This window comes from Gammaproteobacteria bacterium, assembly GCA_028819075.1.
Lineage (GTDB): Bacteria > Gemmatimonadota > Gemmatimonadetes > Longimicrobiales > Gaopeijiaceae > BD2-11.
In genome coordinates, this window is record JAPPMM010000010.1 from 1 (window position 1) to 57,671 (window position 57,671).

Consider the following 57,671-nt stretch of genomic DNA (forward strand, 5'->3'; position numbering starts at 1 on the left):
CATCTTGGCACATCGCGATGCCGTCGGGAGGGGGCGACCACTCCATCGTACTTGTACATACCGTGCGGAGTACGCGAGCCGCGTATCTCGGCAAGAAGTCTACTAAGTTCAATCAGGACTGCACGATCTGCCGTTCTTGCCGTGAGGCCGTGATCAGATCTGTCGTGCCCAAGTAGCGGAAAAATCGGGTCAAACGGCGGACATTTGTCAGACCGTTGACGCTGGGTCGTCATCGGGGATCCTAGTGCGACGGCGTCAAGGGAGAGGTGCCCTCCACTCGCGAGGGCTGTCCGATACCAGACAGTCTTCGGCGTCGACGTCCGAGAATCGTCGAAGCCACCCGGAGGTCGACAGCCCGTTCGGCCAACGCCGTGACATCTTGGCGCACCGGTTGATCGGCCGGCACATTGGCAACTCGAACAGGGGGGCGGATCTAGGCGGCGTACCGCTAGGAGAACATCGACCAGCTCACGGGCCAACCCCTCGGCCAACTGGGGATGGGGCTTCTCGGTCTCCATCGTGGGGCTCATGTGCGCGGGCTTACCTCCGATGGCCGATTCTGCAGTGGGAATTATAGCGAATGGTGCCCAAACCGCTCACCCGTCCGAGCGGGCTTCGCGGGATTTCCGGCTCTTCATATAGTCCCATTCCTCGCGGTTCCGGGCCGGGTCGCGGAGGAAGGCTTTCGCCAGTTGCTCCGGCGTCGCGTCAATGCGCGGAAAGTGCTCGTTGCGGGTCGGTGAATCATCGCGCTTGTCGGTCATCAGAACGTCGTCTCCGGTTTGCGTGTGTAGGTGGAAGGTCTTTGCCGCCGAGGAGTATCATCGCGCCGTCTATGTCGCCAGCCCGCCAGCGCTTGGCGGCTTCAATGGAGCGGAGCCGTTGGCGACACGCTTCGGGGCTGTTGTCGTCACGCGAGTCGCGGGACTCGCCCGTCTTCGGATCGACGATCAGCACGTCCTCATGCCAGTTGCCCATCAGAACAGGGTTCCTTGCTCCGGCGGCTTGCCGGAATAGGGGTCTGCCATGATCGGCATGGGCGGGAGGCGTTCGTCGAAGTAGTCGGAGATTGGCCAAAGGTGTGTGCGCCGGTACGGATAGCCCGCGACCCGGATGCGGCCCGTGTTCGCGACCGCTTTCTTCGCGGCCTTCGTCTGAACGGGCTCCAGCGTCACGAAATAGCCGAGCGCGCCCTTGTCGCGCTCCGTCACGCCGATGAAGTCGCGGAGCGCCGACAGGCTGAACTTGCCGCCCTTCACCTGTGCGAGCGCGAGCCGCGACGGGTGATCGTCTGGCTTGTGCGCAAGCGTGGCGCGACCGTCAACGCCACCGTCCGCCACCTGCTTCGTGTTGGGCGCGAACCCCGGAAGCCGCGTAACGGCCCACGACTCGAAGTTGAACGGCTGTTCCCGCGCCAGCTTGATCGCGGACGCGAGATCGTACGGGATGCCCTTCACCGGGATCGTCTTGTCTTTCAGACGCTTCCCCCGGATCAGGTCGATGGCAAACGACGATATGTCGATACCGGCCCAGCGACGGCCCAGGCGGTTGGCGGCATCTATCGCCGTCCCGCAGCCGCAGAACGGGTCTAGGATAACGTCACCGGGGTTGCTGCTAGCCTGAATGATCCGTTTCAACAGGGCCACGGGTTTTTGCGTCGGATAGCCGAGATACTCACTTCCCCGAGCAATAGGGCCAATATCCGCGACCACGTCCTGAATCTGAACGCCGGGAGCTTCGCTGAGATAGCGTTTCTGGCGCGGCGTTTTCCCTTTCGGTGGCCAGTAAATCAACCCTGCGGCATCCAGTGCATCCAACTTCTGCTGTACGGACAGCGTGCTTGGGTCGTGGTCCTCCAGAACGTTTGCCAATGCTCCCGCAGGAACAGCCCAATGACGACCGGCTTGTGTCGGGTTCACATCCCGCCACGGTTGACCGGATGCCCCGTTTCGGGTTCCGGCCCCTGTCAGCGACACCAGTTGGTATCGTCCCTTCTTGTCTCGAAGGCGGTAGTACTTTGCGACATAGCTGGGATCATAAGCCTGATGAACTCGGTTCCACTGGTATGCATCGGATGCCGAGTAGAAAAGCAGGATATCATGAATTGGCCCCCAACGCCGAGCCCCGCCGTGAGAGTAGGTCCGCTTCCAGACGATTTCGTTGCGGAAGTTGCCCGGCCCGAAGATGGCGTCCATGACGAGTTTGAGCCCGTGGGACGCCGTCGGGTCGCAATGCAGGTAGATGCTCCCGGTTGGCTTCAGGAGCCGGTGGCATTCCTCCAGACGCTCCGCCATGTACGTCAGATAGGCGAGCATCCCGGACGGCCCCAGCATCCGGTGGAGCCCCATGATCGCGTTGTGGGCGCGTCGCCCGATGGCGGACTCGTAGCGGTCCAGCCGGTCGGCTGCGTCGCTGTCCCACGTCCACGTATCGGAGAACGCCCGGAACTGCGCGTCCCCGGCCCCGTTCGCGGAGTAGAGGACGTTGTAGTCCGTCTTCGAGTTGAACGGCGGATCGAGATAGATCAGGTCCACGCACCGATCATCCCAGCGGCGCATCCAGTCGAGGCAGTCCCCGTAGTACAGGGTGTTGGGCTGGAGTCCCATTCAGGCCACCAGATCGGCCTTGCGGAGCCGCCTGCCCTCCAGACCCCGCACGATGGCGCGCATCTGCGCGAGCGTGTCGAGGGGGCGGATGTTGTGGCGTCCCGCAAACTCGTTCACGTACCGCTGGAGATGCTTCTCCGACATGCGATGGTAGACGCCCGTGTAGCCCCGCTTGAGCATCGCCCAAAACGACTCCATCCCGTTGATGTGCGCCTGCCCCCGGACGAACTCGCCAACCGAGTGCTTCACCTTCTCCTGCTTCCTGCCCTTGTACGTGCTCGCGCCGTCCGTGTAGACCTTCGCATCGGGATCGGCGTGCTTCTCCACGAACTCCGTCACGGTCGCCTTGTCGGTGTTCTCGATCACGCGGGCCGCGACCTTGTTGCTGTCCCGGTCCTTCGCCCCGATCACGGGAACCTTGCCGCCTGTGCCGCCACCGACGTTCAGCTTCTTGGACTTGTGCTTGTTGCCCTCCAGACCACCGAAAAACGCCTCGTCAACCTCGACCGGACCGGCAAACAACCCGCCCTGGCGCGCCCACGCCTCGCGAAGACGGTGTGCCATGTGCCATGCCGAGCTTTGCGCGATCCCGAGATCGCGGTGCAGCTTCATGCTCGACACGCCCTTCAGCGAAGTCGTCATCAGGTAGATGGCGATGGCCCACTTCTGGAGCGGAATGTTGGAATCCTGCATCGCCGTCCCGATACGGACGCTGAACCGCTTCCGGCAGCCCCGGCACCGATACGGCATCGTCGGATGCTTCGCGCCGGTCTGGACGTTGGTGTCTCCGCAATGCGGGCAAGCGGGCTCGTCACCCCAACGGCAATCCGCGAGCCATGCTTCCGCCGTCGCATCGTCCGGGAACTTGCGGAACGCCTCGATCAGCGAGAGCCCCTTTCGGTAGCTCTTTCCGGGTCCCGTCTTGCTTGCCATGTCCTTGCCCCGTCGCGGGTTGCGTTCACTTCTCACACTAGAAGTATAATACCCACGGGCCGGAAATGCAATAGGTTTTGGGCACCATTCGCTATAATTCCCTCTGCAGTCATCGTCTGCGGAATCGCCCTACCGTGAACGTGATGCGCGGCAATCGTCTAGGTTTATCGAGACTGTACGATCTGCCATTCTTGCCGTTAGATCATGTCTGGATCCACCGTACCGACAGAGCAGCAATCTGCGCGCAGGCGTTCGATGTTCTTGATTGCACTGCAATCATGCGGTAGCTTCTTCGCACGTTCCGCACCCGAGGAGGCACGGCCAATGGCGAGTATCACGATCCGCAACCTAGACGACGACGTTAAGACGCGCCTTCGCGTACGCGCCGCCGAGCATCACCGATCGATGGAGGAAGAAGCTCGCCTCATCCTGCGCGACGCCGTGAGTGGCCATAGCTCTGGTCCCCGGAATCTCGCGACGTTCACGCGACAGTGCTTCGCGTCTCTAGGCGGGATTCAGCTTGAACTTCCCGCGCGCGGGCCGATGCGCGAGCCTCCAGATTTCTCCTGAGCGGCTTCATGTTCGTCATAGATACGAACGTCGCGTCCGAACTCATGCGCCCCGACCCGACGGCGGCCGTAGTGGCATGGATCGGTGAGCACGATGCGCAGGACATGTACCTCACGGCCGTGAACGAAGCGGAACTCCTCTACGGCGTCGCGATCATGCCGACCGGCAAGCGGCGGAACGCGCTGGAGGCCGCGATGACAAGCTGGCTGGATCTCGGCTTCAGAGGACGGATCCTTCCGTTCGACAGTGCCGCGGCTCGAGCCTACGCGGAGATCGCTGCCGAGCGTCGTCGCGCGGGCCGGCCAATCGGCGAGGCCGACTGCCAGATCGCCGCGATATCCCGCTCACGCGGCGCCACTCTGGTCACTCGCAATGTGCGAGACTTCGAGGGTATGGGCCTGAATGTGATCGATCCTTGGTCGGGGGTCGGTCCGAGTTGAACTACGGCCATGCTAAACACAGAGGTACTGCAAAGTGAGCGAACTCGCCGCACTGTTGGAGTCGATCGCACCGCTTCTCTGGCCGCTTCTCGCCCTCTTCGTTGTCCTTAGGTTCGCGAAAGACATTTCCGGACTGCTCAGCAGGATCAAGAAGGCCTCAATACTTGGCGGCGCATTCGAGCTACATCCCGACTCCCGGGAGCTGCAGGAAGTCGCCGATCTAGCCGTTGACGAGGCCGTGGCTCTTCCCCCTACTACTACTACATCTCACACCCGAGAATACCCGCGGACTGTGACGACACCGCGGCCAACCCCCGACGCAGTCGAGAGCGTACTCGAAACGGCCGCCGTATCGCCCACGGCTGGCCTGCTTCTACTAGCCAGGGAAATCGAAAAGGAGGGACGCGACCTCTTGGCGAGTGTTGGAGACTGGAAGCAAAGGGTACCCCCGTCATTCCTCCGCGTAATAGCCCGGCTTGACCAACACTACGGTCTACCGAAACATATCACAAGTGGCCTCAGCTTGTTCCACAGAACTAGAAACAGGCTCATCCATGGCGGACGTGCAGATGACCGGGAGATTCTAAGCGTTCTTGACTCTGGAGTATCTCTATACCGAGCGCTCAGATCGCTTCCGCGAGAGCGGCATTGGGTGCAGGAGGTCGAAGTACCAATCTATTCCGACGAGCAGTGCCTACATGAGATCCCTGGCGCCAAGGGGGTCATCATCAAGACGGAATCACCGGGCGACCAAACCGCCGAACGTCGCATCTTCCCGTCAACTAGGACTAATTTCAAGAAGGGAGCACGAGTGTCCTGGGAGTGGAATCTCGACAAGGCTTGGCCCGACGCATGGTATCGCCATCCAGATTCCGACGAGGTCAAGCGGGCGTGGGAGTCCTCCGGTGAATTCGTCGGACGTCACTTCGAAGATCCGTAAACGTGTGGGCCGCTGGGAGTTGGGCAACAACCGTGGTCGGCGAACGGTGCACGCTAACCCGATGATTGGGAAGTGTCGTGAGCATCGCCGAAACCTTGGGGGTCACATGGGCCTGTGCAAGAGACACGCGCCGGGACACCCCCCTCGTTCGAAGATATATGAGATCAGAGTTTTGCTGAGGGCGTGGCCGGGATCCCGTCCTATGGGGGGCGGGGACTCTTGTCGTCCACCTTGCGAGAGGAAATGAGACCATGATGAAGACCGAGTACCTCGGTCGAGAGGACTACGAGGACGAGCACGCCACCCATTGCCCCGAGTGCTTTGAATCCGCAGGAATGATGAGCGAGATCGAGGAGATCTCATTGCAAGACCCCGAAGGTTATTACGGCACGATATTGAAGTGCCCCCGCTGCGACTGGCAGGCTCTTGCTGACGAAGATCAGTCCCACCGGAGCCCTTCCCTTCCTGACCAACAATACGCTCATCAGGCTCTTCTCCAGAGCGATTACCTACCTGGTCGGTCACGGGACGAACTGCCGCCTTGCTTCTCAAGCAAACTCCTAACTCCACAGGTTGCTGATGTCCTGCTTCGCAAGACTCCAGTCCGTATCAGTGGCTCCATCTCCTATCGACTTACCCGGCATGCCAACAGCACTCGGCTCCTCATGATACCGCACCCAGAGCCTTACGCCCGTTTATGCAGCGCGATCACTGAGTCATGGGATGAGATCATGAGCTTGATTGATGAGAATGTAGACAGCCGAATCGTGCCGAGAGTGTCCACAGACGACAACCTGGTTTCATGGGGCTCATACAATGCGGATGAAACACAGTCTCGGGTAATCATCCAGCGACACCCTCCTTCCCAACGTCGCGCTGCCGCTGAACGTCTGGATCTAGCCATCGGGAAACGGTATCTGGTCAAGGCCGACATCGCGGCGTTCTTCCCCTCTGTGTATACGCACGCGATTCCTTGGGCCGTACACGGAAAAGAATTCGCCAAGAAAAAGGAAAACTGGGGTGACGAGCACTACGGCAACCTACTTGACAAACGCTCACGCGCAATGCAACGTGGCGAAACTCTCGGGATCCCAATAGGGCCCGGAACGTCGCACATTCTCTCCGAACTACTGCTCGACCCCGTAGATGCTGGCCTACGAGACAAGGGGTACACCTTTATTCGATTCGTTGACGACTACCAATGCTACTGTACCTCCAAGCGCGAGGCCGATGCTTTCGTCGTCGACTTGGAAAACCATCTAGCCGAATATGGCCTCCAACTCAACTCCAGTAAGACCAGCATTACCATGCTTCCGGCCACGACAGATGATCCGTGGGTGATACAGTTACGGACCCAACTGTCAGAAGTGGACCTATCCCATCCATCCTCATTGGGAAACCTTTTTGATCTTGCCATCAACCTTCAGACAAAGTGGCGCAACGAGAACGTTGTCAAATACGCCGCACGAACACTCGCCCGCAACGTCGAAACCGGCGAATCGTTGCAGCGATGTGCACGACACGTCTTGGAAATCGCCTTCCACTATCCGTCAGTAATGCCCATTCTGGCTGATGTCATTCAACAAGATCGCTCCGCGGTGCAGGTTGCAGAGATCGAACATCTGCTGCAACGGCACTTGGAGGAGCGTGCACCATCGGATGCCATATGCTGGACTCTGTTTATTTGGAGACAATTGACGAGTGGCCTTGGCACATTGCCGTCTGACCAGATGGATGGCGTCATTGGCATGCGCGATTGCATGGCGATCGCTACTCTCTGGGCAATTGGGCAAGCCAAGAATCGGGTAATCGACTTCGTAAGACATCTCGGGCCCGAGGAGCGTTTTGGATCCCGCTGGCGCGCTCACGCCAGCTTCAAGCGGGATCACTGAGGGCTTCGGAATCCAAGGAATCCACCCGCAGAATCGCCCCCGGACTGTCCAATGGAAGTAAGACCACCGTACTCGGCGAGGACAAGAGAAGTCGTCCCTACAGCAGGTTCTCCAGCGCTCCCACTCGCTCGCGCCTAGCATGATTGACATGCATCGGAATCAGCACGGAGGACTCCTAATTGGGTTCATCGCCCGTCGGGCCGGAGACCTCGTCCAGAGTGAACGTCCGCGCGTAAGGTGTCTCCGACTCGACTTCGCCGCCGTGTACAACGTTGTCTCCCGTAATCCGGTATTCCGTTTCACCATCCGTAACCAGTTTGATGTTCCCGATCGTCTTGCCAGAGAAGCTGGTTTCCCCGGTACTGGACTCCCCCGCCCTCCCTGAGGTGGTCCCGGTTTTTGGACAGGTCGTTAAGGTGGATTCCGGTATCAAACGGGAGGCACCGAGATGGCCAGGAAGAGACGACGATTCACGGCGGAGTTCAAGGGCCGGGTGGCGCTGGAGGCGCTGCGGGAGCGCGACAGCGTGCAGGCGATCGCCGCGCGGCACGAGCTTCATCCCAACCAGGTGAGCGCCTGGAAGCGGCAGTTGCTGGACGCCGTGCCGGAGGTGTTCGCCCGGGACGGGAGGCGCAAGCGCGCCAAGGAGCATGAGGCGAAGATCCACGACCTGCACGCGAAGATCGGAGAGCTTACGGTCGAGCGGGATGGAGCGCTGAGCCTGTCGAGGCAGTGCGTCTGCTGGGCGTGAGCCGGTCGTCGCTGTACTACCGGCCGAAGGGCGAGAGCGCGGAGAACCTGGCGCTGATGCGGCGCATGGACGGGCTTCACATGGACTATCCGTTCTACGGGAGCCGGCAGATGATGCGGCACCTGCGCCGGGAAGGCGTCATCGTGGGCCGGCACCGGATCCGGCGGCTCATGCGGCTGATGGGGGTGGAGGCGACCTACCGGCGGCCGCGGACGAGCGCGGCGAACCCTAGGCGCTCCGGCTCCCCCAGGGTGGGGCCGATCACATCCATCATGAAGTGGTTTGGTCATGGTTCTCTTCTTCGGGGAGGTTGCGTAAATTGGCCTGATGCCCGCCTGTCCGGGGGATGGCCCGCCACAAGGTGTAGGAACATTACTCGCCTCGCATCAGGCATGCCAGTTCCGAATTCGGAGCTCCCGGACTCCAGACTCGGTGCGAGGCCGCCTTCCGTCTCATACGCGGTTCGCCTCGTCCGGGCTTCGGCGGAACGGACGTCCAAGCCGCCGACCTAGCCGGTCCCGGCGAGCCGGATCATGCTTCTGGGGACGACCGCACCACAGCCTACGCCTTCGCCCACCGCACGCTGGTCCGATTCGAGCACCACGGCCTCGGGAGGCTCGACAGGGACTGGTGAAACGGTTCATCGAGAGGGCCCTCCGAACCCGTCACGAAGGTGGTCCGTCTGGTTCGAGGTCGGATCGACCTAAAGGAGGCCACTACCGCAGGCGCTTGATCCATTACGGCCAAACCGACGACGACCGTCGGTCCGCCCGCGAACCGTACGGGGCGGGTGCCTCGGGGATGCTTGGCGAGGCGGCCACCGTCGCTGCCGGTCTTGTGGCAGTCAGGGGTTTCTGCGAGAATAGCGCAACAACTTCTACCTGCATGACGAGGGAGCTCGATGAGCACAGACACTGTCGCAGTGATCGTGACGATCTTGCTGGCCGTGGGAGCCGCCTATGCGGCGCTTTCTCGCCGAATTGATAATGGCCTCGCCCGACTCGGGGAGCGGCTCGCCCATGTGGAGGGGATCATCCAAGGCTGGCTGAATCCGCTTCCACCGAAGGTGCGTGACCAGGAGGAGGCAGACTGATGGCACGAGAACGACCGGACACGTGGTGCTATGTGATCAAAAAACATGGCAGGATCGTTCATGTGGGGATCACGACCGGCCCGGCCCGGCGTGAACGGGAGCACCAGCGGACCTTCGGCGATAATGTCCGGATGGAGCTTATCGGAACGGGTCCGTACGCTCACAGTGTTGCGAAAGCTTGGGAGGACGAACAGCGGCGTCTGGGGTACCCGACCGGCCCTTGAAGACCTATGAAGGCACGGCTTGAACCCCGATTTCGGCAAGACCCGATCGGGGGGGCGGTTGCCGTATTGAAAGCGGGGCTGTAACCCAGCGTCGGATGCGGACGGGCTCGGCGGCGTTTCCCGCAGCGACTTGGCGGCGGTCTGCGGGGTGGACGACGCGGGAGTCGCCGTGGGAGCAGGGGTGGAGATGGCGTTGCCAGGTAGTTCCGGTGTGAGTGTTGGCATGGAGGGAATCTGCTACCGGGGCCTGAAGGAGCAGTCGGGCAACGAACAGACGAGGTTCGTGACGTTCCAAGCAGGCTTCGTCCTCCCGCTCGGCCGATGACTGTCGCGTACCTGCACGTCCCAAACGGCAACCCTGTCGATGAGCCACGCCCGCCTCGACGGCGGCGAAGAAAGGTGTACGAAGCGTGGGGACGGGCGAGGTCGGGGCACGGCCATGCAGCACCTCTCGGGGACGGCTTCGCTCGGCATCGGGGCCGTGGTCGACTTCTTGACTACGGGCAGAAGACCTGAGAGCACGCCGAGTCTTGACTTCCACGACACGGAGGTGATCGCGGTCACCGAGACACCGGTTCCGGGGTTGGCCGTCCACCGGCCCGGGCTTGGCGTCTTGCGCATGCCGGGGACGGCCACCGACATTTCCGACACAGAGCCATTGCAGGGTGCCTTCCAGCTAGGAATCGTTGGTCTGGGAGCGGCCGGAAGGGCTGGGCGTAGCGGTGAGCAAACGCGCCTGCCCCCGAACCCGTAGCAGGCCCTCGGACTGCCGGGTCGCTTGTCTCTTCCATTCTTGGAAATACCCGCTTGATTTGCAGGACCGGGTCACATGGGGATAGCCCGGTCTGCTGGATAAGCAGGAAGGCCAGTGCGAATCGCCCCCCTGTCGTTTGACGCTCCGATGCGGCATGGGCAGGAGTGCCGAATGCGGCTGCGAACGCGCCCGGGCCATGCCGGCCGACGGCGATGGCGAGCGCCGCCCAAGCCGGCTTGCGGGCGAGCAACATCCCCCACGATATCGCGTCACGGCCCCAACCAAGGCCGGTTCCGGAGGAGACGGGCTCAGTGGTTACCCGGGGCATCTCGCAACGGATCCCGCCGATGCTGCATCCCCTTTGTAGAACGACCGCGTTCGGCGCGAGCCGCATCGGGCAAGATCACTGCGCCACGGGGGTGCATATGACCGAGACCAGGTCCCATCCGCAGCCGGAATCCGGTTTCCCCAGGCGAATCGCGATCTGGGTTGTCGTCCTTCTGGCCGTGTACCTCGCGTATTCGGCGACCCACTTCTGGGGGCGTCCGGATGCGGTGCCTGACTTCTTCGCGCTGGTGGTCAGGCGTCTCCCTCTCATCGTTGTCCAGATCCTCCCCGCTGCGGTGTTTGCCGCCGCCCTGGGTGGATGCGGCATCTTCGGTTCTGCGGGTACGGCCGCGCGTCTCTGGATTCTCCTGGCAACGTTGGCCCTGGCGGCATACGCCCTGCCGGCGCTTGTGTGGCCCGCCTTCGCGCATTGGACCGGCGCCGACTGGCCGCTTCCCGCCGCCCTGCTCGATTCCGTAAGATCCGCCCGAGCCGCTGCGGAGGCGGCGACGGGCAACGAGGCCGCGAGGCACTTGCGTGGAGCGGCGAACGATCTCGCGACGCTGATCGTGCCGATTGCGAACGCGGCGTTCGTCCTGCTCGCCACCGTGCTCGGTGATCTGGCCGGAAGATTGACTGGCGGACTGTCCACCTGGACCCGCTACGCCACGCGCTGGCTCACAGGCGGAGTACTGTTCGTGGCGTTCTGGATTCCCGTGGCCGTGGCCGACGAACTGGTCCAATATTACGCGGCCTGGGGAGGTCTGCTGTTCGTCCTCCCGCTGTGTGTGCCGTCCATTGCGGCAGGGATCCTGTTCGCCTTCGTCCGCCCGGACCGCGAGCCCCGCCGTTGACCCCGCGCGATGGCGGCACCGGCTTCGACCGGGAGCGATTTCATGCGGGAGACCGGGCGCTGTTTCGCGACCTGGTCCGCGAGACGTCCCCGCGCATGCTGCGGCTGATCCGTGGCTATGCCCGGGATGACGACCACGCGGCCGATCTGTTGCAACTCTGCTGGGTCCGCATCTACCGCAAGCGTGCGCGCTTCGCCGGTACCGGATCCTTTCTCGGGTGGGCGCTGACGGTGTGCAGGAATGTCTGCCGGACGGAGGCACGCAAACGTCGGTACGGACGCCTGGTCCGCCTTGACGACCACGGCGATCTCCCCGACCACACACCCGATCCGGCCGACCAGTTGAACCGCCAGGAGCGGGCGGCCGCGCTGTACCGGGCGCTCGAGCGGCTCAGGGAGCGCGAGCGGGACGCGATCCTGCTGCGCATCCTCGAAGGCCGGAGCACTGCCGAGGTGGCGCGGATGCTGGCCGTGAAGGAGGTGTCAGTCCGCTCGCTGATCCATCGGGGCCTGAAGAAGCTGCGCCAGATGGACCGGCTCGGCGTCGAGACCTGATAACCAAAGGAGAACCCCCATGCTGAAGAAGATGCGAACGCTGTCCGGTCGGCGCGGTGCCGGGCGGGTCGATGTGGACGCTCAGACGACCGACCGTCTCGTCTCGGCCGCCGTGGAGGGCGAGGCAGCACCGACTGCGACGTCGGCGGATGGAACGGTTGATGCGGAGGTGGCCGAGACGCTGCGCCTGATCGTCTCGATCCGGCAGGTCGGCGCCTCCGACACGCCGCTCCCAGAGCCCAGCGTGGACGCGATCATGGGCACCTTGGAGCGCGAGGCGCGAGGCGTTCCCCGACAGCGTCCGTGGCGGGAGGGCCTGGGCATGGTCTCGGGCTTCGTGGCCTGCACTTTGACGCTCGGATCCGGCTTGCTCCTCATGGGCGGAACCAGCTACCTCGGACCTCCCGATTCAGTCGCGACACCGGTTCTGGCTGCCGCGGTCGCGTCTCTCGCAGCCCTGGCAAGTGTGCTCGTTCACAGTCAACGGCGGCTACTGCAGCCAATCCTGCCGCTGCTGATGCTCGTGACGCTCGGCATTGGCGCGTGCGCCCCAACGCTCCCGGACACATCGACGGCCGAGGTCGAGATCGACCCTTCCGCGCTCACGACCTTCCGGGAAGGCGAGGAGTTGTGGGGGGTGCGCGACATCATCGAGTCCGGCGAGGTGATCTGGGTGCTCACCGGAGCCGCACCCTTTCTGCGGGCGTACGATCGCTCCGGCCGGATGCTCGCCGACTTCGGCAGCTCGGGCCAGGGGCCGGGGGAACTCCGCAACCCCTGGATCCTGTCCGCGGCGACGTCCGCCGGCGAGGTGGTCGCGTGGGATCTCGCCACCCGCAGGCGCTCGGTGTTCGATGCAACGGGCAACTTCGTGAGTTCGACGCCCACAGCCATCGCCCGGGAATCCGTTCGCGCCAGTATCAGGAGCGTGACCTTCGGCGATCCGTTTCGAGTCGTCGAGGACAACTCCGGATTCTGGATGGCCAGCTATCCCGATGGGATCAGCCGGGGTGACGACTTCTGGGGAGGCAGAATCGTGCGGTACGCGCACGGTGATGCCGAGCCGGTCGTGGTCGTGGACTTCAGCGTCGACCTTCCCGGAGCCGCGAGCCGCGTTCCGGCCATGGGTCTTGGCCCGGTGCCGCTCTGGGACGGGTGTGCCGATGGGGTCGCCGCCGTGCTCGACCCGGTCGACCGGAGCCTTCATCTCTACCGCCCCAGCGGCACGAAGGACAGGCAGATCGCGCTTCCGTGGACCGGGCGTCCGCTGTCGTACGAGGAGCGATTGGGCTATGTCCGCGCGATGATGCGTCACGAGATGCAAGGAGCGAACGTCGCCGCCGACGAGATCGAACGCGCCGCGACGGACCTGCTCGCGCGTGCGGGCGACCACCTGGCCGCGGAAGCCCCGCTCGGGATCGATCTGCGCTGTGCCCCGGGACGGATCTGGATTCGGGAGTTCGATGGTTCGTCCCATCCTCTCGGATACGGCAGGACCTGGATGACGGTTACCCTTGACGATGCCGCCCCACGGTTCCAGAAGGCCGTCTTTCCCGATGGGTTCACACCCTATCGCCTGACGGACTCGGTCGCGATCGGCGTGGTGACGGACTCCGAGGAGCTACAGCGTGTTGCGGTCGTGCGCTTGGCCACCGTTCCATCGGAGCCAATACCCACTTTGGCAGGTCGTTGAGGAGCGGTGATCCGCACGTGCGGTAGGAGGTGATCGCCTGTTCGGCGAAGGGAATTGGGCTCATGAGTTTTTCGAAGACGACGCTACGAGTTACGACTGCGGTCATCATCACGGTGCTGCTCGGCGGAGGGACCTACCTGAGGCTTCGCCCCACTCCGGAGGAAGAGGATGCCGCAGCCCCTGCCGAGGCGACTGCGCTCGAAGTGCGCGAGGCCTCGCTGGAGAGCTTTGCCCGGCGCGCACAACCGGTTAGCGGGGCACGCGTGCTGCGCGATACGCTCTGGATCCGCATCGCGGCGTCGGCGCGCGCGGCCGCGTTCCGCCAGGCCACTCTCTCGGCCCGCGTTGCCGGCCAGGTGCGGGATGTGATGGTGCGCGAGAACGATCCGGTTGACGCCGATGCCTTCCTCATCCAGATCGACACCACCGAGTACGCGCTGGCGCTGGCGCGCGCCACCAGCAGTCTCACCGGCGCCCAGGCCGAATACGAGCAGATCGTGCTCTTCGACGACGAGATCGCCGATCCCCAGGTGCGGGCGGAGCGGGCGCGCGTCGCGCGGTCGCGCAGCGGTCTGAACGAGGCCACGGTGAACGTTCGCCAAGCGGAGCTGGAACTCTCGTGGACGCGCATCGGCGCGCCCTTCGCCGGGCGGATCGCCGACCTGCTGGTCGTGGCCGGCCAGCTCGTGGCACAGAACGACGAGTTGGTCACCATCGTGGAACTGGACCCGATCAAGGTCGAGGCCCGGGTGCTGGAGGGGGAAATCGGACTCCTGGACGAGGGCCGGCGCGCCACCATGACCTTCGCCGCGTTTCCCGGCGAAACCTTCACCGGTACGGTGGAGACCATCAACCCGGTTATCGATGTCGAGACCCGCGCGGCACGCGTGACCGTGCTGCTGTCCAACCCCGGCGGCCGGATCAAGCCCGGCATGTACGCAAACGTCTCGCTGGACGCGCAGCACTTCACCGACCGTATCCTGGTCCCGCGCTCGGCTGTGCTCGAGCGCGACCGGCGCACCATGCTCTTCGTCTTCGATGAAGAGGAAGCGGAGATCGGCCGCGCCGAGTGGCGCTACGTCACCACCGGGCTGGAGAACGACCGAGTAGTGGAGATCGTGGAGAACCCGGAAACCTCGATGGTCGATCCCGGAGAGATCGTGCTCGTCGACGGTCACCACTTCCTCGGGCACGACGCAGCCGTCCAGCTCGCCGAGGAAGACATCGCCGCTGGTGCCGGAGCTTCCGCGGGGTCGGGACGCACGGCAGATACCCCAACTCGTTGGCGGCCGCGTCGGTAACGAAGATCCGGCCGGGTGTTGTGGGGGAGGCTCCAGACCGTGGATCGCAGTGCCCCCCATCGGTCGGTCGGTCCTCCGTTGATCTCGGGACACGAGTGGAGCAAGGCAGATGGCCGAAGCGACGACGAGGGCGGTGCGAAGCGGATTGAAGGACGGCAGGCGATCAGGGACTCAAAGAAGCTCGCCGAGTTGCTTGAGGACTTGCGGCCCGGTGGAAGGGGACGAAGCCTACTTCGGCGGCAAGCGGAAGAAACTGGTGGGAACGGGTCGCGGTCCGGTCGGGAAGACTGCGGTCGTCGCGGCCCGGGACAGGGCGACCGGGCAGGTCTCGGCCCGCTTGATCGAGCGCACGGAAAAAGCGACGTTTGCAGGGTTTCGTGGATCGCTACGCGAGCCTGGGCGCGCAACGCTACACGGACGACACCCGCACTCACAAGGGCGCGGATCGGCGGAACGAGACGGTGAGGCACTCGGTTGGCGAGTACGTCCGGGGCATGGCGCACACCAATTCCGTCGAGTCCTTCTGGGCGACGTTGAAGCGAGCGCATAAAGGGACGTTCCACCGTTTGAGCGCGAAGCACCTACAGCGGCACGGAGTACGAGCAACGAAAGTTCGTCCGAACTTCCGCAGCCGGACCGTCTGGACGGGTGATAACCTCGACATCCTGCGGGGCATCAACTCGGAATCGGTCGAGTTGCTGTCGCAACGGAGACACCTACAGGAGCAACGGACGATGAAGCCCCAGCATCAGGACGGACCGGCGGGAATCACGCGCCGGAACATCGCGGATCACGTGCGGGCAGCTGTCGAACGTGGCGAGTTCACGTTCGGGCCAGAACCCCGGATCGTGGAAGTCAGGATCGGCGGGGAAGCGTTCAATGTGCGCGGCTGGGACGCGCTCTATCCGCCCCCGCCGGTCCCCTTGGATCCGATGGACCTTCCGGGTCGCGCACTCGTGGAGCACGAGTTCGACGAATTGGAACGGGAGTTCATGGTGGAGCGAGGAGCGTGAATCCCCTGCGAGCAAAGGAATACACCCACAGGGAAGCAAGAGCATGAGCAACGAGCAAATCGACGAGGTGGCGGACGCGGTGGCGGACCGGCTCGAAACGAGCGACGTGCTGGCGGACGCGGTGGCCGCGAAGCTGGGCGGGCAGATTCATGAGCTGCGGGGCCAATTCCTGGAGTTGAGCCACCAGTTGAAGGACGGATTTACCGCAGTCGACAACCGACTGGACGGCATAGAGGCAGCCGTTGCCGACCTCGGCAACCGCATGGAAGTGAACGAGCGTTTCCTGCGGCACTTCTACCGGGAGTTCGATGAGTTCAGGACACGGATGACCGGAACGGACCGATGAGTGGAAAACGACGTGGAAATGTGGAGAAGCCCCGGAAGTACCGGAAGGGAATTGCCAGCCGACTACCGGGGCGGGTCGCGCGAGCCCTGCACCGATACCGGCCCGAACGGTCGGTCGGTCACGACAAGGAGACTCCCGCGTCGCGTGCCCGCGTTCAGGCTAGCATATAATCGCCTTTCGATGCCCCAGAGCGGGCATCGGGGAGGGTAGGGGATGTGCGCACCCCGGACACCCTCCGCACCGGGTTGCTCCCCGTCCAACAGTCCTTGCAGAAAGGCCATTTCGACGGAGCCGAGTCGGGAACAGGTGTCCGTTGCCAGACCTAGGGCTCGGTCGCAGCTTGGTTTGCACGGGTATTGGATCATCCGTTAGTATCCTCCCGCCATGCGAAAGAACAAGCCAGAGTTCCAAGGGCGAAGACCGTCGTTCAGGCGTTCGCTCGTCAGGACCGCGTGCCTCGTCTTCGGCCTTCTGACGGTCCGCGTCGTGGCGCTTCAGGCCTTCACCATCACGTCCGGATCCATGGAGCCGACGTTGTCGGCGGGGGACTTCCTGCTCGTCAACAAGGCCGCGCTCGGCTCGCGGGTTCCGTTCACCGACATCCGCATCCCGGGCTACTCGGAGCCCGAGAGAGGGGAGATCCTGGTTTTCGATCCCCCGCACGAAGACAAGCTGACCGTCGTCAAGCGGCTTGTCGGTATGCCCGGCGACACCTTGGAGATGCGGGATAAGACCTTGTACCTGAACGGGCGGGTGCTGGACGAACCATACGTGATGCACACCGAAGGGGAGTCCGGTTTCTCCGCGGCTCCGATGCTGTGGCAGCAGGAGATCCTGGTTGATGGTCCGAGGGAGAACTACCGGCCGACCCGCGACACATGGGGTCCCCTCGTGATCCCCGACGACCGCTACTTCATGCTCGGCGACAATCGGGACGCGAGTCTGGATTCGCGCACTTGGGGGCTTCTGGAGCGCTGGCGCTTCGAGGGACGGGTCATCGTGCGCTACTTCTCCTACAACCGGGATTCCTACCGGCCATTCCCGTTCATCCGCGAAATACGGTGGAGCCGGATCGGAACCCGACCCCAATGACCGCCGGCACGGTACGGCCTGTCGCCGCGCGAGGTGAACGAGTTGGAAGACCACTTGCGGGCGCATGTCGATCTGGAGTTGGAGTTGGACAAAGCCCTGACTCCCGCTCGCGCGCTTGCGCTGGCCCGGTACGCCATCGGCGAGCCGAAGACGCTTTCAAGGGAGTTCGCCAAGGCGGGCAAGCCGAGGTGGCGGCACCTGCTTCGCGCTGGCGGGGGGGTGTTCGCGGCGTCCTGGGTCCTGCCCGCCGTCGGTGACGCGACCGGGCACCTTCGGGGTTGGGAGGCTTTTCAACTCGCTCTCGAATGGGGAAATCCGGGCGAAACGCTGAGTGCGCTCAGCAGCGTTCTGGTGCTCCTCGCGCTGTTCCTGACCGGTCGCGTCCGTCGCGCGAAGCTCCGGTGGCTGACTTGGTGCGTGACGGGCGCGGGGGTGCTGAACCTTCTCTACTGGATCCCGTCGGGCGATCTAGCGGTCGGCTATTGGGCTTGGGCGGGCTCGTTCGTTTGCAGGGCGTCCGCTCTGTGGATGCGCGGCCGCGAGTGGGGGTCCGCCAAGTTGCAACCTGCTGCCTTCCGGCCAAGGCAGTTCGAGGGTCCAAGGGGATGGAATCTCTCCTAGCCAATCCGCCACTTCACGAGTGTCAGAGCGTCCGCCAGATCGGCGCTCAGAGCCACCCCAATTGATCTGAAAGTGCTCTGCGCTACGTTACTTGGTTCGCCCCCGGGCTTGGGGACTCGACCAACGCCTCTGGCTCGCACCGCCATGTTCTTTACCGACATCCACGTTCGCGATTTCATCGAAGTGCTCGCAGCACTCCCGAGTACACCGGCAGAGACTCGTGCGCACATCATGGGCGCATTCGGCGTGCTGGTCACCGGCGACGATCCGGTCGGATGGTGGGACGCCCTGACCCTCGACCGTGGTGAGGAGGGCGCTGCCAACGCCGTGGCTCAGTTGGTCATTTCGAAGGGCGGCAAGCGCGTGTTGGCTCTGATAAGAGCCGACGCCTCCGGTCGGAGCATCACGCCCAGAGCGGATGATTCGAAGCTGGTGAGACTCCTCTTCGACGATGCGATGGAAGATGTTCTGTACGATCAGTGGGGGTTGCAGTACGGCGTGTGTGAGTACTTCAAGGAGACGCAGGTGGTTCTGGAGGACGACGACCCCGACTTGCCGGAACCTGAAGACGAATACGATCTGAATGACCTTGAAGAGGACGAGAACGACACGGAGAACGGCCACGGCCTATCCGATCCGTTCTCAGGCGAGCCGCGGCCGAGCGCGCAGCGGGGAGCGAAATGGACCTTGGAACGGCTTCAGACTCCACCGAGAGGGTTTCTCCCGGTTCCAAGTGGCTGGAAGGAGAAGGACTTGGAGGACTTCCTGTGGGCTAACTGGGAGGCTGTTGACTTCGGCTTCGACCGCCCCATCTACCTCGTCGGGAAGCAGCAGCGCCTGAGCGACAGCAGCAGTGATCGGGTTGATCTCCTCGCCAAGGGCAAGTCGGGCGAGCGCATCGCAATCGAGCTGAAGATCGTTGAGGCACGACGGGGCGATTACACCCAGCTTACGTCCTACATGGGGAACATGGAGTCGAGCGGTGTACCCGCAGACAAGGCGCGCGGCATCCTGGTCGCACCCTCCTTTTCGCAAAAGGTGCTCAACTCAGCGGGTATCGAGCCCCGGATCACCCTCCTCCGGTTCAACAGAGGGCCATAGGAACAGTACACCTCCCCGTTCGGGTCGCGGACACCAGATCCCGCAGGACCGGGTCGGTGGGCCAGAGCGTCGAGGGTGGGCCGACAAGGGCTCCGCCCCGTCGACCCCGGTCGCGATGGCGCGAACGGCGCGCATCATGATCCTAGTCCGAACATGCCAAAGTACTGGTCGAGAGCCTCGGCAAGTTGCGCGGGCGGGGCTGCGACTCCCTCGGTGCGCGCCCGTATCGCCGCTACGATGGCGACAACTGCCTCTTCGGATGTGCGTCCATTCCTGCAACGTGAACGCCGCGCGGGCCGTTCCCACGTTCGGAAAAACTCCGAGGGCTCTTCGTCATCGTCGAACCAGGAGCGGTGGAGTTGCAGGACATCGGGGTTCTCGGCGAGCAACCGGTTGTACTCCGCCTGCCAACGTTCAGGGGACTCGGGGTCCAGTACCGCCACGGCCTCCGCATTGTGCCTGTCATCCATCGGCACCAGAAGCCCGCCGTCATCGCAGCCAGCGGCCAGCAGGGCGAACGCAAACGCGACCAGCATCATCGGCGCGTCGTTCTGATTCTTCCTCATCGCCTTCTCCTCCTCATCGGAACCGGAAGTTGCCGCTTGACCCGGATTGCGCCAACTCCCTCCTTGCCGCTCCAAGCTTCCGGTACACTACCAGCCTGCTGGACAGTCGCCAAGAGGACATCGCTTCCGAAACCGCGCGAGAATCTCGTCTGCGGAAGCCGTCATTCGTCTCGAAGACGTGAGATTCGCTTCCAGGAGGGCACGGCGAGCGTCCGTGCGCGCGCGAGCGATAGCAGCAGGCTGCCCGGACCCGTGCTCACGATGACCAAGTCGTAGTCCGGCGAGCGGGTGGCGCTCGCTGGAAGACCCTCACCGTCGCCCAGCGGTGGCAGTGGACTCGGCACGGCGTGTCGGGACCCGTGACCCACCCGCCGCAATCCAGGGCCTTGCCGCCGCCGAATCCGTTCCGAGCACAGTGATGCTGTTCGTCCTCACCCATCAGAGCGCCGAACACCTCGGTTGGCTGGTGGCGTCGCCCACCAGCTCGGCCGACATCCGGGACGCCATCGCCCAGCCAACGATCCGCCGGCTCCACGCATTGAGCACCACGGCGAGGTACAGCCAGCCAGCCCCTGCGCGCCCCGCGCGATGTCGGCGACCCAGAGCTCGTCGGGGCCTTCGGCCGAGAAGTCCCGGTTCACCAGGTCCTTCGCGCCGGCCTCCCGCTTCGTCGTGCCCGTCTTGAAGCGTCTGCGCGTCACGCCCTCGATGCCCAGTGCGCGCATCCGCGGATGGTTGGGATGTGCATTCCCGGACACCCTCCGCTGCGGCCCCGTCTATCAATCCCTGCGGGAAGGGCAGCGAGTGCGTCTTGGTTGGCGCATCAACGTCCGGGTGGTGGTCGGATTCGAAAGTGAGGGGCCAGCCAGACCACGACGCCCCCAGACAGCAGGCACCACGGGCCGAACGTGAAGAAGTCGGAGTCGTAACCCGCCAGCAGGAACGGCAGCGACGCGATGCGGAGGCCGAGCGCCGGACCGATCGCGCCGCCGAGGCTGACCGTCGCCCACGGCCCCATCTTGGCCAAGACTGTGCGGAGCATCGTCGAGAACGCGCCGCGCCCGCTCCCGTCCGCCTTCAAACCCCACCGCAAGCCGACCAGCGCCAAAACCAGGAGCCAGAGCATCAGCGCCAGCCTGATCCAGCCATCGCCGGAGGAACGTGGAAAACCGAACGAGCGCTCCAGCCAGCCACCGGCCACCCGTTCGAACCAGTCGTCCATCGGATGGGCGAACAACTCGGAAGCGATCCAAAGGAGCACCCAGGCACCGAACAGAAAGCCGAATACGGGATGCACATCCCTGAACCGGGTCGTGCCGATCCGCTGGACTCGGTTCCGGTCTTCCGACATCCCCGCCTCTCCGTGCGAATCAGCAAACCATGGTCTGGCGGACCGAGTCCCGACAGCCGATTTCCCCTTGTGGTCGGCAGTTGGCCGACGCGGCATCTCCAGGCAGCGAGCAAGGTGCAAACATGCGCCAAGGGTCGGGGACATGCAAGCGAAACGGAGACCCCAGCCAAGGCGCATCACGGTTGCGCGAGCACCGTTGTCCGATTGATCCGTTGCCGGTCGAGGCACGGATCGGCCAGCGCTGGCGGAACCTCCGTCGCCACGGTTCCGTATGGCTTCGATCCGGAACTGGACGAGTTGCTGTTGACAAGGCCAGATCCCGAGGCACCGCCACCACCAGGAGGAGAACCGAATGGGCCGAATCGTGCTTGTGCTGATCCTGTTCCCGACTCCGCTGGCCGCGGCCGCCCAGAAAGATGTCGGCGTCCGACTCGGGGTGGGCAACGCGAGCTTCGCCGTTCCCGGCCACATCGATTACGATCCGTGTCCGCCAGAGACGGATTGTCCAGGTGGCGCAACCGACGCGGTTCGGGGGCTCATCCTCGGAGCCGACGTCGACCTCCCGGTCCCCAACTCCAGCGGTGCTCTCGGTCTTCGGATCGGTGCCGCCTACGCCCAGAAGGGGGGTGCGGGGTCTGGAAGGGACGCCGACGGAGAGCCCGACCGCGGCCGGACCCTCTCGACGAGCTACCTTCAGTTCTCGGCGCTGTTGCGCGCCCGGACATCTGGTCCGCAGTCCTTGGTCGTCCTCCTTGGCCCTTGGGTCGGGAAGCAGTTGTCGTGCGGAATCAAAGGCGATCTGGCGGTCGCGTGCGGGGTGGGCGACGCCGGAGTCGCCATGGGCGCAGGGGTGGAGATGGCGTTGCCCGGCAGTTCCGGTGCGAGTGTTGGCATGGAGGGGATCTACTACCGGGGCCTGAGGGAGCAGTCGGGCGACGAACGGACGAGGTTAGTGGCGGTCCAGGCGGGCTTCGTCTTCCCGCTCGGCTGACGGCTGTCGCGTCATGCATGTTCCACGCGGCCAACGCTGGCCTGGGACGGACCACGCCGCCCTCGGCTGCTGCTGCGAGGGTGTACGGAGCGTGGAGGCGGGCGAGATCGAGGCCACGGCCATGCAGCATCTCCCGAGGATGGCTGTGCCCGGCATCGTGGCCGTGGTCAAGTTCTTGACGACGGACAGCAGATCTGAGAACACGCCCGGTCTTAACTTCGCACAAGACGGGGGTGATCTCGGTCACCGAGACGCCCGTTCTGGGGTTCGCCGTCCACCGCCGCGGACTTGGCGTCTTGCGAATGCCGGGGATGGCCGGCGACGTTGTCGACGCCGAGCCATTGCAGGGTGCCTTCCCGCTAGGGATCCTGGCAGCGACCCTTTAGGTCGATCCCAGATCAGCCCTCTCGTTCCTTGCGGCCCCGACCGCTTGGGACGCAGGGCGCAAGACATTCGCCTGCATGGGCTTCAACCGTCCTGTCGGTGCGCACGTCGAAAGCGCCGGAGTGCGCATCGGCACTCCACGTTTGCGCGGACGTATGCGGTCGTGACCCAAGGCACCGGAGGGTGCCAAGTCATCGGTGGAGGACTCCTGCGGGAACGCGGATGACACGGTCGGCTTCTCGTGGTGACGATCCGGGAAGCTCGTCGATTGCGCCCGTGTGCAGGTGCCGCTGCGGAGACGGGCCAGCGAAATCGACTCAGCCCGACAGGTCCGCACACCGAAGAGGTGCAACGCCCTTCTCGCGTCCCTTGCCCCAAGCCCCGGCGGAACAACTCGCCCAACCTCCCTTGTTGTAGCGGAGGGACAAGGTGAGGAAGGCGCAGGTGCGCGCGAACCCTTGGACTTGCTTTTGAACGCGATCCGTCCAGCATCGTCCGGTTCGTTGATGTTGGACCCCCACGCCAAGCGTCCAGACGGGCGGCGTATCTCGCAGGTGCTAGGCCTACACGAGCTTCACCCGCCGCCCGCGCAGCGTGGAGGCGGATACACGTTCGGCGCGGCGAGCCAAGCCAAGAGTTGGAATCATCGGGCGTATAAAGGCCGGGGTTCTCGGAAAGGCTCCAGCCATTTCAGGGCCGCGAGGTTCGCCATCTCAAGGCGGATTGGACCGCTCAGGGCGTTGCGCTGGAGGTGCAGATTATAGAGCGCCGTGAGGTTGCGGATCTCCGGCGCGGGATCGGCCCGCTCAGGTCCTTGCCGCCTAGATTCAGCGCCATCACCTGCACCTCCCAATCGGTGTTGACTCCGTACCAACTGCTCAGCGCCGCGTCCGTCGACCAGTGGTCCAGCCGCTTCCAGTTCAGGCCCTCTGCGGCGTGGCACAGGGTCGCTCCCCGACACGGCCTCATGGCCCGGATCGGCACCGGCGATCCCGCTGCCGTGGCGCAACTGCAAGGTGGCCCGCGACATGCGGAACCGGCGGGTGTCCGGCGGAAGGGCGAAATCCATGCACATGCACCTCAACCACCGATGCAGACCCTTGGACCGACACCGGCGTCCCATCGGGGAAGGACGGACTTCGAGGCCCGATCAGCTTCCCATCTTCAGGGTCCCGTCGATCACCGCGCCATCCTCCATCACGATCCGTTGAGCGTCGACATCACCCTCCACGCGACCGGTGGCTCGCATCTTCAGCCGCGAAGAGACCGTCAGATTCCCCTCGACACGCCCCGAGACCACGGCGTCCTCGGCGGAGACATTGCCTCGAACCACGCCGTTCTTGCCGACGACAACAGCCGCTCCGGCTTCCATATCTCCTTCGACTCGGCCTTCGACGTGAATCGCGCCCGTGGTCTTGCAGTCGCCGACCACGGACATCCCCGGGCCGATGATCGAACTCTTGTCGCTCGATGGCGAGGCAGGCGGGGGGAAGCGTTTCTTCAACATCCTGGAGGCTGGCCGTTCGAGTTGAGTCTTGCAGTTTGCTCCGTCGGGCGTCCGGACGGGTTCACACCGCGATGCGCGCATCGCGCTCGTCGGCTCACCAAGACACGGCGAGCACCGACGAACCTTCTTCGCACCAAGCCCAGCTTGGATCGGTCGTCACGGTCCTGGACCTAACCCGAAAGACCGGATACCCCACCAGTTCGGCGGTCGGCGCGCGACTGTTCAACTCCTCCATCGGTCCCTCGAAGAGGAATACCAACGCAGATCCGGTGTCTGGATGACCACCGATGTTTCGACCGGGATGCGCGCGACGATGTCCACGGGCTCCGTCCTGACTCGGACCGACGTGCGATTCACCTCTTTCCGGAGTGTAGGGTGCCAGTCAAAACTCGCGATGAACCGGTTGGGCTAACGGAGGGCGAGATACGGACAACGCCTGCCCAACACCCCTCCCTCCGGTCAAGCTTGGTGAGGCCATCCCCGGCGGGACCGTCCTGATCCCGAGCCAGCGAGCTCACGAACCTGAAACCAGAAGCTACACCTTTGACGGCTGTTGCGGCAGGTCCGGCTCCCGAGCGCTCGCAGCGATGAGTCCGCTGGCGTGCGTTGGGGTTCATCGTGTTCCCGTTCGGGAATGTCCGGTACGACACCGGGATGACGGGATCCACGACCAAGCGCCCGCCAACGGCGATGCGGCCCGCATGGGCGGCGACCGGCTGGCGGAGAAGGCTTCTCTCCACGATACTTCGTCCGCGCAGATCGTGCAGTCCATCGAACGAGAGGAATCGAACGATGGCACGCACGAAACGAAGTCGGCGCTCCTACGGCGCCGGAGAATGGGGCCGGAACCGGGTCAGGATTTTCCCGGACCCGAAGGCCGGCATGTTTCATCCGGGTTTGGCAAGTATCGTATATAATCCCCCTCGGAATCGGTCGAGCTGATCCGCAACGGAGACACCTACAGGAGCATCGGACGATGAAGCCCCAGCATCAGGACGGACCGGCGGGAATCACGCGCCGGAACATCGCGGATCACGTGCGGGCAGCTGTCGAACGTGGCGAGTTCACGTTCGGGCCAGAACCCCGGATCGTGGAAGTCAGGATCGGCGGGGGAGCGTTCAATGTGCGCGGCTGGGACGCGCTCTATCCGCCCCCGGCGGTCCCGTTGGATCCGATAGACCTTCCCTGTCGCACACTCGTGGAGCACGAGTGCGACCTGGAACGGGAAGTTCATGGCGTTGGAGCAAGGAGCGAGGGTCCCCTGCGAGCAACGGCGAGCGCTTGAGGGCGACTCGCCGGAGGCCGTGTCCCATCCCTGACCCCAGGGGCGTCGATGAGCGTTGGACGCGTCGTCCGGAGCGCAAATCCGCGCCAGCGAAGCAGCCTCTTGCGTATCTCAACCTCGTCCGAAGACGCCAAAATACTCATCGATCGCCTCGGTAAGTTGAGCGAGCGGGGGTGTGTCCCCCTCCGTACGCGCCCTTATTGCCGCGACGATGGCGGCGATTGCGTCCTCGGCAGCCTGCCCGTTCCCGCAACGCGAACGCTGTGTGGGGAGTTCCCACCTTCGGAAGAACTCCGAGGGCTCTTCGTTCCACCAAGCCTCCTTGTTCTCATCGAACCAGGAGCCGTGGAGTTGCAGCACATCGGCGTTTTCGGCGAGCAATCGGTTGTACTCCACCTGCCAACGTTCCGGGGACTCTGGGTCCAGCGCCGCCACACCCTCCGCATTGTACGTATCGCCCGCCAGCCCCAGAAGCCCGCCGTCATCGCAGCCGACGGCCATCAAGGCGAACGCAAACGAGGCCAGAACCACCCGTGCGTCGTTTTGATTCTTCCTCATAGCCTTCCTCCTCGTCATCACGACCGTGAGTTCGCGGATTGACCCGGTCTGGGCCAACCCCCACCCAGGGCCTTGCCGCCGCCGAATCCGATCCGCGCGCAGTGATGCTGTTCGTCCTCACCGACCGGAGCGCCGAACACCTCGGTTGGCTGGTGGGAGACGCCGGACGACACCATGGTGACGGTGTCGACCGGCATCGCAGTGCTTGTGTAGTTCATGGGCCGGAGCACCTTGCCGGTCGGAAGCCACGGGACTTGGTTCCTGACCAGTGTCTCCAAAGATATCGACTTGGCCCAGCCTCGTTCAACAGCGGACTAGGCTGAATGGCGCGGTTCCCTCCGGGAAGCTCTGGCAACATCTTCCGGCCTCGGAAGCCCCGTCATTAGATTGAACACAAGGACCTCGACGACCTTGGGGCAAGGAGACGGAACATGGAAACCGAAACTGCGCTGAACGTGGATCCCGCGAGACTCGCCACTCTTGAAGCCGACCGCTCCGGCCTGGGCTTCAAGGTGTTGACGTTCGCGTTGGCCATGATGGCCGCGGGACTCTCCTGGGTGGCCCCGGTGTCGGCTCAGCAGACGGGCACCATTACGGGCACGGTGGAAGACGCGGAGACCGGCGAGCCGCTGGCGAGTGCGCAGATCAGCGTGCCCGCGCTCGGGATCGGAGTGCTCTCCAGCGGAAACGGGCGGTTCGCCCTGCCGGGCGTTCCCGTCGGCACGCACGAACTCCGTGCCGAGAGGCTGGGCTATGCGGTCCTGTCGCTGAGCGTCACCGTGAACGCGGATGCGGCTGCGACCGTCGAACTCAGACTGACAACAACCGTCCTGGGTCTCGCGGAACTGGTGGTGACGGGCACCGCGTTCTCGGAGTCGCTCGTGCAACTGCCCTACGCGGTGGCCGTTTCGAGCCGGAGGACGCTGGCGGAGCAGGGGTCTCCACAGGCCGTGGACTTCTTCCGCAACCTCGGATCGAGCGCCGGGGTCCTCGGAGACCGCCAGGGTTGGTACAACACCCGGCCCCCCGCAGCGGTGTCGGAGACGGTCGCCAGCGTCAACCTCAGGGGGATCGGGCCGTCCCGCACCCTCGTGCTGCTCAACGGGCGGCGTCAAGTGTACCTGCCGGCGCGGCTGTCCGGTGGGAGGTTCGTGGACGTGAACGCCTTTCCGTCGATCGCGTTGGACCGGATCGAGGTGGTGAAGGAGGGCGCGTCGGCGGTCTACGGCTCGGACGCCGTGGCGGGCGTGGCCAACTTTCTGACCCGCAGCGATTTTGAAGGGCTGGAGGTGTCGGGCTCGCACGAGTACTTCGCCGGGTCCGGGGAGACGCACGCGGGAGCGATTTGGGGCAAGCGGCTCGGAGACGGCGCGCACGCCGTCGTTTCCGCCGAGGCACTGGTCGGCCAGGAGTTGCACCCCGAGGATCGCGATTGGGCGCTGCGTCCCTTCACGTCCGGCGGCGGGGCTTGGTCCTATACGGGCAACCCCGGCGCGTTCCTCTTCCCGAGGTTGACGGGCGACGAGACGATCGAAGAGTTCACCGCGGCCCTTTCGGACGCCCAGTTCGGAGGCTGGGGCGGCGTCTTCGTGGATCCCCGCTGCACGGACTTCGGGGGGCACCGCGAGGGCGAGACCTGCCGCTTCCGCTACCAGCAGTGGGACAATCTGCTCCAGGCGTCCCGCCAATTCCGAGGCTTCGCCGAGGTCAACGGAGAGATGGGGGACCGTTCGAGCTACCACGTCGAGGCGCTCTGGGCCGAGGCCACGACTCCCGAGTGGTTCACGACCCCGTCCTATCCGCCGATCTCTCCGTACAACGGAGCCCAGGTGATCGAACCCGGGAATCCGGGCAGGCAGGCGTTCTGCGGGGCCCATGGACAGAGCGCCGGTTTCGCGAGCCAACAGGCCTGTCTGGAGGACGACTGGTACTTCTACGGGCGGCTCGTCGGCAACTCGGGACCCGGGAGGACGCTGGAGCGCGCGTCCCGCACTCAGCGGATCGCTGCCTCGCTGGAGCGCGGCATCGAGTCGCTGGGCGGGGCGGCCATCGAGTTGTCCGCGAGCTATTCGCGGGCTTCCGGCAACGCGAACCTTCCGGCCGAGTACGCCTACCGGAAGTTTCTGGCGTTCCGCGGCTTCGGAGGCCCGGATTGCGGAGTGACGGTCGTGGTCGACCCGTCGAGTCCGTCCGGGATGGCGCTCGGCCCCCTCAACGGTGCTGTGGCGGGCCAGGGCAACTGCCGGTACTACAACCCGTTCAGCAACGCGCACCGGCTATCGGCGCAGCCGGGCGCGCTATACCGGGACCAGCCGAACCCGGACTACATGCCCGGACTGGAGAACAGCGCGGAACTGATCGACTGGATCAACGAGGAGGTGAATCTGGACAGTTCGGCGGACCTGTTCGTCGCCGACGCGATGCTCAAGGGGGCCGTCACGGAGGGGCTCGACTACGCCGTCGGGTATCAGTTCCGCAGGTTCGGCGTTTCCGCGACCCCCAACCAGCCGGGCGACCTGTCGATCAACCCGTGCCCCGTGCCGGGAGACCGCAGCTGCCTCGAGAAGGCCGGGGCGTTCACCTTCACCACCGGGCACTACGAGTACCAGGACGCCCAGATGGTGAACCGGTTCTTCGCGGAGAGCCGCTTCACACTCGGCGACAGGGTGGAGGGCCAGGCCGCCGCCAACTACGAGTTCCACGGGTCGGTGAGCAGCTTCGATCCCAAGCTGGCCGTCCGCGTGGCGTTGGCCGACCCGCTGGCGCTGCGCGCCTCGCTCCAGACGACCTTCCGCACGCCCTCCGTGGACGACCTGAACGAAGACCGCAGCACCGGGCTCGAATACGTATCCGAGGCGGGCATCTACAAGGCGGTGGACGCGTTCGGCAACAGCCGGCTCGTGCCCGAGCGCGCGTTGACCTACAACGTGGGGCTGACCTTGCAGCTTCCACGGTTTCGCGCCACGGCCGACTACTGGAGCTACGACTTCCGCGACGTGATCGACCAGGTGCCCTTCGGGGGCGTGACCCGGCTGTACGCGGCGGGCGGGGCCTCGCGGGCCGCCGTGCAGGAGTTCGTGACCTGCCCCGACGGGCCGGGGACGGGAACCTGCCACGTGTCGGCCGTGGAACGGATCAGGGTGACGAACGTGAACTGGCCGGGCATCCGGATGTCGGGAATCGACCTGCACGCGAGCACGCGCCTGTCCGTCGGCGGGGGCATCCTCTCGCTGGGGGCCGACGGCACCTACACACGGGAGTTCTTCGTCAAGGCGCTCGAACTCAACGGGGCCGAGGTTTTTGCCGCGCAGGACGCGGCGGGCCAACTCAACTGGGGCAATCCCATCGCTCCCCCGCTGCCGCAGTGGAAGCTCCGCTTCTCGGCGGGATACCATTGGGGCGACTACAGCGTGGTCAACTACCTCAACACCGTCTCCGGGTACACGAACGAAGTGTTCCCCGACACCGATTTCGAGCACATCGACCGGTTCGTGGGCTGGGACCTCAGTCTGCTGCGGCGCACGTCGAGCACGACCGATGTCGCGCTGTCGGTGATCAACCTTCTCGACGCCGATCCGCCACTGGTCAACTGGGAACAGTCCTACGACGCCTTCACCCACAGCCCCAAGGGCAGGCGCCTCAAGCTCTCGGTGACCTACCGCCCCGGGAACTGAAGGAGGAGCCCGTCATCCTCGACCGGGTTGCCGTTGGCATCGCCCACGACCCATTGCCGGGGGACGGATGGACGCTCGGCAGGCCGTCGGTCAAGTGTTTAGATTGGTGCGCGATCCGGCGGGACCACGCTACGGTCCCTCGGTCACCTAGACCCAACCAAAGTGAGAATGCCTGCTATGCGAAAGCTTGTTGTGTTGGCCGGTCTTGCGCTGATCGCGGCCCCTGCGACCGCTCAGACCACCCTGGGTTTGAAGGGCGGAGTCGGTTTCGGCACCGTCTCCATCGAGCAGGAGGGAGTCGAGGAGGAATCCGTTTCCGGCTTCGTCGCGGGGATGGAACTCGGTGTTCCGGTGTCCAACGCGTTGAGCCTGAGGTTCGGCGGGGCGTACGCGCAGAAGGGCGGCAGCGGCAACGTCGAGGGTGGCAAGATCACGCTCGGCTTCGACTACGTCCAACTCTCGGCCTTGGCGAGGGTCGGCACGTCCGGCGGCGGGGTTTCCATCGGCGTGACGGCCGGCCCATGGGCGGCCTATCGACTCTCGTGCGAAGTGGAGGGCACTCTGGAGGGATTGAGCGTCGTCACGCCTTGCGTCGATCCGCCTTTCGCGGACTTCGACATCGAGACCTTGGACTTCGGCGTGGCATTCGGCGGAGGCGTCGAGTTTCCTCTCGCCGGCAGCGTCCGGCTGGGGCTCGACGCCCTCTACTCGCTCGGCCTCGCCTCGATAGACGAGGACGACTCCAAGACGCGGCACCTGACCATTCAGAGCGGCTTCGTCATCCCGACCATCGGTGGCGGAGACACGGCGTAGGGGGCAATCCTGTTTTCCGGTTCTCCACGCCGCGCTCGGTCCCGTGTATGCGGCGCGAGTAGCGGGGCAATCGCAGCGCCAGTCCGGTAGGCGGGTCACGTTGGGTATAGTGCCCCCGATTTCTCTGGACAGTAGATTAGCAACCGATCCGGGGTCGATGAGAGAGGAGGCACTGGATGGCGCGGAGAACGGACGAGCAGGACGGCGCGGGATGGGACAATGAACATCTCTGAAGTGAAGGACATTCCGGATGCCCGCCTTGAGCGCGTGGAAATCCAGTTGGGCAACTTGACCAACCGGTTGAACCACTTCCAAGAGATCGAGGGACTATGCTGTGCGGGATTGAAGAGAACAGTTCCGGATCAGGAAACTGAACCGGGCCCTAATGGGGGCCGCGTGACGGGATCGCCTCGAGAGGCGGCTGCCAGCGGCTGGGGCGGGCCGAACGCCGGAGAGGTCCTGGTCTTCATCGTGAGCTTGCTGCTGTTGCTGGTTGTGGCGACGGCGCGTCCTCCCGTGGCACAGGCGCAGGAGCCGACGACCCGCCCTCGCGTGGGGCTCGCGCTCGGTGGCGGCGCAGCGCGCGGGCTCGCGCACGTAGGCGTCCTCGAATGGCTTGAGGAGCACAGGATTCCGGTCGATGCGATCGCCGGCACGAGCGTGGGCGGGCTTGTGGGTGGCAGCTACGCGGCGGGACGAACGGCGCTCGAAGTTCGGGACATGGTGGCCGACATCGACTGGGACCGGTTGTTTCGCGGCGATGTCGAGTACGGGCTGAAGTCGTATCGGCGCAAGGAGGATCGTCGCGGGTATCCCGTGCGTCCGGAGTTCGGTTGGCGTGACGGCCCGCGTGTAGCGCAGAGCCTCGACCCGGGCCACGAAGTCGAGTTGCTGTTGAGCCGGGTGGCGCTGCCGCATGTCGACCCGATCGATTTCGACGACCTCCCGATCCCGTTTCGCGCTGTCGCCACCGACCTGGAGGGAGCGGCGGTCGCGGAACTCGGGAGCGGTTCGCTGGCGAGCGCACTTCGCGCCACGATGTCGATTCCCGGCGTGTTCCACCCGGTCGAGCGCGACGGCCTTCTGCTCGCCGACGGCGGCCTGCTCAACAACGTGCCCGCCGACGTTGTCAGCCGGATGGGCGTGGATGTCGTCATCGCCGTCAACGTCGGGGCTCCGCTCGCAACCCGTGAGGACATGCGGTCCCTCGTCAACGTGGCGGGCCAGGCGATCGGGATCATGATGACGGAGCGGAGCCGCAGCGTGATGAGCCGCCACGCCGATCACATCCTTGCGCCACCGGTTCAAGACATATCGGCGATCGACTGGCGGCGCTTCGACACGATCCGGGCAATCGGATACCGGGCAGCCGCCGAAGCCGGCGAGTCGCTGGCCTACCTCTCGCTGTCGCCTGCCGAGTGGGCGCGGCATGTCGAGGCGCGCCGGTCGCGCCGACCTCCACCGCCCGCCGAACCTCGGTTCGTCCGGGTAGCGGGCGTGGATCGCCGTTCAGCGGAGGAGATCGTCCAAGCCGTGGAGCCGGTGCTCGGAACCGCGCTGGACCCGGACGAACTCGAGCTTCGCCTGACTCGGCTTGCAGGCGGTGGCCGGTATGGGAGTCTCGGATACGGCTTGGCGCGGGAGGGCAACCGCACGGGGATCGCGATCCGGGCTCGCGACAAACCTCATGGTCCCCCGTTCCTGAATCTCGCGCTCGAGGTCGAGGATCGCACTGGCGCCGGCTGGGAGGCGTCGGTCGGAACGCGGTTCACGGTTCTGGACGCCGGAAGCCGCGAAGCCGAACTGAGGCTCGATCTTTCGATCGGGCCGGATCCGGACGCACTGCTCGACTACTATCTGCCCGTCGCGGGATCGCCCGTCTTCCTCGCGCCGCGCATCGGCTTCGACAGCCGTCGGCAGTGGATCGCCGCAGAGACGGACGGGATATCGCCAAGTTACCGGACGCGGCGCGTGGGTGCGGGGGCCGACGTTGGCGTGGCCCTCGGTCGCGCCGGTGAACTCCGCATCGGATACGAAGCGGCCATCGTTGTCGCGCGCGTTGATGACGGTACTCCTCTCCTGCAGGACATCGACGGGCGGGAGCACGGCGCGCGCGTGAAGTTCGTGTACGACGGGCAGGACGACTGGCTGCTGCCTCGCAGCGGCATTCGGATCGCGATCGAAGCACGGCGTTTGGCGAGCGCGGCGGGCCAGTCTACCGGCTTCGCGGAGGCCCGAATCAGGAGCAGCATGTTCCTCCCCATCGGCGGGCGGGGCCGCGTCTTTCTGCTGCTGGCCGGGACCGAGGCGTTCGACGATCGGCTCGTGCCCTTGTACCAGTCGACGCTCGGGGGTCCCTTTCGCCTCAGCACGTTCGAGCGCGACGAGTTCCGCGGCGTCCGCACGGCGTATGCCGGCACGGGATACCTGCACCAGTTCGGGCGGTTGCCCGATTTCATGGGCGGCCCGATCCATGGCGGTGCCTGGATCGAGACCGGCTGGATCGAGACCGGCACTGCGCTCCCGGAGGCCAGGCACGCCGATCTCGCCCCGAACCTCTCGGCCGGGCTGCTCGTCGACACGCTGCTCGGCGCACTACTCGGCGGCGCGAGCATTGCCGAGGGCCGCAGGCCGAGAATCAACATCGCGCTCGGTCGTCCGTTCTGGTAACGTGGCAAGGAGTGCGGATCACGAGGAGCGGTCCCGGTGCCGGTCTCGGCGCTCCAGCGTTCGAGACCGGAGGTCCGGCACGTTGAAGACCCCGCACGTAGGCTCGTGGCAGTCGGCGCAGCGCACGTCCCGGCCTCGACGCTGCGCGCCGAGCTCGTCGAGGGCGTAGCGAACCTGCTTGAACTTGGGCGATACGCCGTCGATCCGGCTCACGATCTCAGCGCCCCGCTTCTTGGCCCCGGTCTCGGCTCCGTCGAAACGCGCGTTCACCCTCGATTCCAGGGCGGCGATGCGCCTGTTCAGCTGATCGAAGCCGGCCACGACTCGGCTCTCAAGTTTCGCCAGCGTGACACCGAGCTCCTGGATCGCGAATCTCATGTGCCCGTCCACTTCGTTCTGCCACTAGAAAATATGGAAGGGCCGGCCCCCGCCGGCTTATCGTGGGTTAGCGCCGACGGTGAGCGGAGGTGCCAGAGCCACATGCGACGCTCAGGTCGCAACCGGAACAGGAGACCGGCCCCATGAAGAAGCTGAAGACCAAGGTGTACGTCGGGATGGATGTCCACAAGGACAGCGTGACGATCGCGGTGCTGCCGGAGGGAGCGCGGGAGCCGACGCTGGTGAAGCGGCTGTCGCACGATCCTCGGGGACTCAGGCGGCTGCTGGACCGTTTGGCCCGGGAGCATGAGGTGCGCGCCTGCTACGAGGCGAGCGGTGCGGGCTACGTGCTCGAGCGGATGATCCGGGGCTGGGGCCACGACTGCGAGATCGTGGCTCCCTCGCTGATTCCGCGACGTCCGGGAGAACAGCGCAAGCACGACCGCAAGGACGCGGAGGAACTTGCGAGGCTGTACCGGGCGGGGGAGCTGGTGCGGCGGACACTCTGATCGCGACGGGCGTGGACCGGGACTTGCGGAAGGTGAGGCGGCCGGTGCAGTGGATCCGGGACTTGCGAAGGTTGTAGATGCGGGCGTTGAAGATGTGGGCGAGGCGCTCGAAGCGCGCGTCGCCGTAGACCTCGTGCATCCGCCGCAGGACCACCTTGGTGGCGGGACCGGAGAGCTGTCCGAAGGCCTCGTCGACCTCGGCCAGCAGGGCGGCGCCATGGGGTGTGTATCGGCGCGCGAACCCGTTCGGCGGAGGCTTCCCGCGGCGATCGCGGATGTGGCCGGTGCGGCGGTGTTGGGCGACGAGGCGGGTGATCTGGGCCCTGGACAAGCCCGTCACCTTCTCCAAGTACCGCTTCACCAGCCCCTTCTCGGGCTTGCGGAGCCCGTGGTACGCGAAGCGGACCAGCGTGCGGCGCACGAAGGCGTAGGCGGAGGGCCGGTCTGGTGAGCCCGAAGTCCGTCGGCTCGTTGCCCTCCAGGAAGGCCCGGATCCGGTCGAGGGTGCGAATCCGTTCGATGCGAAGTGTCACGATCATCCTCCGATGATCTCTTCGCCCCGGACTTCAGGCTCCCCGCTGGAAACCGACTCCGCGTTCAGGCTCATTCGCCGTCGGACAAGACTCCGGGTGACGATCTCGGGCTTATCACCTGGACGGACAGCCATGACTTGGTGCCCGACGGGCCCCGGAACGAATGGGCCGAGACTAACACGAATTCGGACGGCCGAGTTGGCTTCCCAGTTGACCTACAACGGGGCGACAAGCACCATTCCCGGTCGAACTCGACCGGCTTACCAGACTGGAAGCGAGGCGTAATGACGCCTGACGATTCCGCCCGCGCCGCTCCCGCCGAAGACCGGTTGCTCGGGCAGCGGGAAACGCCGACCACCTCCGCGGCCGGGGCCACGGGAACGAAGCCCTCGCTCCGCCATGTCGGCGTTCGCGTGCGCCTGTATCCGAACCGGACTCAGGCCGAAGCGATGGAGCAGTGTGCCGAAGCTCTTCGAAGCCTCTGGAATCTGCTGCTCGCCCACGGCATCCGGCACCATGAGGAGCGCGGCAAGGTCATGACCGCCAAGGAGCGCGAAGTGTTCGCAGGCCAGTGGAACCGGGCCACCGGCCGCATCTATCCCAGTAACGCCGTTTACCGGATTGCGCGCGAAGTGGGCGATGCCTACCGGCACTGGCACCTGGGGCTCGAAGCCGGACGCAAGGCCGGGCTCCCCGCGTTCAAGAAGCGGGGAAACCCTCCTGGCATCTACATGCACAACGAGGTCCTGCGCTTCGACGGCAGCCGTGTCCGGCTCCCGAGATTCGGCTGGATGCGGTGGCGGGGCGGGAGCCTGCCTTCCTGCCGGCTGCCTGGGGGCAAGCGCCGCGCGACGCGCGGCCTGCTGTCCGGTCGCGTCCGGATGGATGCCGGGTGCTGGATGCTGTCGTGCGTTTTCGAGTGCGGGCCGCTTGCCGAGGCGGTGCCCGCTGCGGACGCCGTCGGCGTGGCCCTGGGCATCAACGACCTGGCAACCATTTGCGACTCGCGCGGGCAAGTCACCGTCGTCCGTTCCGAAAAGTGGCTGGGCCGCGCGGAGAAGCGTCTCAAGCGGCTCCAGAGGTCCGTTGCGCGATGCAAGCGGGACAGCAATCGACGCGCGAAGGCGAAGCGCAGCATGGCGGTCCTACACCGAAGGGTCCGTCATCAGCGGCTCGATGCGATTCACAAGGCCACAACGGCGATCGTCGAGGCCGCCGGGCACATCACGATCGAGGCATTGCCGATCCGCGAGATGATGGGCGATCCGCGCTTGGCAAAGGCGCTGGCGAACTCCGGCCTGGGCGAGTTCCTTCGCCAGATCCGGTACAAAGCCGAGTGGCACGGCCGGACCGTGACGGAAGTCAGCACCTCGTTTGCCCGCTCGCAGGTCTGCTCCAGCTGCGGTCACCGGAACGAGGACATGCGCGGACTCGGAAACCGGCCTTTCGCGTGCGCGAAATGTGGCTACAATACAGGTAGTGCCGTGAATGCGGCGCAGAGCCTCTTGCGGTACGGCGCGAGGTACGCCGGAACCGGGGGCCACGGCCCCGAACGCACGGGGAGACCGCAGTCGCCGAAGCCTCGGCTTCGGGGCCGGTCGCGGAACCGTGAATCGCGTCGTCCCGGTCGGCGGACGCGAATGCCGGAATCGTCACCGTTACAATCCTCACGGCAGGGCGCCCCAAAGGATGTCGGAAGCCGGGATCGTCTACCGAAGCCCGACCCAGCCCAGGGGCCTCCGAGACTGGTCGGGTGCCCCACGGAAACCTGATGCCTTCGTCAGAATTCTGTATGCGAGACGCCCCGAAACGCATGGGTAGAGCCCCATAACCGGCTCGGGCGCTCGAACGTTGGGCTGCCGGCGTTTGGCACCGGTCTTGCCCTAAGACCCCCCACGCGGACGATTTCGCCCGATGAGTCAAACCTCCAAAACGAGGGAGAAACCATGGATCGTTGGAGAAAGTTCACAGTGGCTGCGCTTGTCGCGGTCCTGACCATCACCGCCTGCGACGAGGGCACTCCACCGCCGGTGGAGCCCCCGCCCCCGCCGACTCCCGTGGGAAGCATCTCCGGGACGGTAACAATTGACGGGACGGCTGCCGCCGGCATCACCGCCACCCTTTCCTCCGGTGCGACCACGACGACGGGTTCGGGGGGCAGCTTCGCCTTCTCGGGCGTCGAAGCCGGGACCTACACGGTCACCATCAGCGGCTTCCCCGAGGATGCGACGTTCGCCCAGGTGACGCAGTCCGCGACCATCGCGAGCGATGGTCAGAACGTGCAACTCAACTTCGCCGGTGAGTACATCCGCTCCTCGGCGGTGGTCGGCAACGTGGTTGCGGCCGACGCGATGATGAGCGGCGGCGACGGCCAGCCCGAGACGCTGGCCGGCGTGACCGTCACGCTCGGCGGCGAGCACGCCATGGGCGAGACCGAGGAGACCGCCGAGGACGGCGGCTTCGTGTTCCCCGGACTCCGCGCCGGCACCTACACGGTCACGATCAGCGATTTCCCGGAGGACGTCTCCTTCGAGACGGTGAGCCTTGAGGTCGAGGTCGAGGTGGGCGGGGTCGGCAGCGCCGATTTCACGGGCCACTTCATCCGCACTTCCATAATCAGGGGCGAGGTGTCTATCCCGGGCGAGCGTCTCATCAAGGGTGGCGTTACGGTGACGCTGACCGGCGGCCCGGCCGACGAGGTTTTTGTCCAGGAGACCGACCGCGAGTACGAGTTTGAGGACCTGCGCCCCGGCGATTACACGGTCTCGATCTCCGACTTCGACACCCGGGACTATGAGTTTGCGCTGACGTCGCGGGACGTGAGCGTGGATTTGGACGACATCCGGACGATCGACTTCTCCGGTGTCCTGCTCCGCACCTCCGGCATCAGTGGCCAGGTGAGCGTCGAGGGCATGGGGCTCGGCGACATCGCGGTGACGCTTTCGGGCGCGGCCGACGACACCACGACCACCGACGCGAGCGGCCAATACCTCTTCCCGGGTCTGGCGGCGGGCGACTACACGGTCACGATCGCGGTCGACGACCCCGCCTACGTGTTCGAGTCGATGAGCCAGGACAGGAAGGTCGGCGACGACGATGCGCAGATCGTGAACTTCACGGGCGCGCATGCGCGCACCGCGAGCATTGGCGGTCAGCTGTTCCTCGACGAGCTGGACAAGAACGACATGAGGGATGCGGGCGAGCACCCGTTGCCGGCAGCCGGTGTTCCGGTGGTGCTGGTGGGCCTGGGGGGCGTCAACGAGCAGCAAACGACCGCCACCAATGACACCGGCGCGTTCTCCTTCCCCCGCCTGCGCTCCGGCTCCTACCAGTTGGCCGTGCTGACCGACGACCCCAGGGTTGTAGCCGCGCTCGCGGCCAACGACGTCAGGTACGGCGGACCGGGGACGGGCTACACCCTCGACCTCGGAGTCGGCGAGAGCAAGTCGCAGGCCGTTCCGTTCGACATCACGCACACGACGGTCAACTTCACGGTGTCGCTGAGGAGCGGCGACGACATGGGCGACCCGCTTCCCGGCGCCTCCGTCACGCTCTACGGTGCGAACGGCGCCAACGTGGGCAGCGACAGGACTGGCGACGACGGCTCGGTGTCGATCAAGGTCGCGCGCAACATGACCAGCGGGAACATGGTCAACGCGAGCGTCTCCGCCGCCGACTACAAGTCCGACCCGGACGCTAGGACGGCCGTCTCCTGGGATCCGCAGTCGTTTACGACCGAGGGCTCCAACGAAAACGACATCGTCAACCTGAACGTCAACGTGAACGTCAGCGGCGCCACGGTCTCGACCGACTACGGCGGCGGCGAAGCGCTCGGCGGCTGGGCGATCAGCGTCATGATGGGCGATGCCCCGGTCGCGGGCGCGCCGACGGCGCTGGATGCCGACGGCAGCGTGCCGTTCACGACAACCGTTGAGTCGGTCCCGGCAAGCTTCACGTTCACGGTCGCCGACGACCAGGACGACGATCTGGACGGCGGCGAGATGTACGAGGCGTCCGGCGGCGGGTACACGCACACCGGCCTCAAGGTGGCTGGCGCCATGGACGCCGACCCGATCGTGGTGAGCTACACGACGCAGACGCTGAAGGTCTACGTGCACCACGAGCGCGACCAGGTCCGCGGCTTCACGGGCAACGTCCTGGGCGGCGACATCAGGGCGTCGCTGGTCGATCTCGAGGTCCGGCAGGCGAGCGGGAGCGGCGGCAGGTTCACAAGCCCGATCTCGAACGACGATTGGGATGCCAGGGCGAACTCGAGCGGCGGCAGGGGCGTACACACCTTCTCCCACCTGCCGGCGGACATGGACATCGTCGTCCGGGCGAGCGCCGCGGACGGCTACATGCTGCTGGACAAGCCGGAACTCGACGCCTACCGCAACATGGACGAGAACGGCGTGATGGGCGGTGCGTTCGGCGCGATGGGCGGCTGGGGGCACACGGTGACGCTCTGCCCGCTGACCGAGACCGAGCCCACCGGCCAGGACTTCGGCAAGTGCGGCTCGTTCGCCGTCGTCAGCACGTACGATGTGACCGCGAACGTGTCGAAGATGAGAGTCAGGAAGTCGGGCGCCGGGTTCAATTCGGCCGACCCCAGCAGCACGTATCAATCGGGGATCACGGTCAGCCTGTCACCGGTCGAGGGCAAGAATCTCGCGGGTGTCGGACGGGAGTTTACCACCGCGTCGAGCAACGACCCGACGACGGCACACGACGAGCGCAGCTTCCACGACTTCGGTACCATGGCGTCTGGAGCCTACGAGCTCGGTATTCCGGATGGATGGATGGCCATGGTGGGCGACGCGGAGGCGGCCGGCGCGCTCAGCCCCCTTGCAGACGACGCCCGCATCGAGGTCACACCGTCGACCGCCACCCTCTTCGGCTTCGTTCGGAACACGCTCGGCGTCGGCCTTGAGGGCGTGACCGTGACCGTGAACGGTCAGACGGCCACGACCGACGACCTGGGCCGCTACATCGTGTCCGGCATCAGTGCCGTGCGGCGCCAGCTCTTCGTGAATACGGAGAGGGCGGGATTCCCGGCGGCCAAGGCGGACTCCACCAACAACGCAAAAACCTTCGTCCCCACGTTCGAAGCGAACACGGCGAAGAGATTCGACTTCCAGCTCAGCGGCGCGAACAACACCGTCGCGATCACCGGCACGGTCACGCAAAGCGGCACCGGCGCAGGGATCAAGGGCGTGGAGATCAAGGTGGACAACAAGGCCCCGCTCAACGCTGGATCAGGGCAGGGATCAGGGAAGGTCACGACGGATGACGACGGCAACTACACCGCGATCGTCGAAATCCAGCCAAACGATGACCCGCTCGTTGACGTGACTCCGACGAAGGACGGCTATCACTTCATACCCGCCAGCCGCCAGGCCGCCGCCATCTCCGGCGGGAGCTCGGGCATCGATTTCACAGGCTACGCGGCCACCGAGATTGTTGGCCTGGTGACCGCTCCGGGAGGCGGCAGGCCCCGCGCCGAGGTTACGGTCACGGCATACGACGATGCGGCCAAGACGGATACCCTGTATTCCGTGACAACCACGGAGACCGGGACGTTCAGCGTCTTCGTGCCGACCCTTAGCGGCACCGTCTACCTCGACGCCCAGCCTCGGGAGACCACCAGGGCTGATCTGAACGATCCTGATGAGGGGGCTAACGCGCATAACTCGCGGATGTATGATTGGTTCGATCCGCCGGCAAACAGACCGAACGGTTCGATCGCCGTCATCCCCGGTCAGGTGTTGCAGTTCGGCACGTTCAGCGGACATAGCGTCCAGCCCCGGATCACGGGCGTCACGCGGGGCGAGCTAGAGGACATCGTTGAACTCACCACGACGACCCCCGCCATCGTACCGGACATCGACACCCGTGGTTTCGCTCTCGTCAGGGGAGAAACCACGAACACCTTCGTGGTGAAGTGGGAGTACGACACCAGAAATGCTGCTGACGCCGGCACCCCGACCTCGTACTCCGTCGCAGATGATGCTGCCATCACCGTGGGCGGAACCGTTGGGACCCCCACCCTCGCGACCACGCCGCCCTCGGCCGACCGGGCTCAAGAACGGACCGGCGTGGCCGACGGTACCACCGTTACGCACAAGCGGACGACTACGGTCACTATCCCTGCCACCGCCTTGGGCAACTACGGCAAGAGAGACATCACGGTCAGCGTCGTAGCGGTAGCGACAGACGAAACAGCCACCGCCGCTCCAGTCGCCAGTGCCAAAATGGAGCTTGCCGCTGTGGCGTCGGGTGCCAGGGACGTCAAGCCTAAGGTCGCGATCGCGGGGGATGTCGGCACCGGACAGGCGTACAACCTCACGGTTACCTGGGAAGGAGACGGTAGCCCGGGGTTGGAGCACCGTATCCTCCTGAGTGTCGATGGGCGATGGCTCGTCTTTGGCACCCCAGGGCTTGAGGCACCCGACCTAACGAGGGCCACGACAGATAGTGACAGGTTCACATTTGGCTGGGGCAGGTGGAGTTCGGCAGCGGTCAACCTCGCCAGCGCTACCGACGACGCAGTTTGGGTGGACGAGGACGGAATGAGCGCCGCAGTCGCCCGAGATGACTTGGTGGCGGTGGCCCACGTTCGCGTCGATACCAGGGTGACCGGCGCAGCATGGACGAAGGGCACCCCGGCGGCCGTTAGTCGATAGCTAACCAACCCTCCAACCCCATCGGCCTGACCGATGGCAGCAGCACCCCCCCGTCCGGTTCGCCGGGTGGGGGGGTTGCTCCGTATTCAGCAATGGCGACAACAACCTGGCCCCGGGCGGTCCACCGAGCGAAACCCCGGGCCGCGGGCGACGGCGCCCCGAACGACCGCACACGGATTCGCGTCCCGTGGTTAGCGATCTGCGCGGCCGCGGCGTGGGCGTCGGCGTGCGGCGACGACGCCACGCGCCCTCCGCCCGAGACGCTTCGCGCGGCCAGCGTGACGGTCACGCCCGCGGTCGCGGCGCTCACGGCGCCGGACGCGACCGTGCAGTTGAACGCGCGCGTGCTCGACGGCAACGGGCGGGCGATGTCCCAGGTGGCGGTGATCTGGACGAGCGTGCGCCCCGAGGTCGCGACGGTCGGCGCGTCGGGGCTGGTGGCGGCGACCGGCAACGGGACGACCACGGTCACGGCGACGGTCGGCGCGGCCGCGGGTACGGCAACGGTGACGGTGGCGGTGGAGCATGGGGACCGGGCGGCGCTGGCCGCGCTGCACGCGGCGACGGACGGACCGAACTGGGCCGACGACGAGAACTGGCTGGGCGACGGACCGCTGGGCGAGTGGCGCGGGGTGGAGACGGACGCGTTCGGCCAGGTCGTCCGCCTGGACCTCGGCGGCCACCAGGACGGGGAGACCGGAGAGTGGGTGTCGCACGGCCTGCGGGGCCCGATCCCGCGCGAGCTCGGGCGTCTCGCGGGCTTGACGTCGCTGAACCTGCGTGCCAACGCGCTGTCGGGTCCGATCCCTCCGGAGCTGGGGAATCTCGACGACCTCGAAGAGCTGTGGCTCGACGGCAACCGGCTCCAGGGTCCGATCCCTCTGGAACTGGGGCGTCTCGCGGGCCTGACATCGCTGAGCCTGAGCGGGAACGCGCTCGACGGTCCGGTTCCTCCGGAGTTGGGCGCCCTCGCCGGTCTGGAGGGGCTGTGGCTCGACGGCAACCGGCTCGAAGGTCCGATCCCACCGGAGCTGGGGAGCCTCGCGCACCTGAGGGGGCTTTCGCTGAGCGGGAACGCGCTCGACGGTCCGGTCCCCGCGGAGCTGGGCGGTCTCAGGCGCCTGGAGTTCCTGCACCTCGACGGCAACGCACTGACGGGCGCGCTCCCGCGGAGCCTCGTGCGGATCGGCGGGCTGGTGCGCCTCCGTTTCGAGCGGAACGACGGTCTCTGCGCGCCGGGCACCGCCGAGTTCACGGCCTGGCTGGACGGGATCGGGGAACTCGGGGGAGGCCCGTTCTGCAACGAGGCGGACCGGGCGGCGCTGGCCGCGCTGCACGCGGCGGCGGGCGGCGAGGCCTGGGCCGACTCGGAGGGCTGGCTGCACGGCGCGGCGCTCGCGGGGTGGCACGGGGTCGAGACCGACTCCCTGGGCCGCGTCGCGACCCTCGACCTGGCCGGCAACGGGCTCGCGGGGCGGCTACCGGCAGGTCTGGGCGACCTGGCGGCGCTGACGGCGCTGCGCGTCGGCGACAACGCGCTGTCCGGACGGTTGCCGCGCACCCTGCTCGATCTGCCGCTGGGCGAGCTGGACTACGCCGGCACGGAATTGTGCGCCCCGGCGGACGAGGCGTTCCGGGTGTGGCTGGACGCCATCGCCGTGGTGCGGCGCACCGGGGCGGAGTGCGCGCCCGCCACGGACCGGGAAATCCTCGAGATGCTCCACGACGCGACGGGCGGGCGCGACTGGATCGACTCGCGGAACTGGCTCACCGAGACTCCGCTCGGCGAGTGGCGCGGGGTCGAAGTGGACGACCAGGGGCGGGTTGTCGAACTGCGGCTTTGGGACAACGGGCTGGCGGGTCGGCTGCCGCCCGAGCTCGGCGATCTGACGCACCTGGAATACCTGCAGTTCAGCGACAACGGCCTCACGGGTGCCATCCCGCCGGAGTTCGCCGGCCTGTCCGGCCTCACACACCTGGCGCTCGACGGCAACGCGCTCTCCGGACCGATTCCGCCGGAGCTTGGCGACCTCCCGGCCCTGGAGGAACTGCGGGTCGAGAACAACGATCTGTCGGGCCTGCTGCCATCCGAACTCGGTGGCCTCGCAAGCCTGCGCGGGTTGGGGCTCACGGACAACCCCCGGCTGGCGGGGCCATTGCCCACCGAACTGACGTCGCTCGGCCGGCTCGAGCGGCTCCTGGCCGGAGGCACGGCGTTGTGCGCGCCCGCGGACCCCGCCTTCGCAGCGTGGCTCGATGGGGTCCACACGCGCCGCGTCGCGCCCTGCGCCGAACGGGAGGCGCCGGCAGCGTACCTGGTGCAGGCGGTGCAGTCGCGCGCGTTTCCGGTCCCGCTGGTCGCGGGCGCGCGGGCGCTGCTGCGCGTGTTCCCGACGGCGGCGCGGGCCGCGGGCGCCGGCGTTCCGGCGGTTCGGGCCCGGTTCTTCGTCGACGGCCGGGAGACACACGTGGAGTACGTTCCGGGCAAAACCGTAGCGATCCCGGAACGGGTCGACGAGGGCTCGCTCGCCACGTCGGCCAGCGCCGAGATCCCGGGGAGCGTGGTGAGGCCCGGTCTCGAGATGGTCGTCGAGGTCGACCCGGACGAGACGCTCGATCCCGCGCTGGGCGTCGCGCGGCGGATCCCCGCGACCGGGCGGCTGGCGGTCGACGTGCGGGCCCTGCCGCCGCTCGAGCTGACGGTCGTTCCGTTCCTGTGGGCGCAGGCGCCGGACTCCTCGATCCTGGACACGGTCCGGGAGATGGCGGCGGACCCGGAGGCCGACGCGCTCCTCGCGGACGTGCGCGCGCTTCTCCCGGTGGGCGCGCTCGAGGTGACGGCGCACGAGCCCGTGCTGAGCTCGAGCAACGACGCTCGCCGCCTGATGGAGGAGACGGAGGCGATCCGCGCGCTGGAGGGCGGGGGCGGCCACTACCTGGGCACGATGGCGGGCCCGGTGACGGGGCCTTCCGGGACGGCGTTCCTTCCCGGCCGGGCGGGCTTCTCGATCCCCCAGTCGGGCACCATCGCGCACGAACTCGGCCACAACCTGGGTCTCAGCCACGCGCCGTGCGGGGGCGCGGGCGACCCGGACCCCTCATTCCCCCACCCGGACGGATCGGCCGGCGCCTGGGGCTACGACTTCGCGCGCGGTGAACTGGTGCGTCCCTCGATCCCAGACCTGATGACGTACTGCGGTCCACCCGACGGGATCAGCGACTACCACTTCGCCAACGCGCTTCGCTACCGGCTGTTCGAGGCGCACGCGGCGGTGGTTCCGGCCGCCTCGGCGAGGTCGCTCCTGCTGTGGGGCGGTGCGGACGCCGACGGCGCGCCGTTCCTGAACCCGGTCTTCGTGGTCGAGGCGCCGCCGGCGCTCCCGGACTCGGCCGGCGCGTACACGCTGACGGGCCGGACCGCGGGCGGGACCGAGCTCTTCTCGTTCCGCTTCGCGATGCCCCGCGCGGCCGACGGCGACGGTGGCTCCAGCTTTGCGTTCGTGCTGCCGGCGGAGGTCGGCTGGGCCGGCGAACTGACCGGCATCGCCCTCGCCGGCCCCGGCGGAACGTTCGCTCTGAACGCCGACAGCGACATCCCGATGGCCATCCTGCGCGACCCGCGCACCGGCCGGGTGCGGGGCTTTCTGCGCGAGGTGCCGCTTCCGGCGCGGGCCGCGATGGGCGCGGCGGAGCGGTCCGGGGCGGGACCGGAGCTCGAGGTGCTGTTCAGCCGCGGACTGCCGGATGCGGCGGCGTGGCGGCGATGAGGGGACCACGGGGGGGGGTCGGGGCGAAGGCTCGCCAGCCAATCCAGATGGATTTCACACACAGACGCGCAACGTCTTTTCCACCGCGCGGAAGGAGACGGCAGGATGATTCGGAACACACTGGGCCCGCTGGCCCGCTTCCTCATGGTTGCCACCGCGGTGGCGTGGTGGGGGCCGTCCGGAGCGGCCGCCGTCGCGGCTCAGGTTCAGCCCACGGTACCTGCGCCGCCGCAGAACCTGACGGCGACGCGCCTCAGCTCCACCGCCATCTTTCTCCGCTGGGAGGAGCCCGATGACGGCGGGAGTGCGATCACCGGCTACCTGATCGAGGCGTCCACCAACGGTCTTACGGGCTGGATCACCATCGAGGACGATACTGGTGTGACCAACGGCTACACGCATCGCGGTCTCAGTCCAGGCACCACCCTGTTCTATCGCGTCGCTGCGATCAACGATGAGGGGACGAGCGGCTACTCGAACGTGGCCTCGACCACCACAACGGGGAGCACGGAGACGCCTTCGGCACCACTCAATCTAAGGGCAACCATAGCCGGCTTGATCGCCACCCTCACCTGGAACGCACCGACCTCGAACGGCGGGAGCGCGATCACCGGCTACGAGATCGACGTGTCCGCGGACAGCGGAGAGTGGACTCGGTTGGCGGATAAGCCCGCCACCGCGACCGGCCATGTGGGCGCGGTGACGCCGGGCGTTGCCAGCACTACTTTCCGGGTCAGAGCCGTAAACGCCAACGGCGCGGGAATCCCGGAGTTCGTGACCGTCACCACAGGGAGCACGGGGACGCCTTCGGTACCACTCAATCTCACGGCGGTCGCGGCCGGACCCACCATCATCAACCTGGATTGGGACGCGCCGTCCTCGCCCGCCGGGAGCGCGTTCACCTACGAGGTTCAAGTGTCCGCTGATGGCGGCATAAGCTGGGGCTCGCCCCAAACCGCGAGCCAGACCTCGTTCCGGCACACGGGGCTCCCGGTGGGCACGACCCGCCACTACCGGGTCAGGGCAAGGAACGCCAACGGCTTCGGGCCCTGGACCTCTCCCCCGGTGAGCGCCACGACGGACGCCGGGACGCCGGGACCGCCCCGCGACCTGACCGCCAACGCCGACGGCGCGTCGGTGATCGAGTTGGACTGGCGGGCACCGAGCGATGCGGGAGGCGCGGCGGTCACGGGCTACTGGATCGAGTGGTCGGCCAACGGCGTCATCTGGGATGTCCTCGAACGCAACCATCGAGCTACCGGTTACAGGGACGAGGGTCTCTCACCCGGCACCACCCGGCATTACCGAGTCGCGGCGATCAACCGGCATGGACAGGGCGACTGGTCGGAGGAGGCGCAGGCCACGACGAGCCGCCCTCCGGGGAGACCGACGGGCCTCACGGCCCGAGCTCAGGGAACGTCGAGGATCGAGCTCGACTGGACCGCCCCCACGGGCGGGGGCCCGGTCACCGGCTACTGGATCGAGTGGTCGAGCACGGGAACCGGCGGGTGGACGCGGCGCGTGAGGAATTCCAGGGCCACCTCATACACCGACACCGGCCTGAGCGCCGGCACCACCCGTCATTACCGCGTTGCAGCGATCAACGCGGCAGGCGAGGGCCCGTGGTCGAGGGTCGTCCAGGCGACCACCGACGATCTCACCGTTCCGGGCGCGCCCACGAGCCTCACGGTAGTCCCGAACGGCCTCACGGGAAGCACCGAGCTCCGCCTCACCTGGAGGCCCCCGGCCAACACCGGTGGGAGCCCCATCACCGGCTACAGCATCCAGTGGTCTCCCAGCGCCCGCGGGCCATGGCGCTTCCTCGTGCCCGGCCCCACCGGCACGGCCACCACCTATGTGGACGAAGGCCTCGCCCCCAACACGACCCGGTACTATCGGGTGCGCGCGCTCAACGCCCAGGGGCAGGGGAACCCCTCGACCGCGGTCAGGGGCACCACCGATGCCGCACGGCCCGGCCGGCCCCGGAACCTGCGCGCGCGGGCGGCGGGACCGACCAGCATCACCCTCGCCTGGGAGGCGCCTGCCAGCGACGGCGGGGAGCGGATCACGGCCTACACCATTCGGGTGCGCGGCCCGGACGGAAACTGGAACACGATCCCCCGCAACACGGGTCCGCAGGAGACGACCTTCGAGCACACGGGCCTACAGCCGGCCAGCGCCTACCGGTACCAGGTGGCGGCGATCAACCGCTTGGGAGCCGGCCAGTGGTCGTTCGAGGCGAGCACGAGCACGTACGCCCAGGCTCCCGGCGCACCGACCGGGCTGACGGCCCGGGCGGTGGGCACCTCGCGGATCGACCTGTCGTGGAGTGCGCCCCGCGACACCGGCGGCGCCCCGATCCTCGGCTACCGGATCGAGGCCTCCGACGACGGGGGCGGCACCTGGCGGATCGTCCGCCGCAACACGACCTCGAAGGGGACGACGTTCTCCGACGTGAACCTCCAGCCCGCGACCACGCGGCACTACCGGGTCGCGGCGCTCAACACCGCGGGGACCGGGCCGTTCTCGAACACGGCGCGCGCGACGACCGAAGCGACCGTGCCGGGCACGCCCCGGAGTCTCGACGCGGAGGCCGACGGCACCTCGCGGATCGAGCTCTCCTGGCGTGCGCCCACGAGCGACGGGGGCTCGCGCATCACCGGCTACCGGATCGAGGTGTCCGAAGACGGGGGCACCCGGTGGGCGGACCTCGTGGCCAACACGCGCAACACGCGCACGACCTACGCGCACACGGGGCTGGAGCCGGCCACCAGGCGCCACTACCGCGTCTCGGCGATCAACCGGGAGGGCGTGGGCCGGGCGTCGCGGGCGGCGAGCGCCATCACCGACGCGACCGTGCCGGACGCGCCCACCGGGCTGACGGCCACCGCGGTCTCGCCCACGCAGATCGACCTGTTCTGGCTTGCACCCGCCTACGACGGCGGCGCGCCCGTCACCGGCTACCGCATCGAGGCATCGGAGAACGGCACGGCGTGGACCGATCTGCGGACCAACACCCAGTCCAGGGCAACCGCGTTCCAGCACACCGGCCTGCTGCCGGGGAGCACGCGCCACTACCGCGTGTCGGCGATCAACCGGGTGGGCGCCGGCGCGGCGTCGGATACCGCTTCGGCGGCCACGGACGACCCCATCGGGCGCGCGGGACGGCTCAACACGCGCGTGCTGCCGCACGTGGCCTCCGCGATGACCTCGAGCACCGTCTCGGCGATCGCCCGCCGCGTCGACGCGGTGGCCGGCGGGACGGGCATGGCGCGGCGCGTGGAGACGAACGGGCTCTCGTCGATGGCCGCGAGCCTGTCCGCGCCGGACGCGGGAGGCCTTGGCCCCGCGCAGGGCGGCCGGGCCGGCCTGGCCGCGCTCTTCGGCGGCACCTCCTTCACGATGCCCCTGGGGGGCTCCGACGCGCAGCAGCAGTCGGCCACGGGCACGCAGCTGGCGAGCTGGGGCGCGGGCGAGTACCACCACCTCGGCGAGCCGGGCCAGAGCGCCCTCGACTGGAAGGGCGGCATGGTGAGCGCCCACGCCGGCATCGACGCGCGCGTGGGGACGGACCTCCTGGCGGGCGTCGCGGGCTCCTACTCCTCGGGCTCCTTCGACTTCACCGACAGGACCGGCGCCCGTCCGGTGAGGGGCACCTACGGCGCCACGATGGCCAGCGTGCATCCCTACATGGCGTGGTTCTCCGGCGGGGGCGTCGCCTCGGTGTGGGGCTCGGCCGGGCTCGGCCGCGGCGACGTCGAGGTCGACGACGAGCGCGAGGGGTTCCGCACCGCCCCCGCGAGCCTGCTGACGGGGGCGGGGGGCGCGAGCTACCGGCTGCTCACGCGCGGCGCGGGCGGCGTGCGCGTCAGGGCCGAGGGCTGGTACGGCGCGGTCACGGTCGACGGCAACGCGCAGATCGAGGAAGTGACGCTCGAGATGCAGCGCGGCAAGCTCGCGCTCGAGCTGACGCAGGGCTTCCGCGCCGCCGCGGGCCAGGAGATGGCGGTCCTGCTCGAGGGCGGGATGCGCTACGACAACGGCGACGGCGTGACCGGCGCGAGCGCGGAGGTCGGAGGCGGGCTCCGCTACACGAACCCGGGATTGGGAGTGACCGCGGAGGGCCGCGGCCGGTTCGTGATCTCGGCGCGCGCCGGCTACGAGGAATGGGGCATGGGCGGCACGCTCATGTTCGACCCGGCGACCCGCGGCCAGGGGCTCTCGATCCGGGTGGCGCCGTCGTACGGCGACCACACGAGCGGCGTGAACCGGCTCTGGGAGCGCGGGGTGACCGACGCGGTGGGCGGCCACGGCCCGGGCATGGGTCCCGACGTGGACGGCGAGGTGGCGTACGGCATCGCCGGCTTCCACGGCACGCCCTACGGCGGCTTCCACCTGGGCCGGAGTGGCACGCGGGCCTTCTCGAGCGGCGTGCGCTACGAACTCGGGTCGGGGGTCGGACTGCGCCTCGAGGGAACGCGGCGCGAGAGCGGACTCGGCGCCCCGCAACACACCGTCGGCGTCCGCGGGAGGTTGCGGTTCCGATAGAAGAGCGCCCCCGCCCGGTTCGCCGGGCGGGGGCGGCGCTCCTCCGCGCATTCGTCACCGCGCCCACGACAACCGCCATGGCGACAGAGCCACGGGAGCATGAGACGAGAATCACCCCAACCGGAGAAAACCCACATGCGTTCCACCATTCCGCTGTTCCTGCTGATCCTGCTACCCGCTGCCGGCGCCGCCCAGGTGAACGTGGAGCCCAGCGTTCTCGGGGGTGTCTTCGTGACCGACCGCGAAACGCAGCTGCCCGCGTCGCTCGCCTTCAACGCGGGGCTGGACGTGCGGGTCGGCGTTCCCTCCGAAGGCTATCGGGTCGCCATCGCGCCGTTCTTCGGCGTGGACGGCACCCTGATGATGATCGAAAACAGGAATGAACTGCTCACCACGATACGCGCCGGGTTCCGCCTGGACTCGCCGGGCTACCCGCGCCTGTTCGGGTTCCTCGGCCCGGCGTGGCCCGAAAACACCGTGGACGACGACGAGGCGGACCCGGCCTACGCGAGCCAGACGGTGTACGGCGGCGGGTTGAGCCTGCGCTACCGACGCGCGACGCTCGAGGGCCGGTACGCCTACGACCGCCGCTGGGTGGAGGGACGCCGCACCATGTTCGCGATCCTCGTCGGCTCCACCTTCTAGTGCCCGGCGGGGACGCGCGCTACGTCGGCTGGCAGTGCCGCCTGTACCCGAACCGGTCGCAGGCGCGCCTGCTCGCCCGGTGCCGCGAGGGGCTCCGCGAGCTGTCCAACACGCTGCTCGGCGCCTCGAACCTGCGGTATTCCCGGACCGGGCGGCACATGACCGGCAAGCAGTTCCGCGCGGCCGCCCAGGACTGGTGCGGCCGCAGGGCGAACCGGGACCCGTTCCCGTCGACCGCAATCTATCAGGTCGCCGCCGACATGCACGCCGCGTTCCGCAACTGGCACAGGAAGCCGCGCCCCGCCCAGGGGCTGCCGAGGTTCAAGCCCGAGGGACGCGCGCCCGGGATCTACGTGGCCAGCGCGGCCACCCGCTTCGACGGCGACCGCGTCCGGCTCCCGAAGTTCGGGTGGATGCGCTGGCGCGGCGGGAGCCTGCCCGCCCGGCGGCTCGAGGGCCCCGCGAGCCGCGCGACGCTCGGCATGGTGTACGGCCGCGTCTGGCGCGACGCCGGCGAGCGCTGGATGCTGTCGTGCGTCTTCGAGTGCGGCCCGCTCGACACGGCCGCGCCCACGGTCCGCGTCGCCGTGGTGCGCCAGGACGGCGGGCGCGTCGCCGTGGAGTTGGACGGCCGGCTCGTCGAAACGCCGGGGCCGGACGAGCGCGCCGACGCCGACGGGCGGCGGCTGAGACGGCTCCAGCGCCGGCTCGGCCGCTCCGCCGAAGGCTCGAAGCGGCGGGCCCGCGTCCTCGAGCGCTTCCGCAACGTCGCCCGCGACGTCAGGAACCGCGAGCGCGACCGCCACCACAAGCTCACCACCATGGTCGTCCTCGCGGCCGCCACGATCGTCGTCGACGGCGTGCGCGGCGAGATGCTGCGCCAGCTCGAATACAAGGCCCGCTGGCACGGGCGACAACTGCAGGTACGGCGAGGCCCGCCGGAACCGGAGGCGCCAAGGCGCCCCGAACGCGCGCGGAGACCGGCGACTCCAGTCCGGTCCGCGAAGCGCGAATCGTCGAACGAAGGCCGGGGAGTTTGAGTTCGCCGAAGGCCGGAACCGACTCAATACGCGTGGGACCGGGTCCACGGACGCCCGGTCCCGCGCAAACAGCGCCAGGAGAGCACTTGAGGATCAACCGCGACCCACCAGTCCGAGGGCCTGGTACGGGTTCGGGGCCGGGTGTGCTTGCGCACGCTCGGCCTCCGACCTCTTCGGGTCGCTCGCGGCCAGCATCCGTCCCCGATGGGTGTCGAGCGCCGCTTCAACGCGGCGGACGACCCGTTCACCGACCGGGCGGCCGCCGACTTGTTCGGCATCGCCGCGCAAGGCCGGGACGTGGTCGTCCCCGGGATGTCCCATGCTCCTTCCTGCAAGGGATGAAGGCGGGGCTGTAACCCCCGCCTCGGTGATGCGGACAGGCTCGGCGATGTTCCGTCAGGCGTCCCAAGCCTTGTGCTGCCTTGGCGGCGAAAACGGAAAGCTGGGGTCGGAGGGGGGCGCGGCACCCCCTCGCCAGCCTCCGTGTTCAACACGGAGTCGGCTGGCTCCCGGCAAGCAACAGGCCGGGATCCAGTCCGGGGGACGCTCTCCGAGCGACCGCCGGAGACACCGCCGTTCGCCCGGAGGCGGGGACGGCCGTAGCCGGCTTCCGGTTCATCGACGTGAAGAGACCGACCGGGGAGCCCGTGTCAGCGGCCCGCACCCTTCCCGGTGTCGGCGGATCCCCCCGTCCGGTGCCGCACGTAGCTCTCCAGTACGCGGTTCATCCGCGTCTGGTAGCCCTTCCCCGGAGCCTTGAACTACGCCAGGACGGAGCGCTTCACGCGCATGGTGATCTGGTCGGTCAGGTCCGGCTCGACGAGTTCCGCCGGCTCCCAGAATCCCTCGTCCAGTTCCGGGATGTCGCTGAAGTCGATCCCTTCGTCCTTCACGGCCGCGATCTGCTCGGGCGTCAGGGGCCTATCGTAGCGTCCGCTCATGGTAGACTCTCCTTTCCCTCCGCGACGCCGGCCGGGCCGAGATCAGACGGATCCGACCGGACCGCTCGGTGTGGGCCACCACGATCAGCGCTCCGGGCTCGACAGGATCGGTAGTTGCGCAGAACACGATGACGTTCCCTACAGCCTTCTGGAGACCCAAACGGCACGACCGACCACCCGGACCTCCCCGGCCAGACGTTCGTAGCTGTCGTACGCGGGGTTGAGGGACCTGAGCGCGAGCTTGGGCGGGTCGGAGTGCGGCACGTGCTCTATCCGCTTCGCGACGACCGCGATGCCATCCCAGATCACGAAGATCCCCGGCGGCGCGGGCACCGTCCGGCTCGCGTCGATCAGGATGTGGTCGCCGCTTGAGAGCAGCGGCTCCATCGAGTCGCCGTCCACCTCGATCATCCAGAGGTCGCCGGGATCGGCCCGGAGCCGGTGGCGGATGAACGAATCGGCGAACAGCCACGCCTCTCCGGTTTCCCGCAACGCACCGTTCCAAGCCTCCGTGCCCGGATCCAATCTGACATCGGCCTCCGGCACGACGCTGTAGCCGACCGGCGCGGAGTAGGCGTCGGAAGGCGGTGGCGGCCGCTTGGCGTGCGTCGAGAGCCGGTAGCTTCTGCCGTGCTTGAGGAGCTCGGGCCGGCAACCCAGATGCTCCGCCAGGATCTCGCGGTCGTCCTCGGCGAGGATCTTCGGCGTGCCCCTGTGAACGAACTGTTGCAGGTAGGCCTCGTTGCGGCCCATGGCAATCGACGCGGCCTGCAAGGTCGAGCCCTTCGTGGTCAGGAGCTGGAGTAGCCGCCGACGCACCGGATCGAGCCGCGCCGGGGCCGGTTTCCTTTTGTTTTTCATGGATTGAAATAGTCCCGATTCCGGGCGGCTTCGCAAGGCAGAGGGGGAAACCGCCGACCGACGGCCCGGCATCGCCTTACACGTCCGGATACGTGACCCGCCACTCGCTGGCCGGCGGCGCCGAGTCCGCCGTTTCCGCGCCTACCGCACAGGCCACCTTCAGATCGTTTCGGGAGACTGCCCGCAAGCGTGCGCGGGGGTGCTTCACCGCCCCGCTGGCGGCGGAGTCCAGCGCCAACTCGACGGTATTGGACCTCCTCGACGTTATCGACACTTAGGCGATCTCCTAGCTGTTGACTCCCCTGCGGACAAGTCTTCACCGTTTTCGCCATGAAGACGCGAGAGCAGTACGGCCATGGAGACGTTGGAGCGGTACTTCAACGCGCGCGTCGCCGCGTTTCTCGACCGCACGGGCATGCCGCCGACGACGTTCGGCATGAGGGCCGTGGGCGACCCGAACCTGATGCGCCAGATCGCCGCCGGGCGCTCGCTGTCGCTACGGATGGCGGACCGAATTCTGGCCTTCATCGACGGCTACGACGCGGACTCGGACGGCACGCGTGCTCCACCGCACCGCCACCGGCACCGCTGGTCGAAAGCAGCCGCGGGACGAACGAGAGGGAGTGGAGAGATGGCCGATAGGCCGAGCGAGAAGAGAACGGACGAGCCGATCCGCTTCATCCGGGCATCCGAGATCACGGCCCGGCTGGGGGTGGCGCGGCCGACGATCTACGGCTGGGTGGATGCGGGTCGCTTTCCCCCGCCGATCCACCTGGGTCCGCGCGCGGTCGGCTGGATCAGGTCGGAGTTCGACGCGTGGATCCACAATCGAATTGCCGAGACCCGGGGCGGTGGAGAGTCCGTCGCCCCAATGACCCTTCAGGGAAAGGACAGGAAATGATGAGAACGTTGCTGACGACGATGCGGACGACCGCGTGGGCCTTGCTGCTGATGCTGACGCCCGGTGCGCTCAACGCGCAGGGCACGAGTCCGTGGGTGGACGCGGTGAACGAGCTACAGACGCAGTTCACGGGACCGATCGCGCGCGGGCTGTCGCTGATCGCGATCGTGGTGGGCGGGCTGATGTTCGCGTTCGGCGAGGGCGGGAGCAAGCGCACGCTGGCCGGGATCATCTTCGGGATCGGGATGGCCGTGGGCGCGGTGAACTTCCTCGGCTGGCTGTTCTGATGCGGGGCCTCAGGCGCTGGGCCGGATACGCGGCGCTGAACCGTCCGCTGACGGTGCTGGGCGTGGAGCGGCGGCTGTTCCTGCTGGGCGCGACGCTCGCGGTCGCGGTGTGGAACGCGACGGCCTCGCTCGTGGCGGGCGGGGTGGTGTTCGCGGGTTGCTACGGCGCGGGCTGGCTCGCGGGCCGGAGGGACCCGGCCATGCTCGCGGTGCTGCGGACCGCCGCCCGCTATCCGGCGCGGTACGATCCGGGCAAGTGGGCGGAAGAGCCCTGGCATCTCCGCATCCGGACGGACTCGAAGTGAGAGTCGCGGAGGAACGCCGGGCCTACGAGGCGGCGGGCTCGCTGGCCGAGGAACTGCCCTACTGGGGCTGGCTCGACGATGGCCGCACCTGTCTGACCCGTGCGGGCGAGTTGGTCGCGGCGGGCCGGATCCGGCCCGCCGCAGTGGACGGGCGCACGCCTGAGCAGATCGACCGGGTGCTCGGGCTCTGGCAGCGGTTGCTGTCGGGGCTCGGTTCCGACACGCGCCTCCAGTTCCACATGCTGCGGCGTCCCAGCCTCGCCGAGGGTCCGGACGATGGCGGTTCGGACATCGCGTCCCTGTCGGGCCGCAAGCGAAGCGCGTTCCTCGCCGGTCGCGTCCAGCGGCTCGAAGCCTTCGTGGTCTGGTCGCACGACCCGGACCTTCGTCCGGCGGGCGGGGGTTCCGGGCCGGGACCGCTGTCGCGGTTCAGGCGGCTTCGGAAGCGCGGCGGCAAGACGGTGACGACCTACCTGGCCTCGGAGATTCAGGCGGCTGCGGGCCGGTTCCGCGCGATGATCGACGCGGGCCGCGCGCTGGTGGCGGAGCACACGCCGGTCGAGATGCTGGGAGACCTGGAAGCTTCCCGGCTCCTCTCCGAACTCATCAACCGGCCCGGCACGTTCTGGGACGGCGCGACGGGCAGCGGCATGAACTGGCGTCTGGCGGTCTCGGAGTTGGAGGTGGAGCGGTCGCATCTTCGGCTGGACGGCGAGCCGGTGATCCTGTATTCGCTCTTGTCGCCGCCGGGCCAGGCGCACGGGAACCTGCTCAAGGATCTCTTCTGCCTGGACGCGGTGACGACCGTCTCGCTCGAATGGCGGCCGTGGACTCCTCAAGCGGCGCGTCGGCGGATCCGGAGCGCGCAGCGCCACTACTTCGCGCGCCGCTACTCGATGATGGCGCACGCGCAGGACGCCCAGGGCACGGCGGCGGCGATGGTCGATTCCGCCGCTGCCGCCGAGTCCGACCGTCTGGGAGCGGCGCTCGTCGAACTCGAAGCCGACGGCGTGGCCTACGGCGAGGCGTCGCTGACCGTGGCGCTGCACGGCGAACTCGACGGGATCGAGCGGCTGGACGGCGACGTGCGCCGCCTGTTCGCCGCGCACGACGCGAAGGTGATCCGGGAGGGCTACGGCCAGCTTCCCGCATGGTTCGCGCGGCTCCCGGCCCAGCCGCGCAAGCGGCAGGTGCGGAAGGTGTTCGTGTCCGCTGGCCTCGCGGCGTGCCTCGCGCCCGTGTTCGGGCCGCCGAGGGGGAACCGCAAGAGCCGCCATCTGGACCGCGAGCCGCTCGCGGTGTTCGAGACGTCGTGGCGCACGGCGTACCGCTACGACCTGTTCGCGGGCGATGTGGGCCACACGCTGATCCTTGGGGCGACGGGCTCGGGCAAGAGCTTTACGCTCAACTTCCTGCTCGTCGAGGCGCTCAAGTACGATCCGCGCATCCTGATCCTGGACCTGGGCGGCTCCTACCGCTGGCTGACCCGGTTCCTCGGGGGCCGGTATCTGGAGCTCGCGCCGGGCGAGGCGGAGCCCACCCTCCGCCTCCAGCCGTTCGCGCTTCCCCCGACCACGCGGACGTTCCAGTTCCTGACCGGCTGGGTGCTCCGGCTCCTGAAGCTGGGAGGGTACGAAGCCGACGGCGCGGACACGAGCGAGATCCGCGCCCGGATCGAGGACCTGTACGCGCTCGGCACCGAGCGCCGGACTCTGAGCGTGCTGGCCGGTTCGCTGCCGTCGGCGATGTGGCCCGCGCTCAGCCGCTGGACGGAGGGCGGCGCGTGGGGCGCGTTCTTCGACAACCCCCCGTCGGGCGCGGCGGACATCGAGTTCCGGGACTGGCAGGTGATCGACCTGGCGGGCGCGGCGGAGCACGCGGACCTGTGCGAGGCGGCGCTCGCCTACCTGCTGGAACGCATGCGCCTCGAGATCGAGGACCCGGCCGAGACCGCGCGGCTCAAGCTGATGGTCGTGGACGAGGCGTGGCGGTACATGCAGGACCCCGCCGTGCTGAACTACCTGGCCGAGGCGGCCAAGACGTGGCGGAAGAAGAACGCCGCGCTCGTGCTCGCCACGCAGTCCGCCGTCGATGTGACAGGAACGCCGGGCGCCTCGGCTCTCCTCGAATCGATCCCCACCAAGCTGTTCCTCGCCAACGCCGAACTGCCCGACGAGGCCGGGGCGCTGTTCCGGCTGAACGAGTCGGAGGTCGACCGAATCCGGGGGCTGACGCCCAAGCGCGAACTGTACCTTCGCCGCCCGGACGAGGCGGCGGTGCTCCGCCTCGAAGTCGATCCCGAGAGCTACTGGCTCTACACCTCCTCGCCGCTCGACGCCGAGAGGCGCGCCGAGGCCGTGGCGAGGCACGGGCTGGTCCGGGCGCTCGAAGCGCTCGCGGGCCGAACCCATCCCACCCCACCAACCGAGAGGACGTGAACACCATGAAGGCAACTCCAACCGCTGCGATCCTGCTCGGGATCGTCGTAGTCCTGCTGACGCTGCTTCTGGCCGTGGTTCCCTGCGATGCCGCCGCGCAGCAAGAGAGTGCTGATGCCGCCTACCTGCGCGTGCCCGTGCCGGAGGAAGGCGAAGAGCGGATCCCCCGGCTCCGCGCGCGCGTGCGGCATACCACGGTCATCGTGCTTCCGGCCGGGGAGCGGATCCTCGACTTCGTGGCCGGCGACTCGGAGTACTGGCACCTGACCGGCGCGGCGAACGTCGCGTACCTGAAGCCGCTGGCCGAGGATGCGGCGACGAACGTGGCGCTCGTCTGCGAGTCGGGGCGCATCTACTCGTTCCTCGTCTCCGAAGACGGGGAGAAGCCGCCCCACCTGGTCGTCCGCGTAGAGGCGGGCGCGGAGGGAGAGGCTCCGTCCGGGGCCCCCGGGTTCGTGGCCCGGAGCGAAGTCTCCGCCTACCGCCAAATGGCGGCCGAGGCCGTCGAAGCCGCCCGCCGCGCACAGGAAAAAGCCGAGGCGGGGATCGTCGAAGCCCGCCGGCGAGCCGAAGCGGAGATCGAGGCGCTCCGCTCGGAATATCCCACACGCATCGCGTTCGAGTACCGCCTTGACCGGGCGGCCACGCGGCGGCCGTTCCTGGTCGAGGCGATGTGGCACGACGGCAAGTTCACCTACATCCGCTCGCGCGGCCAAGAGTCTCCCGCAGTATACGAACTCAGGGACGGCGAGCCGGCGGTCGTCCTCGTACAGCTCGCCGGGGACGGCCTCTACATCGTGCATCATGTGATGAGCGACGGGTGGCTCCAGATCGGCGAGCGGCGGGCCGGGTGGCGGTTCGAGCCCGGGGATGGCTCGAAATGAGCCGCTGGAAGCAGTGGGTGAGGGAGCCGAAGGGCGCGCTTCCGGGC

At 67.0% G+C, this 57,671-nt stretch carries 44 protein-coding genes and 1 pseudogene (1 of these 45 running past the window's edge); 34 read left to right on the forward strand and 11 right to left on the reverse strand.

Annotated elements, in window-relative coordinates:
* Positions 1-596: 596 nt before the first annotated feature.
* The 3 genes from OXU32_00695 to OXU32_00705 all read right to left on the reverse strand — a co-directional run bounded on the left by OXU32_00695 (position 597) and on the right by OXU32_00705 (position 3,539).
* Positions 597-764 carry a hypothetical protein gene (locus OXU32_00695; protein MDE0072488.1) on the reverse strand — a complete coding sequence of 56 codons (168 nt, stop codon included), beginning with the start codon at positions 762-764 and terminating at the stop codon, positions 597-599.
* A 213-nt stretch (positions 765-977) separates the two neighbouring features.
* On the reverse strand, positions 978-2,558 hold the full coding sequence (locus tag OXU32_00700) for a DNA methyltransferase (GenBank protein ID MDE0072489.1): 1,581 nt from the start codon (positions 2,556-2,558) through the stop codon (positions 978-980).
* Between the two features lie 48 nt (positions 2,559-2,606).
* Positions 2,607-3,539, reverse strand: a complete 933-nt coding sequence (locus OXU32_00705) for an IS1595 family transposase (protein ID MDE0072490.1) — start codon at positions 3,537-3,539, stop codon at positions 2,607-2,609.
* 324 nt (positions 3,540-3,863) lie between these two features.
* Between OXU32_00705 and OXU32_00710 the strand changes: the two genes are divergently transcribed.
* The 15 genes from OXU32_00710 to OXU32_00780 all read left to right on the forward strand — a co-directional run bounded on the left by OXU32_00710 (position 3,864) and on the right by OXU32_00780 (position 19,105).
* Positions 3,864-4,109, forward strand: a complete 246-nt coding sequence (locus tag OXU32_00710) for a plasmid stabilization protein (GenBank protein MDE0072491.1) — start codon at positions 3,864-3,866, stop codon at positions 4,107-4,109.
* Positions 4,110-4,117: 8 nt separating this feature from the next.
* On the forward strand, positions 4,118-4,549 hold the full coding sequence (locus OXU32_00715; GenBank protein ID MDE0072492.1) for a type II toxin-antitoxin system VapC family toxin: 432 nt from the start codon (positions 4,118-4,120) through the stop codon (positions 4,547-4,549).
* A 34-nt stretch (positions 4,550-4,583) separates the two neighbouring features.
* Positions 4,584-5,489 carry a hypothetical protein gene (locus OXU32_00720; protein ID MDE0072493.1) on the forward strand — a complete coding sequence of 302 codons (906 nt, stop codon included), beginning with the start codon at positions 4,584-4,586 and terminating at the stop codon, positions 5,487-5,489.
* A 251-nt stretch (positions 5,490-5,740) separates the two neighbouring features.
* Complete coding sequence (locus OXU32_00725) at positions 5,741-7,381, forward strand: RNA-directed DNA polymerase (GenBank protein MDE0072494.1); 1,641 nt, start codon at positions 5,741-5,743, stop codon at positions 7,379-7,381.
* A gap of 448 nt (positions 7,382-7,829) precedes the next feature.
* Positions 7,830-8,132: a transposase gene (locus OXU32_00730; protein MDE0072495.1), complete on the forward strand. Its 303-nt coding sequence runs from the start codon at positions 7,830-7,832 to the stop codon at positions 8,130-8,132.
* Positions 8,133-9,033: 901 nt separating this feature from the next.
* Positions 9,034-9,225, forward strand: a complete 192-nt coding sequence (locus tag OXU32_00735; GenBank protein ID MDE0072496.1) for a hypothetical protein — start codon at positions 9,034-9,036, stop codon at positions 9,223-9,225.
* 1,403 nt (positions 9,226-10,628) lie between these two features.
* A complete protein-coding gene (locus tag OXU32_00740) occupies positions 10,629-11,384 on the forward strand; it encodes a hypothetical protein (protein ID MDE0072497.1) in 756 nt (251 codons plus the stop codon).
* Positions 11,315-11,938 carry a sigma-70 family RNA polymerase sigma factor gene (locus OXU32_00745; GenBank protein MDE0072498.1) on the forward strand — a complete coding sequence of 208 codons (624 nt, stop codon included), beginning with the start codon at positions 11,315-11,317 and terminating at the stop codon, positions 11,936-11,938. Before OXU32_00740 ends, OXU32_00745 begins: the two co-directional genes overlap by 70 nt.
* 19 nt (positions 11,939-11,957) lie before the next feature.
* Positions 11,958-13,631: a hypothetical protein gene (locus OXU32_00750; GenBank protein ID MDE0072499.1), complete on the forward strand. Its 1,674-nt coding sequence runs from the start codon at positions 11,958-11,960 to the stop codon at positions 13,629-13,631.
* Positions 13,632-13,693: 62 nt separating this feature from the next.
* Positions 13,694-14,932, forward strand: coding sequence for an efflux RND transporter periplasmic adaptor subunit (locus tag OXU32_00755; protein MDE0072500.1), 1,239 nt, complete (start codon positions 13,694-13,696; stop codon positions 14,930-14,932).
* A gap of 734 nt (positions 14,933-15,666) precedes the next feature.
* Positions 15,667-15,945, forward strand: a complete 279-nt coding sequence (locus OXU32_00760) for a hypothetical protein (protein MDE0072501.1) — start codon at positions 15,667-15,669, stop codon at positions 15,943-15,945.
* A 43-nt stretch (positions 15,946-15,988) separates the two neighbouring features.
* Positions 15,989-16,291 (forward strand): hypothetical protein, encoded by a 303-nt coding sequence (locus tag OXU32_00765; protein MDE0072502.1) that lies wholly within the window; start codon positions 15,989-15,991, stop codon positions 16,289-16,291.
* A gap of 384 nt (positions 16,292-16,675) precedes the next feature.
* A complete protein-coding gene (lepB, locus tag OXU32_00770; protein MDE0072503.1) occupies positions 16,676-17,383 on the forward strand; it encodes a signal peptidase I in 708 nt (235 codons plus the stop codon).
* A gap of 42 nt (positions 17,384-17,425) precedes the next feature.
* Positions 17,426-18,004, forward strand: coding sequence for a hypothetical protein (locus OXU32_00775; protein MDE0072504.1), 579 nt, complete (start codon positions 17,426-17,428; stop codon positions 18,002-18,004).
* A 144-nt stretch (positions 18,005-18,148) separates the two neighbouring features.
* On the forward strand, positions 18,149-19,105 hold the full coding sequence (locus tag OXU32_00780) for an endonuclease NucS (protein MDE0072505.1): 957 nt from the start codon (positions 18,149-18,151) through the stop codon (positions 19,103-19,105).
* A 134-nt stretch (positions 19,106-19,239) separates the two neighbouring features.
* Here the strand turns inward: OXU32_00780 and OXU32_00785 are convergent, their stop codons facing one another.
* Positions 19,240-19,671, reverse strand: coding sequence for a hypothetical protein (locus OXU32_00785; GenBank protein ID MDE0072506.1), 432 nt, complete (start codon positions 19,669-19,671; stop codon positions 19,240-19,242).
* 823 nt (positions 19,672-20,494) lie between these two features.
* Positions 20,495-21,022: a hypothetical protein gene (locus tag OXU32_00790; GenBank protein ID MDE0072507.1), complete on the reverse strand. Its 528-nt coding sequence runs from the start codon at positions 21,020-21,022 to the stop codon at positions 20,495-20,497.
* A gap of 352 nt (positions 21,023-21,374) precedes the next feature.
* Between OXU32_00790 and OXU32_00795 the strand changes: the two genes are divergently transcribed.
* Positions 21,375-22,013, forward strand: coding sequence for a hypothetical protein (locus OXU32_00795; GenBank protein ID MDE0072508.1), 639 nt, complete (start codon positions 21,375-21,377; stop codon positions 22,011-22,013).
* Positions 22,014-23,129: 1,116 nt separating this feature from the next.
* Here OXU32_00795 and OXU32_00800 read toward each other — a convergent pair.
* The 3 genes from OXU32_00800 to OXU32_00810 all read right to left on the reverse strand — a co-directional run bounded on the left by OXU32_00800 (position 23,130) and on the right by OXU32_00810 (position 25,804).
* A complete protein-coding gene (locus OXU32_00800) occupies positions 23,130-23,366 on the reverse strand; it encodes a hypothetical protein (protein MDE0072509.1) in 237 nt (78 codons plus the stop codon).
* A gap of 181 nt (positions 23,367-23,547) precedes the next feature.
* Positions 23,548-23,904 (reverse strand): polymer-forming cytoskeletal protein, encoded by a 357-nt coding sequence (locus OXU32_00805; GenBank protein MDE0072510.1) that lies wholly within the window; start codon positions 23,902-23,904, stop codon positions 23,548-23,550.
* Between the two features lie 1,396 nt (positions 23,905-25,300).
* Positions 25,301-25,804 carry a hypothetical protein gene (locus OXU32_00810; protein MDE0072511.1) on the reverse strand — a complete coding sequence of 168 codons (504 nt, stop codon included), beginning with the start codon at positions 25,802-25,804 and terminating at the stop codon, positions 25,301-25,303.
* A gap of 374 nt (positions 25,805-26,178) precedes the next feature.
* On the opposite strand from OXU32_00810, the gene OXU32_00815 reads away from it, so the two are divergent.
* From OXU32_00815 to OXU32_00825, 3 genes are all read left to right on the forward strand, one after another.
* Complete coding sequence (locus tag OXU32_00815; protein ID MDE0072512.1) at positions 26,179-29,421, forward strand: TonB-dependent receptor; 3,243 nt, start codon at positions 26,179-26,181, stop codon at positions 29,419-29,421.
* Between the two features lie 177 nt (positions 29,422-29,598).
* A complete protein-coding gene (locus OXU32_00820; protein MDE0072513.1) occupies positions 29,599-30,234 on the forward strand; it encodes a porin family protein in 636 nt (211 codons plus the stop codon).
* Between the two features lie 219 nt (positions 30,235-30,453).
* Positions 30,454-32,904, forward strand: coding sequence for a patatin-like phospholipase family protein (locus tag OXU32_00825; protein ID MDE0072514.1), 2,451 nt, complete (start codon positions 30,454-30,456; stop codon positions 32,902-32,904).
* Between the two features lie 18 nt (positions 32,905-32,922).
* Here the strand turns inward: OXU32_00825 and OXU32_00830 are convergent, their stop codons facing one another.
* A complete protein-coding gene (locus OXU32_00830; protein ID MDE0072515.1) occupies positions 32,923-33,282 on the reverse strand; it encodes a hypothetical protein in 360 nt (119 codons plus the stop codon).
* Positions 33,283-33,425: 143 nt separating this feature from the next.
* On the opposite strand from OXU32_00830, the gene OXU32_00835 reads away from it, so the two are divergent.
* The 8 genes from OXU32_00835 to OXU32_00870 all read left to right on the forward strand — a co-directional run bounded on the left by OXU32_00835 (position 33,426) and on the right by OXU32_00870 (position 51,349).
* On the forward strand, positions 33,426-33,791 hold the full coding sequence (locus OXU32_00835) for a transposase (GenBank protein MDE0072516.1): 366 nt from the start codon (positions 33,426-33,428) through the stop codon (positions 33,789-33,791).
* 817 nt (positions 33,792-34,608) lie between these two features.
* Positions 34,609-36,096, forward strand: coding sequence for a transposase (locus OXU32_00840; GenBank protein MDE0072517.1), 1,488 nt, complete (start codon positions 34,609-34,611; stop codon positions 36,094-36,096).
* A gap of 174 nt (positions 36,097-36,270) precedes the next feature.
* Entirely contained in the window at positions 36,271-41,007 is a 4,737-nt protein-coding gene (locus tag OXU32_00845; GenBank protein ID MDE0072518.1) for a hypothetical protein, read from the forward strand.
* Between the two features lie 278 nt (positions 41,008-41,285).
* Positions 41,286-44,774, forward strand: coding sequence for a M66 family metalloprotease (locus OXU32_00850; protein MDE0072519.1), 3,489 nt, complete (start codon positions 41,286-41,288; stop codon positions 44,772-44,774).
* Positions 44,775-44,879: 105 nt separating this feature from the next.
* Entirely contained in the window at positions 44,880-49,322 is a 4,443-nt protein-coding gene (locus OXU32_00855; protein MDE0072520.1) for a fibronectin type III domain-containing protein, read from the forward strand.
* Positions 49,323-49,457: 135 nt separating this feature from the next.
* Complete coding sequence (locus OXU32_00860; GenBank protein MDE0072521.1) at positions 49,458-49,967, forward strand: hypothetical protein; 510 nt, start codon at positions 49,458-49,460, stop codon at positions 49,965-49,967.
* Positions 49,967-51,007 (forward strand): transposase, encoded by a 1,041-nt coding sequence (locus tag OXU32_00865; protein MDE0072522.1) that lies wholly within the window; start codon positions 49,967-49,969, stop codon positions 51,005-51,007. Before OXU32_00860 ends, OXU32_00865 begins: the two co-directional genes overlap by 1 nt.
* A 204-nt stretch (positions 51,008-51,211) precedes the next feature.
* Entirely contained in the window at positions 51,212-51,349 is a 138-nt protein-coding gene (locus tag OXU32_00870) for a hypothetical protein (protein ID MDE0072523.1), read from the forward strand.
* Between the two features lie 308 nt (positions 51,350-51,657).
* Here OXU32_00870 and OXU32_00875 read toward each other — a convergent pair.
* Positions 51,658-51,948, reverse strand: a pseudogene (locus OXU32_00875) (BrnA antitoxin family protein).
* A 138-nt stretch (positions 51,949-52,086) separates the two neighbouring features.
* On the reverse strand, positions 52,087-52,809 hold the full coding sequence (locus tag OXU32_00880; GenBank protein ID MDE0072524.1) for a S24 family peptidase: 723 nt from the start codon (positions 52,807-52,809) through the stop codon (positions 52,087-52,089).
* 92 nt (positions 52,810-52,901) lie between these two features.
* Here OXU32_00880 and OXU32_00885 point away from each other — a divergent pair, with 92 nt between their 5' ends.
* The 7 genes from OXU32_00885 to OXU32_00915 all read left to right on the forward strand — a co-directional run.
* On the forward strand, positions 52,902-53,087 hold the full coding sequence (locus OXU32_00885) for a hypothetical protein (GenBank protein ID MDE0072525.1): 186 nt from the start codon (positions 52,902-52,904) through the stop codon (positions 53,085-53,087).
* Between the two features lie 77 nt (positions 53,088-53,164).
* A complete protein-coding gene (locus tag OXU32_00890) occupies positions 53,165-53,710 on the forward strand; it encodes an AlpA family transcriptional regulator (GenBank protein MDE0072526.1) in 546 nt (181 codons plus the stop codon).
* The gene (locus OXU32_00895) at positions 53,707-53,997 is read left to right on the forward strand and encodes a TrbC/VirB2 family protein (protein MDE0072527.1); all 291 of its coding nucleotides are present in this window, start codon (positions 53,707-53,709) and stop codon (positions 53,995-53,997) included. Before OXU32_00890 ends, OXU32_00895 begins: the two co-directional genes overlap by 4 nt.
* A complete protein-coding gene (locus OXU32_00900; GenBank protein ID MDE0072528.1) occupies positions 53,997-54,302 on the forward strand; it encodes a VirB3 family type IV secretion system protein in 306 nt (101 codons plus the stop codon). Before OXU32_00895 ends, OXU32_00900 begins: the two co-directional genes overlap by 1 nt.
* A complete protein-coding gene (locus tag OXU32_00905) occupies positions 54,299-56,740 on the forward strand; it encodes a DUF87 domain-containing protein (GenBank protein ID MDE0072529.1) in 2,442 nt (813 codons plus the stop codon). The genes OXU32_00900 and OXU32_00905 overlap by 4 nt, the downstream gene beginning before the upstream one ends.
* Before the next feature lie 5 nt (positions 56,741-56,745).
* The gene (locus tag OXU32_00910) at positions 56,746-57,624 is read left to right on the forward strand and encodes a TrbG/VirB9 family P-type conjugative transfer protein (protein ID MDE0072530.1); all 879 of its coding nucleotides are present in this window, start codon (positions 56,746-56,748) and stop codon (positions 57,622-57,624) included.
* Positions 57,621-57,671 carry the beginning of a hypothetical protein gene (locus OXU32_00915; protein MDE0072531.1) on the forward strand. It continues 1,170 nt past the right edge of the window, so the window shows 51 of its 1,221 coding nt (coding positions 1-51); the start codon lies at positions 57,621-57,623; its stop codon lies off the right edge, out of view. The genes OXU32_00910 and OXU32_00915 overlap by 4 nt, the downstream gene beginning before the upstream one ends.

Coding starts and splice junctions, on each gene's coding strand:
- OXU32_00695 (MDE0072488.1), bottom strand. CDS start 764: ATGACCGACAAGCGCGATGATTCACCGACCCGCAACGAGCACTTTCCG.
- OXU32_00700 (MDE0072489.1), bottom strand. CDS start 2,558: ATGCGCCGCTGGGATGATCGGTGCGTGGACCTGATCTATCTCGATCCG.
- OXU32_00705 (MDE0072490.1), bottom strand. CDS start 3,539: ATGGCAAGCAAGACGGGACCCGGAAAGAGCTACCGAAAGGGGCTCTCG.
- OXU32_00710 (MDE0072491.1), top strand. CDS start 3,864: ATGGCGAGTATCACGATCCGCAACCTAGACGACGACGTTAAGACGCGC.
- OXU32_00715 (MDE0072492.1), top strand. CDS start 4,118: ATGTTCGTCATAGATACGAACGTCGCGTCCGAACTCATGCGCCCCGAC.
- OXU32_00725 (MDE0072494.1), top strand. CDS start 5,741: ATGATGAAGACCGAGTACCTCGGTCGAGAGGACTACGAGGACGAGCAC.
- OXU32_00730 (MDE0072495.1), top strand. CDS start 7,830: ATGGCCAGGAAGAGACGACGATTCACGGCGGAGTTCAAGGGCCGGGTG.
- OXU32_00735 (MDE0072496.1), top strand. CDS start 9,034: ATGAGCACAGACACTGTCGCAGTGATCGTGACGATCTTGCTGGCCGTG.
- OXU32_00740 (MDE0072497.1), top strand. CDS start 10,629: ATGACCGAGACCAGGTCCCATCCGCAGCCGGAATCCGGTTTCCCCAGG.
- OXU32_00750 (MDE0072499.1), top strand. CDS start 11,958: ATGCTGAAGAAGATGCGAACGCTGTCCGGTCGGCGCGGTGCCGGGCGG.
- OXU32_00755 (MDE0072500.1), top strand. CDS start 13,694: ATGAGTTTTTCGAAGACGACGCTACGAGTTACGACTGCGGTCATCATC.
- OXU32_00760 (MDE0072501.1), top strand. CDS start 15,667: ATGAAGCCCCAGCATCAGGACGGACCGGCGGGAATCACGCGCCGGAAC.
- OXU32_00765 (MDE0072502.1), top strand. CDS start 15,989: ATGAGCAACGAGCAAATCGACGAGGTGGCGGACGCGGTGGCGGACCGG.
- lepB (MDE0072503.1), top strand. CDS start 16,676: ATGCGAAAGAACAAGCCAGAGTTCCAAGGGCGAAGACCGTCGTTCAGG.
- OXU32_00780 (MDE0072505.1), top strand. CDS start 18,149: ATGTTCTTTACCGACATCCACGTTCGCGATTTCATCGAAGTGCTCGCA.
- OXU32_00785 (MDE0072506.1), bottom strand. CDS start 19,671: ATGAGGAAGAATCAGAACGACGCGCCGATGATGCTGGTCGCGTTTGCG.
- OXU32_00790 (MDE0072507.1), bottom strand. CDS start 21,022: ATGTCGGAAGACCGGAACCGAGTCCAGCGGATCGGCACGACCCGGTTC.
- OXU32_00795 (MDE0072508.1), top strand. CDS start 21,375: ATGGGCCGAATCGTGCTTGTGCTGATCCTGTTCCCGACTCCGCTGGCC.
- OXU32_00800 (MDE0072509.1), bottom strand. CDS start 23,366: ATGAGGCCGTGTCGGGGAGCGACCCTGTGCCACGCCGCAGAGGGCCTG.
- OXU32_00805 (MDE0072510.1), bottom strand. CDS start 23,904: ATGTTGAAGAAACGCTTCCCCCCGCCTGCCTCGCCATCGAGCGACAAG.
- OXU32_00815 (MDE0072512.1), top strand. CDS start 26,179: ATGGAAACCGAAACTGCGCTGAACGTGGATCCCGCGAGACTCGCCACT.
- OXU32_00820 (MDE0072513.1), top strand. CDS start 29,599: ATGCGAAAGCTTGTTGTGTTGGCCGGTCTTGCGCTGATCGCGGCCCCT.
- OXU32_00825 (MDE0072514.1), top strand. CDS start 30,454: ATGAACATCTCTGAAGTGAAGGACATTCCGGATGCCCGCCTTGAGCGC.
- OXU32_00830 (MDE0072515.1), bottom strand. CDS start 33,282: ATGAGATTCGCGATCCAGGAGCTCGGTGTCACGCTGGCGAAACTTGAG.
- OXU32_00835 (MDE0072516.1), top strand. CDS start 33,426: ATGAAGAAGCTGAAGACCAAGGTGTACGTCGGGATGGATGTCCACAAG.
- OXU32_00840 (MDE0072517.1), top strand. CDS start 34,609: ATGACGCCTGACGATTCCGCCCGCGCCGCTCCCGCCGAAGACCGGTTG.
- OXU32_00845 (MDE0072518.1), top strand. CDS start 36,271: ATGGATCGTTGGAGAAAGTTCACAGTGGCTGCGCTTGTCGCGGTCCTG.
- OXU32_00855 (MDE0072520.1), top strand. CDS start 44,880: ATGATTCGGAACACACTGGGCCCGCTGGCCCGCTTCCTCATGGTTGCC.
- OXU32_00860 (MDE0072521.1), top strand. CDS start 49,458: ATGCGTTCCACCATTCCGCTGTTCCTGCTGATCCTGCTACCCGCTGCC.
- OXU32_00870 (MDE0072523.1), top strand. CDS start 51,212: ATGGGTGTCGAGCGCCGCTTCAACGCGGCGGACGACCCGTTCACCGAC.
- OXU32_00880 (MDE0072524.1), bottom strand. CDS start 52,809: ATGAAAAACAAAAGGAAACCGGCCCCGGCGCGGCTCGATCCGGTGCGT.
- OXU32_00890 (MDE0072526.1), top strand. CDS start 53,165: ATGGAGACGTTGGAGCGGTACTTCAACGCGCGCGTCGCCGCGTTTCTC.
- OXU32_00895 (MDE0072527.1), top strand. CDS start 53,707: ATGATGAGAACGTTGCTGACGACGATGCGGACGACCGCGTGGGCCTTG.
- OXU32_00900 (MDE0072528.1), top strand. CDS start 53,997: ATGCGGGGCCTCAGGCGCTGGGCCGGATACGCGGCGCTGAACCGTCCG.
- OXU32_00910 (MDE0072530.1), top strand. CDS start 56,746: ATGAAGGCAACTCCAACCGCTGCGATCCTGCTCGGGATCGTCGTAGTC.